Below are 57,671 nucleotides of genomic sequence, written 5' to 3'. Positions count from 1 at the left end.
ACCTCTATGATTCGCTGCATCCTGCGGTGCTGCGGTTGGTAGCGCATGTCATACGCAGTGCCAACCGGGTAGGCATACCTGTGTCCGTGTGCGGCGAGATCGCAGGGGATGTGGTATTTACCCGTCTGCTGCTTGGTTTCGGCTTACGGGTGTTTTCCATGCACCCCGCCCAACTGCTGACCGTAAAACGTGAAGTCTTGCGCGCAAATCTGCCCGACCTCATTCCGATCACGCAAAAAATACTGAAAACCGCTGATCCGGAGAAAATTCACGTACTGCTGGCGAAGCTCAACGGTTGAACGATCGGTTCCCTGCTCCATTTCACAGAATGCCACTGCATATGAGCAGCGTGTACGACTATAATTGCCGGTTACAATCAGGCGATGCGATTATTTGGCAGAATGGGAATTCCTGCACAAAGCCGGTTTTAATTTTCTGGAGACCGGACTCGGGAAGGAACAAATCGTGACATCAGCCTCCTGACCTTTTTCATGCTCATGCAAGATTCGAATTCATTCAGTACTGTTACTCCGCAGGTGGCGCGTTTTGACACGCCTTTGCATTTGAAGAGCGGTGCGATGCTCGACAGCTACGAGCTGGTGTACGAAACATACGGGGAGCTCAACGCGGCGCGGTCGAATGCCGTACTGGTATGTCACGCTCTATCCGGGAACCATCATCTCGCAGGTCTTTACGACGATAACCCCAAGAGTGCCGGCTGGTGGAACAATATGATCGGGCCGGGCAAATCGATCGATACCCAGAAATTTTTCGTAATCGGGGTAAACAACCTGGGCGGTTGTCATGGATCCACCGGTCCGGCGAGTATCGATGCCAGGGCCGGAAAGTGTTACGGTCCGAATTTTCCGGTTGTGACAGTGGAGGACTGGATACAGACACAGGTCCGCCTTGCCGATCATCTGGGCATCGACCAGTTTGCCGCTGTGGCTGGCGGCAGTCTTGGCGGAATGCAGGCTTTGCAGTGGACACTTGATTTTCCCGAGAGGGTGCGCCACGCGCTGGTCATCGCCGCGGCTGCCAAGTTGACTGCGCAGAACATCGCATTCAACGACGTGGCCCGCCAGGCTATCATTACCGACCCTGATTTTCACGGCGGCGACTATTATTCACATGGCGTCATTCCGCGGAGAGGATTACGCCTGGCGCGCATGCTGGGACATATCACCTACCTTTCGGACGACTCGATGGCCGCCAAATTCGGCCGGGAACTGCGGAACGGGGCACTTGCCTTCGGCTACGAGGTGGAGTTCGAAATTGAATCGTATCTTCGTTATCAGGGAGATAAATTCGCCAGCCAGTTCGATGCGAATACCTATCTGTTGATGACGAAGGCATTGGACTATTTTGACCCTGCCTTCCCGCACAACAACGACCTGAGCGCCGCATTCCGATTCGCCAGGGCGAATTTCCTGGTACTGTCGTTTACTACCGACTGGCGTTTTTCCCCGGAGCGTTCGCGCGCCATCGTAAGGGCGCTGCTGGACAACGAACTGAACGTCAGTTATGCCGAAATTACGTCCAGCCACGGCCACGACTCGTTCCTCATGGAGGATCGCCATTATCACAGGCTGGTGCGGGCTTACATGGATAACATTGTCGTATGACGAAATCCCCTGGCATGAATTCATCGTTTAAGGTTGCCCGGCCCGATTTTGCCCTGATTGCAGCATGGGTCAAACCGGGGTCCAAGGTGCTCGATCTGGGTTGCGGCGACGGTTCGCTTATACGTTTTTTGCGGGATTCCCGTGGGTCGCGTGGCTACGGGGTGGAAATTGATGATGTCAACGTCCTGGCCTGTTTCAATAATGGTGTGAATGTGATCCAGAGTGACCTGGAGTCCGGTTTGCAGAGTTTTGAATCGGGATCGTTTGATTACGTGGTGCTCTCGCAAACCCTGCAGGCTGTAAAAAATACCGAGAACATCATCAAGGAAATGCTTCGTGTAAGCAAGGAAGGTATCGTGTCATTTCCCAATTTCGGTTACTGGAAAAACCGTTTGCAGGTGCTTTCCGGCCATATGCCGGTTTCCGAAGCCCTGCCTTACCAATGGTTCGATACTCCCAATATTCATAACTGCACTCTGGGCGATTTCGAGGAATTCTGCGGCCAGCACGGGGCACGTATTCTCGAACGCAGAGTAATGAGTGGAAATTACCAGATCACGTTCATGCCCAACTTGCTGGGAATGCTAGCCTTTTACCGGTTTGAGCAGCAGAAATAGTTATTTTTGCGAAAGCTGTTTCCCCGGAAAAGCCTCAATCTTCTGGGGTTCTGCGCGTTCCAATCTTGCACGGCCAGCCAGCCAGACCAGAACCAGCACCGGGAGGCCGAGCAGCGTCGTGCCGGTAAAGAAGCTGGCATAACCGTACGCATCCACGAAGTCTCCGCTGAATCCGGCGATAAATTTCGGCAACAACAGCATTACTGAACTGAATAGCGCATATTGAGTAGCGGAATAGGCGGAATTGGTCAGACCGGAAAGATAAGCGATAAAAGCGGAGGACGCTATTCCGGCCGAGAGATTGTCCGCCGATACGGTGAAGATCAGGCCCGTCAAGTCATGCCCGCGTCCTGCCAGCCAGACAAACAGCAGGTTGGTTGCCGCGGACAAAACCGCTCCCAGAAACAGCGTGCGCATGATGCCGATTTTGGCTGTCAGGACGCCCCCCAGCGCTGCGCCTGCGATCGTCATGAGGACTCCATAGACCTTGGAAACCGTTGCCACTTCATCTTTCGTATAACCCATGTCGACGTAGAAAGGATTGCTCATGACACCCATTACTACGTCGGAAATGCGGTAGACCGCGATCAGGGCGAGAATCAGCAAGGCTTGTCCACCATAACGGACAATGAAGTCGCGGAAAGGGGCGATTACGGCTCCATACAGCCACGCCAGCATCTGCTTGAGCGTCGTGCTGATTGGCCAATGGGCAATGGCGGCCCTCGCGCGATCCTCATTTTCTGAAATCAGGCGGGTGAGAGGAACCTCCGGCTCGCGGATGATGAGCGTAGTGATGATCCCTACCGACATGCAGGCAGCCATGCTCAGGTAAGCGATGCGCCAGGTCGCGTAGTCGTAGATATCTGCTGATGAGCCTGCGGCGGCGGCTATCCACAGCGCGCCTGCGGAAGCCAGAATCATCGCCAGACGATATCCCGCCTGATAGGTGGCGGCCATCGCGCCCTGGAGCCTGGGCGCGACCGCCTCGATCCGGTATGCATCCAGGGCAATGTCCTGGGTTGCGGAAGCGAAGGCCGCCGCCAGGGCAAAAAAGACTGTATGCGAGAGATTCTGGAGTGGATCGGTAAGCGCGATGCCGATGAGGGCAAGCGCGATAACGATTTGTGACAGTAAAAGCCATGAGCGGCGCCGGCCCAGCCATCGTGTCAATAATGGCAGAGGCAGGCGATCCACCAGTGGAGACCACATCCATTTGAAGCCGTAAGCCAGCCCGATCCAGCTCAGGTGGCCTATGGTGGAACGGTCGATTCCCGCTTCCCGCAGCCAGAAGGAAAGTGTGCCCATCACCAGGAGCAGGGGCAATCCCGCCGAGAAGCCAAGAGACAGCATGCCCAGCACTCTTGGGTGGGTATAAATGCGAAAAGCGTGCAGCCAACTCGAAAGGGTAGCTGGCATTATTCTGGATCAGTCATTCTGGCGGGCCATTTCCGGACATTATCGGCGGTTCGCGGCAAATTACCGGATCAGGCGGATAAGCTGTAATCGTAGTCAATGATAAGTGGGGAATGATCAGAAAAACGCTCGGTCTTGTAAATCGAAACCGCCTTGGCCTTGGCTGCGATACCGGGGGTGGCGATCTGATAATCGATGCGCCAGCCGACGTTCTTCGCCCAGGCCTGCCCGCGGTTGGACCACCAGGTATACTGGTCCGGGTCCGGATTTATCTGGCGGAAGACGTCTACGAATCCAAGCTCCTGAAATACATCGGTAAGCCAGGCGCGCTCCTGCGGCAGGAAGCCGGAATTCTTCTGGTTGGAACGCCAGTTCCTGAGATCGATTTCCTTGTGGGCGATGTTCCAGTCTCCGCACAAAATAATCTCGCTGCCGCATGCTGCCAATTTCTCAAGCATGGGAAAAAATTGCTCCATGAAGAAATATTTGACGGCCTGCCGATGTTCACCCGCAGAACCGGATGGAAAATAGATCGATATGACGCTCAGCTGCCCGAAATCGACGTGCAGGTAACGCCCCTCCGCATCGATCTCCGGCACGCCGACGCCCTCGGTCACATTGTTCGCCTCATGCCGTGTGTAAATGCCTACTCCACTGTATCCTCTTTTTTCAGCGCAGTGGAAGTGGCCGTGGTAGCCATCAGGGGAGAGCACTTCCCCGGTAATATCGCTCACCTGAGCCTTGAGTTCCTGTACACAGACGATATCTGCGTCCTGCAAAGGCAGCCAGCGGAAAAAACCCTTGCTGGCAGCGGAGCGTATTCCGTTGAGGTTAAGCGTTATAATTCGCACGTCGATTTCCCGAAGCCATTATCATGCCCGATTTCCGAAAGGAGTTCATCGAGTTCGCCATCAGCCGGAATGTCCTGTGCTTTGGCGAATTCCAGACCAAAGCAGGACGTCTTTCACCCTACTTTTTTAATACGGGACTGTTCAACGATGGGGAATCTCTCGGAAAGCTGGGGCAATTTTACGCCAAAGCCATTCTTGCTGCCCAGCTTCCGTTTGACATGCTTTTCGGTCCCGCCTACAAGGGTATTCCGCTCGTAAGTTCCATTGCCATTGCCCTGGCTGCCGGGGGCAACAACTACCCTTTCTGTTTCAACCGCAAAGAGGCGAAAGACCATGGAGAAGGAGGGAATCTCGTGGGCGCGCCTCTCGCCGGGCGGGTGCTGATTGTGGACGATGTGATTTCCGCCGGCACGTCGGTGCGGGAATCGGTCGAGTATATTCATGCCGCAGGCGCCACTCCCGCGGGGGTAGCCATCGCCCTGGACCGCATGGAGCGGGGTAAAGGCGAGCTTTCCGCCGTGCAGGAAGTGCGCCGCATGTATGGAATTCCTGTCATGAGCATCGTCAACCTGGAAAGCATCGTCGATTACCTGCGCCAGAGCCAGGATCTGGCAAATCACCTCCTGGCAGTGGAAGAATATCGCACCCGGTATTCGGCCAGAATGATAGAACCGATTGAACGCGGCAGCGGCATTCATCGCGCCGGCTGAGGTGTTTTACCGGGCCTCCTCCGCCGGCAGGTTGGGGAGTGTGATTTCACCCTTCGCATCAAAATGGCGCCCGATGGCAAAGCCCGGCGCCCCCAGCTGACCACGCAGTTCGTAGTCGGTCCTTCCATGATCGCCCGTGGTCAGGCGGAATACATGCCGGATGATTGCGCTGGCAGGAACTGTTACCGGAACAATGATGACCGTTTCGCCAAAGCGGGGAATCGTGCCCTGCTGATCGCTCACTCCGCTGGCAAAGCTCATTCCACGCAGGTCCAGGTCGAGCGCAACGCCATCATAGTCCAGCGGAACCGCGCCATGGTTCTGGATTCTCAGGCTGACTGCAAAACGGGCCTCCATGCCTTTTCCTTCAAGCGGCTCAAGCCCGGCAACGGAAATTCGCAACGGCTCCTGCGGCCTGAGAGCCGCACACGCGGAAAGGCAAAAAATCAGGGCCGATATGACCAGTATGCTTCGTCTCATGATTTTACCGGTGGCAACGGGGAGATCATACCCGAATATTTCATTTTGCGAATTCACTGCCTGCACTCATTTTTATTCTTCTGTTGAGCTTGGTCATTGGTGGCAGGGGAGTGCGGAGGTTTGCAGTGCACACGGGCTTTAGGCTATCATTGAGCCGAAGCTGGCCAGGCAGTCGCTGCCTGTCCTCGATAACGAGGCAGGGAGAGGAAAGTCCGGGCTCCGCAGAGCAGGATGCCGGTTAACGGCCGGCCGCCGTAAGGCGAGGAACAGGGCCACAGAGACGAGCGTATTAAGTTACGGTGAAACGCGGTAACCTCCATCCGGAGCAAGACCAAATAGGCAGGCGATGATGCTGCTCGCTGAGCCTGCGGGTAGGTTGCTTGAGCGTGCGGGTGACTGCACGCCTAGAGGAATGACTGTCCTTGACAGAACCCGGCTTATCGGCCAGCTTCTTTCCGGAATTCCTGATAATTCTGACTCCATAAAGACGAAAGCGACACTGTCCTGGTCGCAAGCCATCCGCATATTCCGGTCAGCAGAAAACAGAAAAGATATACCTCTCGGCCGCCCTTCCGCAGCCTGTTGAGTGAACATTCTCTGTTTCCTTTTCCAGACAGGTTTGTTATACAATCGACGATTGCTCCCGCTTGCGCGGGGCGTCAGATTAAATTGCGGACACAAAACCGGAGATATTATGAAGAAAATTGTTGAGTGGGTTGCCGGGCTGGCATCGGCTATGATGATAGCTCTCGTGGCTGTTCCCGCCCATGCACAACTCATGCTTGCGCATGAAGGCCACCATTCAGGCGACTGCGCCATCAAATCGGGCGCCTTTCCTGTATCCTTCAGCGCCTATGAGAAGCCCAAGGGCGAGCTTCCGCCTACTCATGCCTATTGCGACCATGTTCCTGAGACCGGCGAACTGTATTTCACGGTGGATCTGACCGATCCTGAATCCCGCGAAATTCCCATCGCCATGCGCCTGGTGATGGAAGGTCATGGAGAGGGAGGACATGAAATCATGTCGATACCCGCCAAACCCTATCCTTCCGGAAGCATTACATTTACCGTAAACCTGGAAGAACTGGGGCAGTACGCGTTGCTGCTGGAAACCGAGAAGGACGGCAAGATGACCCCGGCGGTACGCATTCCGGTACACGTGGGCGGAGGTGGTGGCCATGATGGACACGGTGGTGGTATCGGCATGACAGAGATTGCGCTGATACTGGGTGTAGGTGGCGTAGCAGCCTTCTTTCTGCTGCGTCGGCGGACGAGCGCCAAAATGTCCTGACCAACGTCTGAGCAGAATCAGCGCTATTCAACTCTCGATCCGCGAAATCAAAAGCGTGCACTTCCGCGGATACTCCTGAACGAGCGGCGGCGGGTTTTAAGGGATTGTCATATTTTCCCTTCTTGACGACCCCGGCGCCGTTTTTTTTATTCGTCATTGGGCCTGCTCCGGACCTTACAGCATACTCCTGTGACTACCGTAACCTGGAGTAGGCGGTGTAAGGCAGGGTAGCAAGGGCGAGAATCCTCCTCTCCAGACGGCTTTCAATGCGAATGCGCCTGAAAAACGAAAAATCCTTACTGGAAAATAGTCTCGCGCAACCTGGCGAAAGTTTTGCCGACATGATTCATCTGCTCGCTGGTATGGACAGCGCTTACGCTGCAACGCACCAACGAATTACCCTCCGGTGTTGCGGGTGGCAAAACCAGATTCACATAGATGCCGTGTTCAAGCAGCCCTTTCCACAGTGCCAGCGCCTGTTGCGGCGTTTCAAGTATTGTTGCGATAACAGGGCTTGGCTCCGGTCCCAGTCGGTAACCCAGTTCCTTGAGTTGCGAGTAGAGCTGGTGCACATTCTTCCAGAGCTGCCGGCGTAATTCGACACCCTCCCTCAGCAGCCTGAGAGCTGCACGGGTGGAGGCGATGGTGGCAGGCGTAGGCGAGGCAGTGAAAATATAAGGCCGGCTCACATAGCGCAACTGATCCAGTTGCGGATGATTGCTCACACAGTAGCCGCCGATCCCGCCCAGGCTTTTACTGAAGGTGCCTGTGATGAAGTCTACCCTGTCGAGGAGGCCTGTTTCTTCTACCAGGCCTTGCCCGGTCTCACCCAGTACCCCCAGTGAATGCGCTTCATCAAGAAGAAGCATGCTGTTATATGCATCCTTTACCTTGACGATATCCGCCAGCGGCGCGCGGTCTCCAAGCATACTGTAGATGCCCTCGGCAATGATAAGCGTGGAGCGCGATCGTTCTCCCAGACGGCGGAGACGCTTCTCCAAGTCTACTGCATCATTATGCCTGAAGCGGATTATCTCGGCGCCGCTCAAACGGCAGCCATCGTAGATGCTTGCGTGGGAATCGCCGTCAATAAGAACGATGTCACCGGGCCCCGCCAGGCCTGATATGGTGGCAAGGTTGGCCTGGTACCCCGTGGTAAATACGATGCAGGACCGGCATTGGTAAAACTCGGCGAACTCGCGCTCGAGTGCCCGGTGCCCGCTGTAGCTGCCATTGGCCATGCGCGATCCGGTTGTACCTGTACCTTCACTGTGAATCGCTTCCTGCGCTGCATCCCGGCACTCCTGCGCGAAGGTAAGTCCCAGATAATTGTTTGTTCCCAGAAACAATATCCGGTGATCTCCGATCCTGGCTTCGGTCGAGGAATAAACTTCTTCTATGGGCGTTCCAAAAACCTCAACACCCTCAGGCAACAGGGCTTTTCTCGCCGCCGCCACGGCATCCAGTTTATCTAGCAAACTCATTGTTTTTGAGACTTTATCTGGTGGATCAAGCTGGCGAGCTCATGAACGGTCTGTACATCCGCAAGGGCGTTGATCGGTACGGAAATGTCAAACTCGTCCTCGATTTCCATGATCAGGTTCAGCAATTTTACAGAATCGATTGCAAGCTCGTTAATAAGATCGGTTTGCGGTGTAATTTCCACCTTCGGACCGACAAGCTGTTTGAGGTGATGGCAAAGTTTTTGCAGAACGTCGTTATAATCGTTCAACATCTGGATTCAAAATGATTCGATGATTGAAATTAGACTGCTTGCGGCAAAGCCTCGCGGAGCTGGATGCAGGGTTGCCAGTCAGGGAGTGCCCGGGTCAGGGGATCAATATCACAAACCCAGTCAGGATGTCGCAATTCTCTCACTTTTCCTGGCGTCAGCATGGGTGAATAGCTTAGCAATCGGGCAGACCATAAGTTGACGTTTGCGATCAATGAAATCAGTGGCGCGGGAAAAAAGATGCAGTGTACCGGACGTTTCCACACTTCCTGCGCAATAGCGGCTACCGCCTGGCTATCGTAACCTCCCGGCCTGCCATCATCAAGCTCGTAGGTGCCTTGCACAGGCACCGCAGTCGAAAGCCAGCAGGTGATGGCTGCTACCAGGTCGGCGACATGCAGTAATCCAAACCGCATGTCAGGTTGTCCCACCATTGGCAAGACACCCCGGCGCGTTATCCTGAAAAGCGGGCTCATTTCCTTATCTCCGGGGCCATAAACGGCTGTTGGACGAAAAATGGCACAAGCCATACCAGCCGAACGCTCATTTATCAGTCGTTCAGCCATGTGCTTGCTCATGGCATACCAGGAAAGCTCGGATTGCCGGGCGGCCAGAGAAGAAATCAGCAGGAAACGTGGAGGCGGATTTTGTTCCAGAGAAGCCTGCATCAGGTTGCTCGTACCTTCCACATTGGTATGGACAAAGCTCTCGAGAGAGCTTCCCCGAACCTGACCGGCGCAATGTACAACAGCGGAGACGCCGATTACGAGCTTTCGCAATGCATTGAGGTTATGTAAATCGCCTTCTATCCATTGCGTGGACTCGTCATCGACTCGCCTGCGTCTTGTCAGAGCCCTGACTTTCCATCCTTCCTTTATCAGGGACTGCAACAGCGCATTCCCGATAAAGCCAGTGGCGCCGGTAACGGCGACCCAGGACTCCAACATACGCCGATTATTTGTCCCCGGACTCGGCAGATAACTGGTCTGTCATCTGCGTTCGCTGGATAAAGCCCTGGCGTGCAGCAAAACGGGACAGTTTTCCGGAGGAAGTACGCGGCAGGGTGTGCGGTGGGACCAGTTCCACCAGACAGTTCACGCCAAACGCCATGTAGACCAGACGTTGCAGGCGGCTGGTAAGGGACTGGCGATCCGTGACCGAGGTAAGTCGGCATTCGATGACCAGGACAATGGTCGTGACGTCATTGGCGTCAGTAATCCCGAAGGCAGACGCTTCACGCGTTCTCACCTCGGGTTGCTGTTCGGCAAGCTCCTCGATATCCTGGGCACGGATATTACGCCCATTGACAATGATTACATCGGTGCGACGCCCGGTGATGTATAGATCCCCTTCAAAGAGGAATCCCAGGTCACCGGTATCCAGCCAGTTCCCAGGTTTGAGTGTCTTGCAGGTATCTTCCGGATTGTTGAAATAACCTGTCATGATACTGCTGCCCTGCACGAGTACGCTGCCTACGCGCAGATCAGGGAGTTGCTGGGCGGCCTCGTCGACCACCTTGACGGTATGCCCCGGCAATGCGCGGCCGCAGTTGACGAATTCACTGTACTTCCGGCCTTCCACCTGTAACCGTACTGCCATTTTCTTGTCAACGAGGGTTGCCGCATCGACTCGCAAACTCTGAAAGCCTTCGCCAACCTGGGAGAAAGTAACGGCGAGCGTCGATTCAGCCAGCCCATAGCAGGGGAGGAATGCGCGTGCGTCAAAACCGGCAGGTGCAAATTTTTCCGCAAAGTTCCTCAAAGTGTCCGGGCGGATCATTTCCGCGCCGACTCCCGCTGCACGCCAACTGCTGAGGTCAAGGTCTTCCAGGTCGGAATCGCGTACGCGAAGCGTGCAGAGCTTGAGCCCGAAGGGTTGACTGAACGCGACGGTGGCGCGATTTCTGCTGATCAGGCGCAACCATTGCAACGGCCTGATTGCAAAATCACGGGTAGCCAGATAATCGACGGAAACCTGCGCCACCATGGGCGCCATTACCATGCCGACCAGACCCATGTCATGATAAAACGGCAGCCAGGACGCACAGCGGTCTCCTGCCCGAATATTCAGGCCGTGACGGACAATGCCCTGGAGATTGCTCATCAGTGCGCCTTCGGTAATTACCACTCCACGCGGCATGCGCGTGCTTCCCGAGGTAAATTGCAGGTACGCGATTTCATCGGGACTATTTGCCGCGAGCTCGGTGTTCAGCGCCGGCAGTTCCCCGAGTTGCTCCGGCGTTCCCACCCAGCGCAGATATTGCGACTCCTCGGCTGCTTCTTTCAAAAAATCGACATAGTCAACGTTCGCCAGGGCAGCGCTTGCCTGACCCGCCTCCAGCATTCCGCGCAGCTGCCGAACATAAACCGCATGGCTGCCGAGGTTGACAGGAACAGGCATTGCATAAGGTACCAGTCCTGCGTAGCGGCATGCATAAAAGATTTCCACGAACTCTGGCGTCGTGTCGGCAATAATCGCAACACGGTCCCCTCTCGCCAATCCAAGCCCGAGCAACTGACGCGCCGCTGCTTGGGCATTTTGCCTTAGTGTCTGATAGGAAAGAACGGAGCGGAGATTACCCTTGGCATCATAAAAGTTATACCCGCCTGTACCGGCCGCGGCATACTCGAGCGCAGCGATCAAGGTGTCGAAGTCGGCTAATCTCTGAGCTTGAGTGTTATACGTAGGTGTGGGGATCGCAGCTGCCGGCTGCTCGCTTGATAATAATTGAGGGTTAAACGCTTGTGTTAACGGAGCGTTCAACTTCGCTATTGTTGAACTCAAGGTCTTCCCCTCCAAATTAATCGTACTAGTCATCTTTTTATAATATAAAGGATTCCAGTCGGGCAATCGTTTTTTTGGCCGTCATCCGCTGTTGCGTCGTTCGAGTTGCTGCTTGAAAATATCGACCCTACCTGGCTCCCGGTAAAGGCAGTAGCTCGAAAAACAAAAAATAAATGCGCTAATCTGTGAAATTAACGAACCTTCTTCTATTCAGCTCTCATTATCGTAACAGGGCATGTACTTCGGCATTGCTGGATCACGCTCCTTTCACGTGCAAGAGGCTGTCTAGCTCGCAGTCTGCTTTCGATACTTACAGGATAGGCGATAAGCTCCATTCTGTACGAGTTGGCAGACGATATAAAGAGGTTTTGGAGAATGGAAGGGAAATGTGTGTCTTTTTTGCAACACTTGCCGGAACCGGACCCTTCAGCTTTGCGTTAGATCTGATCTTAATCTCTTTCGCAGCCGCGCGACATTTTACAGGAATCCATCTCTCGATGGATCAACTCTTCTTTTATTTTTGAGGCGGATTATTGCAGGGCCCGAGCGCAGTCTTCCGGAATCGCACCACACACCACACGGAATCCTTGAAAAAATTCCTCGCCTGGAATGAGTCTTCCGCTGACGCCAAAGCGCAAGGCGGATTTACACTCACTCAGTACCGGGTCACTTCATGCCTCGAGCCATGCCGTTGCTTCGACATAATCCCGAAATACCCGTATATCGGCATTGACAAATAGATTGGATACCCAGGCCGCCCAGGCGCGCCACTGGTTTTCAGTGATTATCGCGATGCGGTTGAATTCGCTGCCGTGTTCCCGTACGAATTTGATGTCCTCCCAAGCGACATCGATGGTGTAGCTCAGCATATCCCGCCAATCGAACAGTACGTTCACCTTGCCGCCGGGGCCAGCCTTGCGAAGTACCTTGTCCTCGAATTCGCGGTAATCCGCCAATGTGAATTCACCGAAAACAGCGATACTGATCAGATTTTCTGTTTCCTCAATGGTTATCATGTGTTACCCACAATATAAAATTGCGCGGGCAGGGGAAAATCGGGTAGCCGAAGAAAAAATTCGACTTTCGGACTACCCGAAGAAAAATACGCTCAGCAAAAGGATATCACTTATCGCTCAGATGTGCGGTTCAATTTCTCGCCGCAGAAACTTGTGGAAGTGCACCATGCCATCTTCCATCGGCGATTGATACGGTCCGGCCTCGCTCACGCCTTGTTTGTACAGCGCACGGCGCCCTTCTGTCATCAGCTTGCAGATTTCATCATCCTCAGCAGCGGTTTCACGATAGGCGGCCTGTTCCGCTTCAATGAATTCACGCTCAAACAAAGCGATATCTTCAGGATAATAGAACTCCACCACGTTGGTGCAATGCTCCGCTCCGGTAGGAAGCACTGTGCTGATGACCAATACATGGGGGTACCATTCCATCATGATGTTGGGATAGTACAGCATCCAGATTGCGCCATGCCTTGGTATTTCGCCTGCTGTCTGCAGCAACAGTTGCTCGTGCCATTTTGCATAGACAGGTGTCCCCGGGCGGGTCAGGGCGTTATTGATTCCCACAGTCTGAACGTTGTACCACTCCCCGAACTCCCATTCCAGGGCAGTCGTGTCAACAAAGTTGCCCAGACCTGGATGGTATGGCTCGACGTGGTAGTCCTCCAGATAAACCTCTATGAAGGTTTTCCAGTTGCAGGCGTATTCATCTATCTGAAGGCGTTCCAGCACGTGGCCCGAGAAGTCGAAATTCTTCAGGACTTGCAAGTTGCCCAGATCGCGGGCAACGTTCCGCCTGCCTTGAAACAAGAGTCCGTTCCAACTCTGCAAAGGCGTATTGGAAAGATTGAGGCAAGGGTTTTCGGGGAAATGGGGCGCACCGAGCAGCGTGCCCTTCAAGTCATACGTCCAGCGATGCACGGGACAAACGATGTTTCTGGTGTTGCCACTCCCTTTGAGCAGCAGCGACTGCCTGTGGCGGCAGACATTGGATAGCAGCTCGATACCATCCTTATTACGCACCAGCATTTTCGCGTTATCCATCCATTCAGGCACATAATAGTCGCCAATGTTTGGCACCATGATCTCATGGCCGACATAGCCCGGTCCCTGGTCGAACAGAATGCGTTTTTCCAGTTCAAGGATTCGAGAGTCGAGATACCAGTCAACCGGCAGTTGCGTTGGAGCCAATTGGCAAACATCAATCAGATCGACCATATGCTACTTTTCACCTTTCAAATAAAGATGGCTGGATTATCAAAACCAGGAACGGCAGGGAAGACAAGGAAGAGAATGAGCATGTCCTCATGTCCTTGCCCTGAAACGCTTATAATCCGACTAAGAAACCTCTTTCATAGGAAAGTTTCGTGGATTTAATTGACCTGACACCACTTATTGCGTTATTTTTGCCGTTTGTCCGCAATACACCCATTCTGACAGCGTGTTTATCATGACAAAGCCTGCCGACCCCGTCAAATTTTCCCCTCCGGAAGGTTTTGAAGCTGCTCTGGCTGAGCTGGAAAGCATCGTTCTGGAAATGGAAGCAGGGCAGATGCCGCTTGAAGAATCCCTCGAGGCTCACAAACGTGGGACGGAATTGCTACAATATTGCCACTCCAAGCTGCAGGATGCGCAGCAACAGGTACGCCTCCTTGAAACCAGCACGCTGAAAAATTTCTCCCCCTCCGGTATTGATGACCGCTGATTTCCAGGATTGGGCGAGAAGCCACCAGGTACGCATCGAAAATTCCCTGCAGACCCTGCTTCCCGCCGCAGACATCGCGCCTGAGCGCTTGCATGAAGCGATGCGCTACACCGTTCTGGGTGGGGGCAAGCGCATACGGCCTTTGCTCGCTTTTGCGGCCGGCGAGCTGAACAATGCGAATGAGGAGAGGGTAACGATTGCTGCTGTCGCCGTGGAACTCATTCATGCCTATTCACTCGTGCACGATGATTTGCCCTGCATGGATGACGATGTATTGCGCCGGGGCAAGCCTACCTGTCATATCGAATATGGGGAAGCAATTGCGCTGCTGACGGGTGACAGTTTGCAGAGTCTCGCTTTTCAGTTGCTGGCCGAGTATTCCCTGGCTGACACCCCAAAGGTACAACTCGAAATGATCAGGCGTCTGGCGCAAGCGGCGGGTTCGCGCGGCATGGCGGGAGGGCAGGCTGTCGATCTTGCCAGTGTCGGCAGGGCATTAAGCCTCCCCGAACTGGAATTCATGCATATTCACAAGACGGGCGCGCTTATTCGAGCCGCGGTAATGCTGGGTGCCTATTGTGGCAGCAGGCTGGGCGAAGCCCAATTAGCAGCTCTCGATCACTTTGCTAAATGCATCGGTCTTGCATTTCAGGTTGTCGATGACGTTCTCGACGCCGAGGCAACCACTGCCACCCTCGGCAAGACCGCTGGCAAGGATGCCGAAAACAATAAGCCTACCTATGTGAGTATTCTGGGGAGCACACGGGCCCGCAAGCTCGCGGAGGAGTTGCGGCGGGAGGCATATGCATCCCTGGAGATGTTTGAGGCAGCCGCGGGACGATTGAGGCAGGTAACTGACTTTATCATTCAACGGGAATTTTGAAGGCCGGCGTGTTTCCCGGAAAAAGGATTTTGTAATTTTCAAGGTTTAAATGCACCCATTGCTCAATACCATTACCGATCCTGCCAAGCTGCGGACACTGGAACGCAAGTTGCTGCCACAGCTTGCAGACGAGTTGCGCCAATTCCTGGTTGAATCAGTAGCCAAAACCGGCGGTCATCTGTCCTCCAATCTGGGCACGGTCGAACTGACCATCGCACTGCACTACGTTTTCAATACACCCTACGATCGCCTCATCTGGGATGTGGGCCACCAGACCTATGTCCATAAAATTCTGACCGGACGGCGCGAAGGCATGGGCAAATTGCGCATGCGCGGCGGTATCGCCGGCTTTCCGCGCCGGGATGAAAGTGAATATGACGCTTTCGGCACCGCCCACTCCAGCACCTCCATCAGCGCTGCGCTTGGGATGGCAGTAGCATCGCAGCGGGAGGGCAAGAAGCGGTCCGTGGTCGCGGTGATCGGGGATGGCGCGATGAGTGCCGGCATGGCGTTCGAGGCTTTGAATAATGCCGGCGCCATGGATACTAACCTGCTGGTCATTCTGAACGACAACGATATGTCGATTTCCCGGCCAGTGGGAGCGCTCAATAATTATCTGGCGCGGCTCATGTCCGGCCAGTTCTATGCGACCGCGCGCCGCGCCGGCGAGAAAATGCTGGGAGTGGTTCCACATGTGCTGGAACTTGCCAAGCGTGCCGAGGAGCATGTAAAAGGCATGGTGACGCCAAGCACGCTGTTTGAAGAATTCGGTTTCAATTATATCGGGCCTATTGATGGCCATGATCTCGACGTTCTTGTCAGTACACTCAATAACATCAGGCATCTTCGCGGTCCCCAGTTTCTGCACGTGGTCACCCGTAAAGGAGCGGGATACAAGGCGGCGGAAGATGATCCGATTCTTTATCACGGCGTAACCAGATTCAATCCCGATGCGGGCATCATTCCCAAAGCTTCAGCCAAGCCGTCCTATACCCAGATTTTCGGGGACTGGTTGTGCGATATGGCGGCCTTGGACCAGCGTCTGGTAGGGATCACTCCGGCAATGCGGGAGGGCTCTGGTATGGTGAGGTTTTCTCACGAGTATCCCGATCGTTATTTTGACGTGGGCATCGCCGAGCAGCATGCCGTCACCTTTGCAGCCGGCCTCGCGTGCGACGGGTTGAAGCCGGTGGTGGCGATCTATTCGACCTTTCTCCAACGCGCATATGACCAGCTGATTCATGACGTCGCCATTCAGAATCTTCCTGTCGTGTTTGCCATAGACCGTGCCGGGCTGGTGGGAGCAGACGGACCTACCCATGCGGGTAGTTTCGATCTGACTTACCTGCGCTGTATTCCGAACATTACCGTAATGGCCCCTGCGGATGAGAACGAGTGCCGCCAGATGCTGTACACCGCTTTTCAGATGAATACGCCTGCCGCTGTGCGCTACCCTCGAGGTTCAGGTAGCGGTGTGGCGCCGCAGAAAGAGATGCAGATGTTGCCGATCGGGCGTGGTGAAATACGGCGGGAGGGAGCGAAAATTGCACTGCTCGCGTTCGGCAGCATGCTCCAGCCTTGCCTCGAGGCAGCGGAAGAATTGAATGCGACAGTCGCCAATATGCGTTTTGTCAAACCGCTGGACGATGATCTCATCGCATCGCTGGCAGCCAATCACGAATTGCTCGTTACGGTGGAGGAAAACACTGTCATGGGCGGCGCCGGCAGCGCGGTTCTGGAATCGCTATCTGCGCGAGGTCGCGCAGTTCCGGTATTGCAGCTGGGCCTGCCGGATACTTTCCTCGACCAGGGCGACCCCTCTCAGATGTTGAGCGAGTGCGGGCTGGATAGGGAAGGTATCGTACGTTCCGTAAGAGCGAGATTCCCGAAGTAAACCGCTCACTTTTGCATCGCATGCCTTTGATATGCGATGTTCTTCCTTGCAACGGTACACAATGAACGAAACGCTCATTGCAGATGTGCAAAGTGTAACCGATACGCGACGCATTGCCATCGACAAGGCGGGAATCAGGGCAATCCGCCATCCGGTAAGGGTAACGGATAAGGCTCGCGTTGTTCAGCATACAGTGGCCGTGTTCAACATGTATGTAAACCTGCCGCATCACCTCAAAGGCGTGCACATGTCTCGCTTTGTCGAGATGCTGAATGAGCATGATTCGGAAATCTCTGTTGAAACGTTTGAGAAGCTGCTGGTTTCGATGGTGAAGAAGCTCGAGGCGGAGTCCGGCGATATCGAAATGCGCTTTCCGTATTTCATCGGCAAAACCGCGCCGGTTTCCGGAATAAAGAGTCTGATGGACTATGATGTTACGTTCATCGGGCAAATCAGAAACGGAGAATACCGCTTCACTTTGAAAGTGGTCGTGCCCGTAACGAGTCTTTGCCCATGCTCCAAACAGGTATCGGACTATGGGGCGCACAACCAGCGATCCCATATGTCCATATCAATCCGGACAAATCATTTTGTATGGATAGAAGATCTGATCCGTATCGCGGAAGACCAGGCATCCTGTGAGCTCTATGGGTTGCTAAAACGCTCAGACGAAAAGTATGTCACGGAGAAGGCTTACGGTAATCCCAAGTTCGTCGAGGATGCAGTGCGGGATATCGCCTCAGTGCTCAATCGGGACGAGCGGATAGACGCTTACGCGGTGGAAGCGGAAAATTTCGAATCCATTCATAATCATTCCGCATATGCACTGATCGAGTGCGACAAATTGAAGAATTGAACTCCCTCCCGCCTGGATCTGTTTCCTGCGCCGAGCCTTGCTCCATGACTCCCTTCAGGAATAACGTATAGCACTCAGACGCAATCGAACACTGATTTGATCCTTCCTCAAGAGGGCGCAAAATTGACCTTTTTGCGGCGGAAAGGTATATTATCGCCCTTTCCGGGGTGTAGCGTAGCCTGGTAGCGCGCCTGGTTTGGGACCAGGATGTCGGGAGTTCAAATCTCTCCACCCCGACCATTCATGCTAATTCGAGGCGAAATCCGATTTGAGTGGTGCCCGTAGCTCAACCGGATAGAGCACCAGCCTTCTAAGCTGGGGGTTACAGGTTCGATTCCTGTCGGGCACGCCACAAGCTATCTCTCGTCGTAGCTCTGTGGCGGGTTTCGGAATTGTGTATTGCGATTTTCTCGGATGGTGGCTGTAGCTCAGCGGTAGAGTCCCGGATTGTGATTCCGGTTGTCGTGGGTTCGATCCCCATCAGCCACCCCAAAACATCTACCCCATCAATTTCATTCACTGCGAGACCTTGCGCACCGCAGGTCCTCCTGTTTGAGCTTGCCGTGCATAGCGTGAAGTAAAACGACATAGCCATATACCCTCGTTGTGCACAATATGACGTACACAACCTGTCAGCCAGGATTTCACCCTTTTCCTGCTTGGGGAGTCGAAAGCATCCACTCCTATGCTACCTTCCCGTAAATTCACATCATGATTCCTTGACAACTGCCGGGCCTGCTTCTATTTTCTATTGTCAGCAATTTTGCATAACAAGCTTATGTACGCGTTAGCGCAAGAGGGTGCGTCCTTAGCCGGTACGCCCGGTTTTTACCCGGTTGCCAGCCTGCACGCTTGAGAAGCATATGGATTTGCCGGTAGCAGCGGTCCTCTGTCCGGGAATTTCCCGCATATGCCCTTCGTCATGCCTGTTTCGGTCTTGGCGTTCCGATTATCAAACCCCCTCCCGAGCGGCAAATTCATATTTATTGAGGTTATGTGAATTAGCGAACAGACAGTATTTTTATTACCGGTATATTTGATCTTAGCCTATTGTTGTTCTCGTCGTTCTCGTTCTCGTTTTTGCTCTTTTGCAGGTAGCAGTCGTTAGCAGGGAAGACTCTTCACCTGTTATCCTTAATATTGATGGTAGTGGTCGAAATACTTTGGTAACAGTAGTAAGTCATTATGTGTAGTGAATCATTATTTCGAATACTCCCGATAAAGCGGACGTCCAAAATGAAGCACAGTGTCGAGCAGAACTCACAGCATCCAATACTGGAAAGACTGAGGGGGAAACCAGGGGCGTTTGTGCTGTATCAGAGAGAGAACAAACGACTACATAATGTAACGACAGTGTTCGCCCACAATTCACATTCTTTTTACCGCTAGTATCAGAGCCTGAGTTATTTAACCCATTCAATAATCCGATTACTCACAAAATAAAATGGGTTTTTTCCCTTCGTTTACTGATGATCATCTTCAGCGTTACTTTCGCATCATTCAGGAAGGAACAGCAGTTCGTCGCCATTTTGATCTATTAAAATGGCTGCAAGGGGAAGTGCAGCATTATTTGCCCCACGAGATCCTGCTTGCGGCTTGGGGCGATTTCGGCTCGAACAATGTCCGATACGACGTCATTTCCCCGCTACCTGGTCTCAGAACGGCGCAATTGCAGTTGGATCGGCTTTCTCCATTGCTGAGCGTATCCTACAACCGGTGGATTGAGATGGGACGCATTCCTTGTGCATCCAGGGTTTGGGAGGCGCAGTTAGGCGTGTCGGAGATTCTTCAGGGGGATGGAGCGGCGCACTGCTCTTTCGGAAGAGCGTTACGCACCATGCGCTCGTCACTGTTCCATGGTATCAGTGATGAGCGCGGACACCATGACTGCCTTTATGTCGTCTTTAGTTCGAAGGATAAGCTTGACGATTCAACATTGATGGCAATGGAAATCCTGCTGCCCTACCTTGATACGGCTTTGCGCCGCGTAACACCCTTGCCGCAGCACTCCTGCCGGCCCTCCCTCCTTGTAGATGCGCCGGAGTTCGATATCCATGGACTGAGCGAGCGAGAGGTCGAAATAATGACCTGGGTAAGAAAGGGCAAAACAAATGCCGAAATCGGCAGTATCCTGCGCATCAGTTCTTACACTGTCAAAAACCACCTGCACCAGATATTCCGGAAACTCGATGTCTACAACCGGGTGCAAGCCATTTCCAAAATTGAGCAACGCGTTGGTCATGGCTGAGGCAAATCCCACATTTTCCGCTTCAACTGTTACCGCGCGCCAGGCGAAAGGCCCGCTGGCTAACAATATGCTGAGCGCGGTCGAGTCAGTGCTTGATCCGGCAATACTGACACTTTCGTTATGGCTGATAAGTACCAGCTTTGAAGGCGAGTTGCTTCCGCCTTACTTGATCCTGTCGGTGATCGTATTCTCTATCTCCTTTCCAGGTGCGTCACATCTCCGGTCATCCGTCAAAGTCCTTATCTTCGACGTGCTCTACACCTGGTTCTGGATGGCTTTACTACTGTTTTTTCTCGGTTTTGCCACTGGTTATATCGTACAATTCTCCAGCCAGGTGCTCATCACATGGCTATGGGCTGCGCCCTTAAGTCAAATCGGCGCCCATATGCTGTTCCGTATCGCTGCACCCTATCTCCTCATGCTCCAGGGTCCGCCACAGCGCGCCATCATCGTTGGCATGAACGAGCAGGGGGCAGCGTTCGCCAGTCGTATCCATGAAACGCGTTATTCCAATATGGAACTGTCCGGTTTTTTTGATGATCGGAATGAGAGCCGGCTTCCACACGCGCGCCATAACCCCTTGCTCGGAAGACTTCGAGAACTCCCTGAATTTGTCAAGGAGCACCGCATTCAGTTCATTTATCTGTCGTTGCCGATGGCCTCCCAGCCACGCATTCTGCATGTTCTCGACGAGTTGAAGGATACGACTGCTTCAATCTATTTCGTGCCTGACATGTTTATTACTGATCTTATCCAGGCGCGCAGCGGGACGGTGTGTGGTACGCCGGTTATCGCCGTCTGTGAATCCCCATTTGCGGGTTCCAATGGGATCATTAAGCGGGCCAGCGACATTATTCTCTCGCTACTGATTCTTCTACTCATCTCGCCCCTTCTACTGCTCATCGCGGCTGCCATCCGGCTGGATTCGCCAGGCCCCATTATTTTCAAGCAGCGACGCTATGGGCTGGACGGCGAGGAAATCCTCGTCTACAAGTTTCGCTCGATGAGCGTCTGCGAAGATGGGAATACCATCCGGCAAGCACAAAGGGATGATAGGCGCATAACCCGCATTGGGGCTTTCCTGAGGAAGAATTCCCTGGACGAATTGCCGCAGTTCATCAATGTATTGCAGGGGCGCATGAGCATTGTCGGTCCCCGGCCGCATGCAGTGGCGCACAACGAGATATATCGCAATCTTATAAAAGGCTACATGATCCGGCACAAGGTAAAGCCGGGAATTACGGGGTGGGCGCAGGTCAACGGCTACCGCGGAGAGACGCGAACCCTGGACAAGATGCAGGCACGCATCGATCATGATCTTGATTATTTGCGCAACTGGTCGTTGCGGCTCGATCTGCACATCATCTGCAAGACTATTCTGGTAGTACTGAAAGATCGGGCTGCATATTAATTAATGCTTTCCTCCATGCGCCGCAAAGCCTCTCAGCACCCGTTAACACGAATACCACTTCCGCTATCCTCCCGCTAATCAAGGTGATACTCTTGCAGCCTCCTTTGTATCGGAAAGATAGAGATATCTAAAATGAAAAAAAGATTGCCGTTAAATCTTTCCCTTGATCGCCGTCGTTGGATCGCAGTAATTGCTTCTTTAGGTTTTTTTTTGATGGATGCGCAACAGGTAATGGCTCAACAGTCGATGCCGCATCCCCCCAGGAAGGTTCTCGACAAGACCTTCAGCGTGACCGCGGGCACCACATTTACGTACGACAGCAATGTCTTTCGTATGTCTTCCCTCGCTAACCCGGTTGCATTCACCGGTGAACCGCGGAGAGCCGATCAGATCATTGTCACGTCTGCAACTCTTGGGTTCAATAAAAGATATTCCATGCAACGCTTCGAGGTGACCGGCACCCTGGTTGATAATCGTTACATGAATTTTGATTTTCTTGATTTTCTCGGAAAAAATTACAACGCAGCCTGGTACTGGTATGCAACCCCTTACATCCATGGCAGATTGACTAGTCGCCACAGTGAAGCGCTTAACAATTTTGCAAGCCTCACCGGTTTTGTGAATGGTACGAACCGCAATCTGCGCACCACTGACAACTATCATTTCGATGGAGTTCTTGAGCTTAACAGGGCCTGGCATCTCATTGGCGGTCTTGACCATAGCGTCCTGAAGAACAGCCGCCTGACCATTCAGAATTTTAACAATATGGTTTCCTCGGTGGAGGGGGGAATACGCTATGTCTCAAGTTCCGGCGGCACGCTCACTTACAAAGTGAGAAGCGGATTTGGGCGGTTCATCAATCGACCGGCGCCTCTTCCCGACGTTCTCTTTGACACCCGTTTCGATGAAATGCACCATGATTTCCGCATACATTGGCCCATCACGGCCAAGACCTCCATAGATGGAGGAGTCGGCTACCTCCATCGTAAGCATGCTCATTTTTCCCAACGCGACTTCGCCGGCTTCGTGGGCGATCTCAATATAAATTGGCTGCTGACCAGCAAACTGCAGTTGACGGGGGGATGGTCCAGGCAATTATCCAATTATCAAACTGCACCATTTGCCTTTCAGAATTCTATCTTTGAACGTTTCTCGAGCAGTTACATGGCCACCAATCGCTTCTCGATTGCCCCTGTCTGGCAAATAACGGAAAAGACTGCATTGAGGGTGCGCTATGATTATGTTATCAGTGATTTTCATGGTGCTGTTATTTCCCTTCCTGGAGGTAATCGGAGCGACCAAATGCATTCCGGTTTAGTTGCTCTGGATTGGCGGCCCCTTAACACGCTCTATCTCAGTGCCGCTTTTCATAGGGATCACCGCACTTCCAATCATCGCGGCTTTGATTTTGACAGCACTGCAGGAAGTGTCTCGGCTACGCTTAATTTCTGATAATCATGCAATCCCACGTTTCGCTATTATTACTATCGAGACAAGTTGAGAGGAGTTGGCAAGAAGTGATTTACAATGAGAGTTCGATAGTACGAATGGACTATTGCAGCCGAATACTACCTCGGCTAACGTGGTTGTCAACTCCCTGAGTTACAGGGGCGTGTAGCGATGGGAATCCGTACTGGCGGGAAGTGTAAAATACTTGAAAACACCGAGTTTTTTTAAATTATTTGTCCTATTTTTTAACCAAAAAGCCAATGGCTCAACAAACTTGATCATATGAAAATGGATCGTCAGAAATTCATAATGCCACTATTACTCCCGTTGCTTGCTTTAGGACTCGTGGCTTGCGATAAAAAAGAATCACAACAACCGGCCAGTCAGGTAGCGGCCAAAGTAAATTCCGGCGAAATCTCTGTGCATCAACTCAATTATGTTCTGGCCAGAGCCACGCGCAATAGCGCAAATTCTCCAGAAAACGCGTCCAGAATTCGGCAGGAAGTTCTTGACCGCCTGGTCGATCAGGAGCTTGCGGTAGAACAGGCTATCAATAAAAAACTTGACCGTTCACCGGAGGTTCTTATGGCCCTGGATAACGCCCGTAGAGAGATTCTTCGCGCGCCTATCTCGAGCAGATCACTGCGGCCACCCCAAAGCCAACCATCGAAGAGGCAAAAACCTACTACTCGGAACATCCTCAGCTTTTCGCGGAACGTCGCATTTATAACATACAGGAAATTGTGCTTCCTTCATCAGCCGGTGTCGCGGACGAACTGCGGCAAATGCTCGACTCGGGCAAGCCTATGGAAGACATTGCAAAGTGGCTGAAAGGCAAGGAGATAAAGTTTGCCGCCGGCAGCGCAACACGTTCTGCCGAGCAGATTCCTCTTGAGCTCCTGCCCAAGATACATCCCCTGAAACCCGGCCAGGGCCTGCTCATCCAGGGTCCGCAATCGATTACCCTCATGCGGATTGCTGCCGCACAGACAGCGCCGGTTACCGAAGCAGCGGCGTTGCCGCGTATCCAGCAGTTTCTTGGAAATCAACGCGCGGCAGAAGCCGCGAGGGGGGAAATAAAGGCGCTCAAGGCAAAAGCCAAAATCACCTACATGGGCGAATTCGCTGCTCCGGATAAAAATGCATCCGGCGGAGAACATTCCGTTCCGTCAGTCGCCAGTGCTACGGATACGAGTTCGCCGCAAGTCGATAATACCGGCCTTGAAAAGGGTGCGGCTGGCTTGTTGAGATAACGCAATTATCAAGAGGAAGTTCGACAATATGTTCCAAATTTTGGTTCGTACCTTGATCCTTTTATCAATGTTGTTTTCGGCTAAGGCTTTTGCCGAAAGTCCTGACTATCCGCTGGGTCCGGGGGATATCCTGCGCATTCAGGTTTTTCAAAACCCTGACCTTACTACTGAAACCCGGGTTTCCGAAAGTGGTTCCATCACGTTTCCGCTGGTTGGCGCTGTCGAGGTCGGTGGGCTTTCTGTTGCTTCCGCCGAAAATAAACTTGCATCGGCCCTAAAGAAAGGCGGCTTTATAAAGCAGCCACAGGTAACCATTGTTCTCCTGCAGATGCGAGGCAATCAGGTGAGCGTGCTTGGTCAGGTCAACCGGCCGGGACGTTTTCCCCTGGAAACCCTGAGCAGGGTGAGTGACATGCTGGCTGCCGCCGGCGGTACCACGGCGCTTGGCGATGATTTTGCGATCGTCACCGGAACCCGCAATGGACAACCTTTCCGCAAGATGATCGATATTCCCGCACTTTATCTGGAAGAGAGATCCGAGGAAGATATCATCCTTGCTGGAGGGGACACGATTTACGTTCACCGGGCTCCTGTTTTCTATATTTACGGCGAGGCGCAACGGCCTGGCGCATATCGTATCGAGCGGGGCATGACCGTAATGCAGGCTCTGGCTCAGGGCGGTGGACCTACCCCGCGAGGCAGCGAATGGTGGCTGCGTCTTGATCGTAGAAATGCCGATGGGGCCGTTGAGCGGCTTTCACCCAATATGACGGATGCAGTTCAACCAAACGACATAATTTATGTGCGAGAAAGCATCTTTTAAGCATCCTCCGCGATCATGACACTTCAACAATTTCTGCTCATCCTTCGTGCGCGCTACAAGATAGTCATCTCCGTTTTATTGTTTACGGTGATTGTCACACTTATAGTCAGTGTTCTATTGCCGAAGCAATATACTGCCAGTGCCTCCGTAGTAATCGACGTCAAATCGCCTGATCCTGTGGCTGGCATGGTGCTGCCAGGTTTGACATCTCCGGCATATATGGCGACTCAGGTTGATGTTATCAACAGTGATCGCGTAGCAGAGCGTGTGGTGAAGATGCTGCGCATGGACGAAAGTCCTGAGATAAGGGAGCAGTGGGTGGAGGGCGGAAGTAAAGGCGATTTTATCGTTTGGCTTGCGAACTTGCTGAAGAAAAAACTTGATATCAAGCCCTCCCGGGAAAGTAACGTCATACATATTGAGTTTACTGGTAGCGATCCCAATTTTGCTGCGGCTGTTTCAAACGCCTTCGCTCAGGCCTACATCGACGTCAATCTGGATTTGAAGGTCGCGCCCGCGCGGCAGTATGCGCAGTGGTTTAAAGAGCAGACTGCTGCCGCCAGGGATCAGCTTGAGCAAGCCAAGTCGGCACTTTCTGCGTATCAACAAGAAAGCGGGCTCGTTGCTACCGACGAACGCCTGGATTACGAAGTTGCCAAGCTCAATGAACTTTCAACGCAGCTCACTATTATTCAGGCTCAAACATCGGACAGTAGCAGCAAGCGGAAAGCCTTTGAAGATCCGGAGACTTTGGCTGAGGTGATGCAGAATCCTTTAATAAACAGCTTGAAGTCGGACATTGCGCGCCTCGACGCGAAGCTTCAGGAGAGCAGCGCCTATCTGGGGCCAAATCATCCACAAACCAAACGCACGCAATCTGAACTCGCCTCCCTCAGAAGCAAGCTATCCGCTGAAACACGGAAGATTCATAGCAGTATCGGTACCTCTTATGAGGTGGGAAAACGGAAAGAGCAAGAGTTGCTCCAAGCGATGGAAAGGCAGAAGGAGCGCGTGCTGGAACTTAACAAACAGCGTGATCAGATGAGTGTCCTCAAAGGGGACGTGGAAGCCGCGCAACGCAATTTCGAAGGCATAAGCCAGCGTAGCGCTCTCACCCGTCTGGAAAGCCTTTCCGTTCAGACTAACATAACCCCGTTGAACCCTGCTTCAGTCCCGAGTGAGCCGTCAAAACCCAGGTTATTGCTCAATATGCTGATTTCCATTTTTCTTGGGACGCTGCTAGGTGTGGGCGCCGCCTTGGTAGTGGAATTAATGAATCGACGTGTGCGTTCTGTAGAGGACATTTTGGAAGCCATAGAGATCCCGGTGCTTGCGGTAATGTCCGGTCCGTCTCGCAACAAGCTTTCGAGTCGTCTTCCCAAATTGCCCAACCCGGAAACCAGTTAATACTCAAACGGAGTTACATCATGAATCCCGTAAGCGCCAGTTTGCCGGCCCTCAAGAGGAATCAGAATTCTAATCCCCGCGAATCGTTCTTTGCTGGCCGAGCTCAACTCATTGGAAATAGCGGTTCGATCGGAGCAATTCTCGTCAATGCGGGAAGGCTGTCCGAAGAGAATGTGACTCGCATACTGGAAGCGCAGGTACAGCAGCAAAATCACTTTGGCGAAGCAGCTATAAACCTCGGTCTGCTCACGGACGATGACGTGCGTTTTGCTCTTTCGCGCCAGTTTAATAATCTCTATCTGCCAGCAGGAGATAACAGTCTCAGTCCCCATTTAATCGCGGCTTACAAGCCCTTCAGTCCTGCCGTCGAGCACCTGAGGGGGCTGCGCAGTCAACTCATGTTACGCTGGTTCGAGCCAGATACGGACCGAAACGTGCTTGCCATTGTCAGCCCAGGCGGGGGAGAAGGTCGAAGCTTCATAGCGGCTAATCTTGCCATCGTTTTTTCACAGCTTGGCAAGAGTACATTGCTTGTCGATGCAAATCTTCGGGCACCCCGCCAGCAGGAGTTCTTTAAAGTGAATACAGGTGGAGGCTTATCCAGCTACCTTGCAGGTCGTGCTGGCTTGGAGAGCATTGTCAGAATTCCATCCTTGCCCGGTCTTTCTGTATTACCTGTGGGCGCAGTACCGCCGAATCCACAAGAACTGATTGGTCGGCCCGTTTTTGCAGATTTGCTGCAATCACTTGGCTGCGAGTTTGATGTTGTTATCGTGGATACACCCTCAGCAAGCGAATACGCGGAAGCACAAATTATCGCGACGGAGGCATCTGCTGCCTTGATTGTCCTTCGAAAGAACTATACCTCTCTATCGCGAACCATGGAGTTGGCGCGCCGTTTCCAGCAAACGGGTGCTGCAGTGGTAGGTTCTGTGTTGAATGATTTTTGAATAGTAAAGTGGCATGAATTCATGGTCGTATCACTATAGATAGGTTCGCATTATCGAAATTCCACGAGCATCAGGCGCTAAACGAAAGGGATGATATATCTTATATTTTCTTCATTTTCCTGATTCGCTTGTGAAAACAGATAGGGGAACTATTGGCGCAGTTGGAAAAGACGGGTTAATTCCGGTGCCGCCACTCTGCCTCGAGCAGAGCAATACCGATAAGACTACCTGTCACATCAGCGACAAAATCATCCCACCCTGCTTTGCGGCCGGGCAGATACATCTGATGCCATTCATCAAACAAGCCGATCAACGCTGCTCCGAGAAATGCGAGGCCCAGCCGTCGCCAGCCACTGAGACCACTTGCTGCACCTATTGCCCACGTGAGCAGGGCGAAAATAACAGTGTGGGCAAGCTTATCCCAAGGGCTGGGTATTAGATTTACAGCAACAGGTTGTGCTCCACCAGCAAACAAGCCAATCAGAATTCCCAGCACCAGCAGCATGGCGGCGGCGCGAAGATAACGAGATAACAGGTATTGTGAAAACAAGATGGTTATAAATTCTTCAATTATCTTCAATAAAAAAAATTTGCCGGGCGAATCTCGTAGTCCGGTATTCGTCTGGTTGCCTATCATCGCCGGATTAATCGTACTTTATTTACCAAGCCTGGTCGATCTTTTTCATGGCATCTGGTCTACCGATCAACAAGCTCATGGGCCGATTGTGCTCGCTATCGCCTGCTGGCTTATATATCGGAAGTGGCCGAAAATGTGGCGTCAGAGCGAGGGGAAACCCACGACTCCAGGTGCTGGCTGGCCAATCTTTATTTTTGGCCTGATGCTCTACGTGGTTGGACGCTCTCAGGATATCCTGCTGTTCGAAATTGGTTCTGTAATCTGGCTGCTGACCGCCATTCTCTTGCTCATGCGTGGTGGCACTGCCCTCAAGACGCTATGGTTTCCACTCTTTTTCATGTTATTCATGATTCCTCTTCCCTCCACGTTCGTCGATGCTGTGACAATGCCGATGAAAATGGCAGTTTCATATGTGGCGGAAACCATTCTTTTCTGGTTCAACTACCCCATTGCGCGTACTGGAGTCATTCTGCAGATTGGGCAATACAAGCTGCTCGTAGCAGATGCGTGTGCAGGTCTTCATACTCTCTTTACGCTCGAGGCACTCGGCCTGCTCTATCTTAATCTGGTTCGTCACGACTCATTATTCAGAAACGTCACATTGGCTATCCTTATTGTTCCGATATCCTTTACCGCCAACGTTATCCGGGTAATGGTACTGACGCTGATTACCTACCATTTCGGCGATGAGGCGGGGCAGGGCTTCCTGCACGGATTTGCGGGTATGGTGCTCTTCCTCAGTGCTCTGCTGCTGATCATTGGGGTCGATTCACTATTACAAATGGCGGTCAGACTGCGTGTCGGAAGCAATGCGCTCGGAGAAGCATGACAATGAATCCCTGGCTAAGAAATTGCCTGCTTCTAGTGCTCATGCTCGCTGCCTCAGGCCTTGCGCTAGCGCTGAAGCCTACACAAAAAATCGCCGACCAGGGTCCGGTGGTCGACCTCGAAACAATGATCCCGAAAGAATTCGGAGACTGGAGGGAGGAGCAACATAACTTTGTGCAAATGGTCGATCCGCAGCAAAAGGAATTGATCGAACGGATCTATACCCAAACACTCAGCCGCACGTATGCGAATTCCAACGGTTATCGAGTTATGCTGGCGATAGCGTATGGCGATGATCAGAGAGATTCCATGCAAACACACTATCCTGAAGTCTGTTATCCCGCACAAGGTTTTGAACTGATATCGAGAGAGAGGAGGAATATTGCCTCATCAATGGGTTCAATTCCCGTTGTGCAGCTCGTAACTTCGCTGGAAAAACACAGAATTGAACCTGTGACGTATTGGGTGATGATAGGCGATACACCAATCACTCAAGGTTGGAGAAAAAAACTGGCGGAGATGCGTTATGGCCTGAAGGGAATGATTCCCGACGGACTTCTTTTCCGGGTTTCATCCGTCGATCAGGATGACCGTCACGCTTTTGCAATGCACCAGGTATTCGTTGAGGACATCTTGTCCGCGATGCCGGTAGCGGAACGCAAGCGATTTGCGGGAACGTAATGATATGGGGCTACAGGGCAACCTTGGGTTTTTTTCGCTCGGGCAGAAATATTGCCGAGACCGATGGGTCATGAGATGAGTCTGGCCGTCAAGAGCTTAAGCGCTGTCAAGAGCAACTATACCGGAACGGTCATTCGAGTTGCCTCCCAGTTGATTGCGCAGATTTTGATCATGCGGCAACTCGGGCCCGAACTGGTAGGCACGTTCGGTTATGCATTGCTACTTCACGCAGTACTGGCTTTGGTCATCGACCAAGGCTTTGGATGGTCTTTGATACAAGGGCATTTCAACGATAAACAGGAAATCGCTACAGCCTTTTCCAGAATCATGCTTTTATCGTTTATTTGCATGCTTGGTGTTATCGCCATTTCGTACCCTGTTGCAGATTATCTTGGAAATGAACTTGTTGGATCTGTATTCAGGTACTCTGCCCCCTCATATCTGCTCGTCGGATTCGTCGCTATATCACAGTCGAAACTGAGGGCTGAACTCCGATTTCGAGAAATTCAAATATCAACCACCGGCGCTTACCTTGTAGCCTATCCCATTGTGGGGGTGACCATGGCTTTAGCCGGTTTCGGTGTCTGGGCCCTACTAACAGCGTGGTACGTAGCAGCTATTCTCCAGGTTGTTATCGGACATTACTACAGTCCACACTCATTAAGACTTGCAAATCCCTTTCGGCCTACCAAGAGTGGTCCGCTGGGGCGCCAAGTGGCGGGGATCAATGTCTTGAACTGGGCTGTAGATAACACTGCAGGCGTATTCGTGGGCAGTCTCGGCGCGTCATCATTAGGTAACTTCAACGCTGCTTCCATGTTAGCGCGCACTCCTGTACTTCACGTGGTGCAAGCACTTCAAACTATCCTTTTTTCCACGGCTTCCGCAATTGGTAATGACCAACGACGAATAAGGCATCTTTACCTGAGTGCCCTCGCTGCGGTCAGTTTTATTGTTTTTCCAGCGTATGGATATACTCTCACTCATGCAGAGCTGATCGTTGAGGTAGTGTTCGGTGACAAATGGCTTGATGCCGCTGGAATTTTTTCCGCTATGTCCATAGGAATGATTGCACTCGCAATGAGTTCCCTTTCCGGAGCAATCCTTACCGCAACCGGCGATCAGAAAACGGTATTTTATTCCCAGACTGCCTGCTTGATGCTCCTGATCCCTGGTTTGTTCTTCACTATAAATATTAGCCTCGTCCATGTGGGCCTCGCCATCACTGTTGCGTACATTGCTCGATTCTTATTACAGCTAAAAGCAATAGCAGTAAGAGGCGGGATTGCGCGTGTGGAATTCATTTCTGTAATAAAAGGTCCTTTTTTTATCGCAGTCTTTATGGCCATGCCTGTCACACTGTTCGAGGACTTCTCGCATGCGGCAATGATTCCAACTGAGTTGCTGGCGCTTGTTCTCAAATGCTTCGTGCTTCTGGCCCTGTTCAAAGCATTTCCCCGTTTTTTCTTTAGCTTCAGTCTTACAGATTTGCTGATAAGATTTTCAGTGGGTCGCAGAGGGATCAATTTCTTGGGCCTTTAATACGAGCATGTATCAACAGCGTTCAATCGTTTGCGAGGATTTACGGTGCTGACAGTCATCGTTCTATTGATCGTGGCATTCGTTTTTGCGCTTTGCTGCGTGGGTGCCGTGATTGCAGCTATAGGCGCGGCGTCGAATTGGCCCGGCCGGTTGTTCAGCTGCCTGATGTGGATGATAGTTGTAGCGAGCGTCGGCACTATCCTGCTGTCGGAGCGTGTTCTCAGAATGGAGCAACAAGGCCTTGTTATCGCATCCGAGGGCGATATGGGGGGAACCATCGTTGCCAAGCTGCTTCTCGCGGCCATCGTCGGGGTTTCCGTAGCGCTATGTACGGCCTGGGTGCTTACATCAAGCAAAAAGAGGGCGCAGAATGATCGCTTCAAGCGGAGGGGATTGTATTCACCTAATGATATCTTGATAGCGTTCACCGTGTTTTATGTGGCGTTCAGTATCTTGCCGCTTGTTTTTGGTGAAAGTCATTATTTCCATGTATCGCTGGTTTATCCATTCTTCGTATTTCTTGCCCTGTTCCTTTGGGTACGGATGTCAACTAGCGATCCAGTAGTCGTCGTCAAGCAGTATCTTGCAGCAGTGGTGCTTGCCAGTTTAGTTGTTGCCGTGGTTGCACCAAGCCTTACTATACAACCTGGCTACATAGGTCTCATTCCCGGATTCAGAACACGCTTGTGGGGTTTGACCAGCCATGCAAACTCCATGGGATCAATCGCGTGCGCCCTTCTCATCCTCGAAGCGGCAGAGCCCTCAGCAAGACCGTGGATTAGAAGATGTATTCTTGCAGCGGCGGGATTGGCGCTGATTTTAACGCAATCGAAGACGTCAATTTTGGCGGCATTTTTTGGACTCTTCATCATTTTTGGCTGGCGGCTGCTGTCCAATATTGGCTCAGAAGCAAGAATCAGCAGTACAAATCATAGGCACGCGCTATCCATTTTGATCGTTGCTTCTAGTGCATTTCTTGCATTAGGGGGAGCTTGGTTGATGTTTTCCGATACATCTCTCCTCGCATCCTTCGAACATCAGCTGGAAGGGCGGGCAGTCGGCCGTTTGGAAACCGGCAGCGGTCGTACATATATATGGGACATGGCCATTCGCGGCGCAATGGAGAGCCCTTTGTTCGGGCAAGGGATGGATTTCTGGAGTCTGGAAAACAGGCTCCGTTGGGGTCTTATGGGAGCGGTCCACGCCCATAATCTGTTTTTACAGGTATTTTCCGTCTCTGGATTTGTTGGATTGACCGCCTTATTGGTGTTTCTATATTTCTTCGTGCGTTACTCCATCCGCGCAGCGAAAATCACGCGTGGCGGCAGTATCGCCATGCTTGCTGTTTTTTTCATCCGCTCGGTGGGGGAAGTACCGCTTTCGCCAAATTCCATCCTCGGAAGCGAGAGCCTGGCGATGATCGCCTATTTTATCTATGCTATGGATAGGGGCGCCAAACGCTTTCACGAAACTCGCGCAGAGCCTGCTTGGCAGGGTGGTTTTGCCAAGACTGCAAGAATCAGATAAGTAAATTCATCCAAATTTTGTTTCTTTTATTGAAAATCCTTCCTCTATTGACTATGAGTCAAGAAATAACGATGAGTGGTAATGCGAGTCTCAATCTTAATGAGGTGCAGTATGAGATTGTCAGTCCTAATAAAGACCTATAACGAAGGGGGCAAGATCGCCAAGTGCATTAAGTCAGTTCTTGATTCCGTCCGGGAAATAGAGGGAGGAGTCGAGATCATCGTGGCGGATTCACTATCCACTGATGATACGGTTGAAATAGCGAAGAATTATGACGTTAAAGTGGTGCAACTGCGTGCTGCCGAAGATCGTGGTTGCGGGACCGGTGTTCAGCTTGGGTTTCAGCATTCAAGCGGACGCTACGTGTATATCCTGGATGGAGATATGGAACTGCAGCCGGGCTTTCTCCCGCAGGCTCTCCAACTGATAGAGAGTGATCCTGGGCTAGCGGGAGTATCTGGATTATTGCGAGATAGGACGATAAGGAATTGGTTCGAACGCCAGCGCAATATCCATCGGCCCACAACTCAAGGGGAATTGGCGTGCTTGCCGGGTGGCGGGTTATATCGTCGTAGTGCTATCGAAAACGCGGGAGGGTATGCCGGAAATCGCAATCTCCAAGCCTATGAAGAAGCCGAACTGGGTTTTCGGCTCCACAGCCAGGGTTGGCGACTGGTGCGTATACCTGTTATGGCGGTTCTTCATACCGGTCATGCCGGTACGACCCGTTCCTTGGTTGAACGGGTGTGGCGAAATGGCCGTGTAGCTTCCGGGGGCTTGTTCCTTAAGCTTGCACTTGCCCAACCTTACAGGTTTGATGCAATCAGAATGTTTATCCATCCATTGGCTACGCTTGCCTACTGGATCATCTGGCTCGTCAGCCTGATCCTTGCGGATGATTGGCGTATTTTCGCCGGATTAGCAGGATTTGGTCTTCTGATATACGCATCCCTGGTTTTCAAGAAGCGTAGTTTCCGGGACGCGGCAATATCTATGCTGCTGTGGCATATCGCAGCACTGGGAATTGTCAGGGGATTTGCGATACGCAATCTTCATTCGCCTAACACGGAAATCCCCAGCCTCGTTTTAAAAGGAACTGAGCAAGAAGTAGCAGTCACCCAGGTACATATTGCCAAGCGGGCTTGAATGGTGGTTGCAACAGAATAGTTTCGCGCGCGATTTGAAATAAATGACGTAATCCTTCAGCTGTGCTAGCGAGAAGTGGGGAACACGGATTGTCGGTCCCTCCGTCAGACTCCACCGTCGTCAGATGCAATTGAAACTCTTCTTACTGACAACCAGTTTTGGGAGCGGTTGGTTTCAGCGGTTCCTTAGGTTGGGGCCATGTTGGCGATAAAGTAGTGAGACTTGATGGCAGCGGTAGCTTTCAAAGGTTTACTCCAGGCAAGTACTTGATACCAATCATTCTATGGGGCTGACGGAAATGATAAAACGATCGTACTTTGATTATGGAAAAATCCAGAAGCGTTATGAGCTGGCGATACGGTGTCCGTTGCTGTTGGTTCTGGTCATTGTGGCAGCAGGTTGCACCACGCCGGAGGCGGAGCAGGGATTGAACACCATACGCCTCTCGCCTTCAAACAGGCAAACAGCTCCTGCTGACTGGGCACAACCAAAGGACCTCAAGCTGGTGCAACCAAAGCCTGCCCAAGGCGCTGTTTCCATCCAGAATCCGCCAGGATTCAGCTGGAGCCGCGCACAGCAAGCGCAAGGCTACGAATTGCTCCTCCGCGGACCCCATAACAAGGCATATACATGGCAAACAACCCAAAACTGGTTCTTGCCATCATCCAAATTAGAGCCAGGTGAGTATACCTGGAAAGTCCGACCGACCGGTTCTCGTGGGCAATGGAGCGATGCGCGTAGTTTCTCTATTTCGTCTGATGCAATCGTGTTCGAAGTTCCTTCTGAGGAAATACTATTAAAATACATTAGAGCGCGCACTCGGCCACGTTCACTTTCCATCACCGAAAAAGGTACCGATGCTCGGACAGAGGTTGGTCAGTCTAAAAGGAGAGCTAAGCAGGCTTCCACTATCCAACAACTAGAATATCGGGTGAAGAGTAGCGCCAACAAGGCACCTGTAGACGCTAATTCTCTGGCGTTGGCGCCGCGTTCCAAGGATGAGAAGGCCTGGGTCGCCTCAGTCGCAGCCATTCGATCCCGCACTTCTACCGAGTCATATCAATTGCGACTTGCCGCTGTGCTTTGGCAACTCACTGGACAGCGCCAGTATCTCGAGGAGGCGAAGCGCCGAGGCAACGCGCTTGCTGCACTCGATCCCCGCGGATCCACCTCTCAGGTAAATCAGGATCAGGGCAATCGCAACATTGCTTGGGGACTGGCTATTGCCTACGATTGCTTGTCAGACAATCTATCTAACGCCGAGAACTCGAGGTGGCTTGCCATCATCAAGGACCGAGTCGGACAGATCCATTCCGATCTCAAGTCTTCGGGATGGCGCTTGGCGGAAGCGCCCTTCGATTCTCACGGGGCAACAAGTCTCGGTTATCTCGCCACTATCTCGGCACTTATGATTGGTAGCATACCTGAAGCTGAGCAGTGGTTCCGGGATTCATTTCGTTTTTATATACATTACCAAAGCCCCTGGGGGGGCGAGGAAGGCGGGTTCGCAGACGGCACCGCATATGCCCAATATTCTCTTGATATTTACCTTGATCTCTGGGACGTAATAGCCGCCACGACGGGCGTCAATATGTACGAAAAGCCATGGCCCCGAGGTTTACTTAAATTCCTGGCATGCTTTAATCCACCGGGAAGTCCAACGTTCACCTTTGGTGACGGAGCTGAGAGAAAGCCGTGGGAGGAAGTAATTAAAGCATACGCAAATCGTTACGATAATGACTTCGCTCTTTGGTACTCAGCGAATCTGGGTGGTTCTCCCCCCCCATTGACCGAACTGACCAACCCGGTATCACGTACAAGGGTAAATACATCTGGCGTGGCTCCAAAAGAAAACTCATGTATGTTCAAGACTATCGGCTGGGTAGCCATGCACAATCATTGGGCTGATCCCAAGCGTACATCCATTTACTTTAAATCAAGTCCTTACGCGGCGTTCAGCCATAGTCATGCCGATAACAATTCGTTTGTCGTCATTTCAGAAGGTGAGCCACTGCTGATCGACAGTGGGTATTATGACTGGTATGGTTCCCCCCACTGGAAAGGATGGTATTGGCAAACTAAAGCGCATAATGCCATTACGTTCGATGGAGGAAGAGGTGAGGCAGAGAAAACTGGTCCTGACCAGATGACAGCAGCGGGGAGACTGGTAGACTTCCACAGTAATGGGAAAGTCGACTTCGCAGAAGGGGATGCATTAGCGGCATACGAGGGTGAATTGCAGAAGGCCAGGAGGCGCTTGTGGTATTTACGGGACGAAAATGTACTCGTTATTCATGATTCCCTGAACTCTGCGGTTGCACGGCAATTTGAATGGAACATTCATTCCGCCAATACGTTCGAGGTCAAAGCCCCCGCATCGATCGAGACGACGAGTAAAACCTCTCGTGCCTGCATTGATATGCTGCAGCCAGGCGAAATCGAGTTTCTACAGAGCAACAAGTTTGAGCCTCCGCCTGCAGGGGGAGTCGAAAGCAAAACTCAAGAAATGCCTGAAATTAAAGATCAGTGGCATGGGAAGTTCCGGAACAAGCAACGGCAAACTGAGATGGAATTCGTGGCGGTAGTGCGGGTGGGATGCGGCGATGTCCCGCTTAATGCAAACGATTTTACGTCTCGACGCCAGATAGTTATTGGAAAAACAAGAATCGATATTCCGCGCTAATGCTTGGGGGATCTCACTGACACAAAAATGTAGCCGGTGGCAATGTCGGTTTCCGGTGAAACTTACCTTGGGAGAGGAGTGCATGCAGACGAAACAGTTTAATCTGAAGCAGATTGCTAGATGAAGTCAGGATTTATATTGAACGACCAATCGAGGTGTGGGGAAAGCTTCTTCCAGCTTTCACTGGGAAGAACCAAACGATATTCCGCTAACTTTGGTCGGGATTCGGAGATTTGTAGTATCCGAATTAAATCATTGATGAGTCGAGAGACCGTTTCTCTTATGCTGGGAACGGACCCCGCAGGCAGGGGAGGCATAGCTTCGGTCGTCAGCTTATTTCAAGAGGAGGGTTTTCTCGACCAACAAAATGTCAAGTATATTACTTCACACAGAGAGGGAACATCTTTTGAAAAGCTGACAACTATGCTTCTTGCTACCTGGCAAGTCCTATGGCATTGCACTTTCGCCAGCCCAGCCATTATTCATGCTCACTCGGCCTCCCGTGCAAGCTTTATTAGAAAATCCATTTTTCTTGCTATCGCAAGATTTTTCCGTTGCCAGACAGTTTTTCATCTGCATGGAGGTCAGTTCTCTCATTTTGCTTCAAAGGAATCAGGGCCTCTACTGAAATGGTGGATTCGGCGGACTCTCGAGAGGAGTTCCATAGTTATAGCATTATCCGAAAGCTGGGCAGCTTTTCTCTCAGCCTATGCTCCAGCGGCTAACATACTAGTCATCCCCAATTCTGTCGCACTCAGGACGCAGTCATTCGAAAGAATGGAAGAGTCCGGAAGAATTCTGTTCCTGGGGCATGTAGGAAAGGGCAAAGGAATATTCGAATTATTAAAAGCCTTATCTCTACTCAAGGATTCATTGCCGGATATCAGATTAGCTATTTGCGGGAATGGACATCTTGACTGGGCGCGAAAGATGGCGGATGAACTGGGGATTGGCTCTAACGTAGAGTTTCGTGGCTGGATAAACCCGGATCAGAGAGCAAAAGAATTTGCTCGTGCATCGATTTTCACGCTTCCCTCTTATGAGGAGGGCCTGCCGATGGCTATGCTGGAAGCAATGGCGGCCGGAAAGGCGATCGTTGTAACTCCCGTCGGAGGTATACCGGAGGTGGTCAAGGATCGAGAAAACGGCTTACTTGTTCCACCCGGGGATGCTCACGCTCTGGCGCAAGCTTTACGGGAGATAATGGAAGATTCCAGTCTTAGTAAGATGCTGGCGGAAAATGCAGTAAGGACAGTCGAGGCAAGATTCAGCGCTCCTGTAGTGCTGGCGCAGTTCTCTCAAGTCTATGAGAGCCTTAGGAGTGTTCCTCGGAGTTGAGTTACGTTACACATAAGTTCATGACATAAGTTATTCGCAAGCCTAATCTCTAGCACAAAATGGATTGCTATTTGCAAAAAGCATCTAGTCGGTCGTCCTACTGATTCCTTGCGCGTCACTCGTAATATTTCGGGCTACTCGTTTACGCATAACAAAAACAGCAGGCATAACTAGTCGCTCCTGAAATACGGCCTAATCCTTATAGATATTAGCATTGAGGGGTATACAACGGCTGATGGAATTGCCAGAATTGGGAATATTTTCCCTGGATTTCTGGTGAATTCATGAAGCCGAAGAAGCAAGAGAGGCCTGCGTGTGATGACATGTTTCGCCTGCGTTTGCAACACATACTCGATCAACGGCATGCGTTGTATCGGCTGGCGGAGAAGATTGACTGGAATGCAGCAGAAGCGCGCTTTGGCAGGCTGTATGCCGAGGAAGGGCGTCCTGGTATTGCGATCCGGCTCATGGTGGGATTGCACTACCTCAAACACGCCTTTAACGAATCGGATGAAAGCGTAGTGGCACGCTGGGTAGAAAATCCTTATTGGCAATACTTCTGCGGGGAAGAATACTTCCGTCACACCTTGCCGATTGATCCGAGCCAGATGACGCGGTTTCGGCAGCGGATCGGCAAGCAGGGTTGTGAATTCATGCTTGCTCTTACGGTTAAGGCCGGACTTGAAACCAGGACCGTATCCAGAGCCTCGCTGGCCGTGGTAAATGTGGACACCACAGTGCAAGACAAAGCCATTGCATTTCCGACCGATGCCAGGCTCTACCACAAAGCCAGAGGCGCGTTGGTGAGAATGGCCAAAGGTATGGGCATTGGGCTTCGTCAGAGCTATGAGCGCTTATCCAAAGTAGCGCTAGCCAAACATGGGCGCTATGCTCATGCCCGGCAGATGCAGCGCGCCAAACGTGAACAGAAGCGGCTCAAGACCTATCTTGGGCGAGTGATCCGTGACATCGAACGCAAAGTGGCGGCTGGGCAAATACCAGGGGAACAGGAACAGTCCAAGCTCAAGCGATTGCTGGAGGTTAGCCAGCGTATCCAGGCACAACAACGCCACGACAAAGGCAAGGTGTACAGCGTGCATGCACCCGAAGTCGAATGCATTGCCAAAGGCAAAGCCCACAAGCCTTATGAATTCGGCGTCAAGGTAGGAGTGGTCACCACCAGCAAGGAGAGCTTCGTCATCGGCATGCAAGCCTTACCCGGCAATCCCTATGACGGACACACGCTTAAAGCATCTTTGGCGCAGGCACGGCGGCTGACTGGACGGGTGCCCAGGCAAGTGTACGTGGATCGGGGTTATCGCGGTCATGGCATTGCTTCAGATCGGATAAAGGTATGGGTTGCCGGCGCCAAACGAGGTGTCACGGTACCCATCAGGAAGAAGCTAAAGCGCCGTAATGCCGTGGAGCCCGTAATTGGGCATATGAAAGCCGATGGGCGCCTGGCAAGAAACTTCCTCAAAGGTACAGCAGGTGATGCCATGAATGCTCTCTTGTGCGGTGCTGGGCACAATCTGCGTAAGATTCTGCGCCGAGTGGCCGCTTTTGTACGCCTACATTCTGCAATGCCTGGAACATAAACAAAGTGAACACACCCATCAGTTCCTGATGCTTGTCCGCTAAAAACAGGTTTTTCAGGGACGACTAACTATTCCAAAAGGATTGAAAGGAAACTGCGTCTCCCCGGGGAGCCATGAAGAAACGTATTGCAGGATAAATACCAATATCCTCCCGAAAACGAACGGCCAGGTAAAGGTAATTCGGAAAGGCGAGGTGTTCGGGAATAGACTTGAGGAAATTAGAGTAAGTAATATGCGAATCTGGTTAGAACTCACGAATTCACCCCATGTGAACATGTTCGCGGCAATGATCCGCGATCTGGAGAAGGATCATGAAGTAATCATCACTTCGCGGCCGCTAGCAAACACAATTGATTTGCTGGATCTTCACGGATTCAAGCATGAAGTGGTGGGACTTCATTACGGCAGCAGATTGAGCGCCAAACTGCTAGGCTTTCCAGTTCGTGTGATGCAATTGCGGCAATTTCTAGCTAAACAGCAAATAGACGTTGCTATCTCCCAGAGTTCCTTCCATTCTCCCAGTGTTTCCCGTTTGCTGGGCGTGCCTTCTATTTATATGAATGATAATGAGCATGCGCTGGGAAATATCCCGGCCTTCATCTGCGCGAGCAAGATCATGGTGCCCGAGTTCCTAAGCTTAGGGAAATTGAAGAAACAGGGAGCCAATCCTCGTAAGGTGATCCATTACCCTGGTGTAAAAGAGGGCATCTATTTATGGGAACTGGATGCGCGTCTGTCAAAGGAGGGAGGCTGGCAAAGAAAGGCCAAATCGCGCAAAGTCGTCTATATCCGTCCCGAACCATGGACGGCGCAATATTACAAGGGAAAGCGAAATTTTCTCGATGATCTTCTGCTTGGAATGCAGGACCATGTGGATGTCGTGTTGCTGCCGAGAGGCAAGGAGCAGAGCGTTCACTACCAGAAGTCCGAGTTCTCCCACGTACGTGTTGTGACCACGGCACTTGATATCGCGGATATTGCTCCCGACTGCGACCTTTTCATAGGAGCGGGCGGCACGATGACTCGCGAAATGGCAGTACTTGGCATCCCAACCATTTCTGTCTATCAGGATGAGTTGCTGGATGTGGATCGCTATTTGCTGAAGGTGGGAGCGTTTGCGCACAAACCCGAGTTGATCTCAGAGGACGCACTACGCTACCTGGAGTTGACCGAGAGCCGTCCACCGAATCGTGAACTGCTTGAAAAGGGGAGAGCAGCTTACGACATGATCAAAAACGAAGTTCTGAACAGATAATTTTTGCTTGGGAGTAATTACTATGGTGCGCCTTGGAGTGTTAGGTTTGGGCAAAATGGGTTTGTCGCATTACGCCATGATCAATGCCCATCCGGGTGTGAAAGTCGAAGCGATATGCGACTCGACCGGGTATGTTCTGGACGTTCTCAGTAAGTACACTGGCGTTCGCACTTACACGGATTTCGATGTCATGTTACGCGATATCGAGCTGGATGCGATAATCATTGCTACGCCTTCCCGTTCGCACGGACGGATGGTGGAGGCTGCACTCAATGAAAATCTCCATGTTTTTTGTGAGAAGCCCTTTTGCCTCGATATAGCAGAGGGTGAGAAGCTCGCCCGCATCGCTACCGAGAAGGCCCTGGTCAATCAGGTCGGTTATCACAACCGTTTTGTAGGGGCTTTTCAGGAAGTGAAGCGTTTGCTCGATGCAGAGGCAATCGGTGCTGTCACACATGTGCTGGCCGAGGCGTACGGTCCAGTAGTGCTCAAGCCCAAGAGTTCCACCTGGCGCACCCAGCGTACCGAGGGCGGCGGATGCCTGTACGACTATGCTGCTCATCCGATCAACCTGGTAAACTGGTTCCTCGGTGCGCCTCAAAGTGTGGGGGGGTCGGTATTGAATAAAATTTTCTCCCGAGACACGGAAGATGAGGTGTTCAGTACGTTGTATTATGACGGTGGAAAGAGTGCGCAAATCTCGGTGAACTGGAGCGATGAATCCTACCGCAAGATGACTACGAAGGTGACTCTCTGGGGTACCCAGGGGCGTATATACGCTGATCGCCAGGAATGCCAGGTATATATCCGCGATGATGTGGCTGTTCCCGCAGGATATCAGCGAGGATGGAATGTGCGCTATACGACAGATCTGACTGAAGCGGTGTGGTTCTACCTGCGTGGCGAAGAATACTCGGCACAGCTGGATTACTTTGTGCGCTGTATCGAGGCGCGCGCGGACGATAATGTCAATTCCTTCGAAGAGGCTGTGATGACGGATCGGGTGATGGCAATGATGGTTGCCGATGCGGAAAAGCGCCCGCCCGTTACATCTGGCATTGCCCCTCGGCAGGCGCCGGGAAAAAAATTCGGCCTGCTATTTGGCGGTCGCAAGGCAGTGAGTTGAAGCGGCCTCTCCTTTAAAGGAAAAGATAAGAATGGAACGTCTGTTGTTTGGCGACAACCAGTTTTTTGGGGTCAATCATATGTCGGAAGAGAAGGCGCGTACGCAGATGATGCGCTTTCAGGATCTGACGGCAGTCATCGACGTACTGGATAACGCCTATGATGAAGGCGTCACGTCTTTCATGTGTACAACCCATGATCGCATCGCGATGGTCTGTGATCACATGCGATCGAATCCAGAGCGTTACAAGGACTTCCAGTTTTTGCCATGCATGCCCTACGCCCACAAATATGCAAATGCGGTCACCGAGGATGGGATGGTAGGTGCGCTGAAGCGGTTCCTTCCGGAAGAAGGCATCGTGAATGCGGCGCTGCGTGGGGGAATGTCCCTTGCAAGAAAGGATATCGAAGGCATTACCACTTTACTGGTGGATGCAGAAATGAAGATGTTTGCAGGTTTGAATACTCCTGTAGTCTTTCTTCAAAACGTTGTAGTCGACCTGTTGTTGGGTCTCGACTTCAAAGCAGCTTTTCGTATTTTTGCCGATCATATCAAGTCTCGCTATAACGCCGAACCCGGCTTCATTACGATGAACATGCCGAAGTTGCTGGATGCGCTCGAGGAGGTGGGTATCGAGAACCCGATTGTGTGTTCCAACATCAACAAGATCGGGTTCCGCATGTGCGGCGGTTTCGAGGCTTATGAGCGGGCGCTGGATGAGAAGAAGTTTCGGGCCATTGCGATGTCGGTGTTCGCGTCTGGCGCGGTTCCAGCCAGGGAGGCAATCGAGTGGGTCTGCAAGCAGCCAAACATACAGGCCATCGTTTTCGGTGCTTCGAGCAAGACAAATATCCGGAATACAAAATCGTTGGTAGAGGAATTCTGGCGTCCTAATTAGCACTTTTTTTGGAGCAGGGATGATCAGGGTTACAGCGCTTGTTTTATGTTTTGCTTTAACGTTTCCTTTTAGTTTCGCCTATGCTGATATAGTTTTCGATGGAAGATTAAGTAAAGGGGATTTTTCCAGTTATCGAGCGCTCGAAGCCAATGGAATGCGTTTCGGTGGTGCTTTGGCTCCGAACGGTATTCCATCTCGGCTGGAGCAGGTTCATGATCCAGCGGGTTCCGGTCAGTTGGTGGTGCGGGCAACTCATGTTCCTGGCGATCTGCCTACATATGGGGGTTACCGCTCAGAATTAAGCACCTTCCATGATCCCATTGGCTCTGAACGGTGGTATTCCTGGGGTTACTATCTTCCAGAAGCGTTTACCACAGCGAAAAATGATGTCATCATAGCACAGATTCATAATACCGCCGATATTAGGGAGAGTAATAGTCGGAATCCCACTCTTGCAGTGCTGGTTCAGGATGGGAGGATAAAGCTCATAAATGTATTCGATTACGACAAGATTACCTCGCCAGCAGGTACTCGCCCAATCACCGGGGTTGATTATGAACGTCGGGAATTGGCCTCATGGGATCTTCATACCGGACGTTGGACGTTTTTAGACTTGCACGTAAAGTGGGCCGGGAACGATACAGGTTTTCTCGAATTCTGGAAAGATGGGACGCTGCTTTTTCAAGAGAAAAATCACATCAACACTTTCAATGACGAAGGGGGCGTATGGTTCAAGAGCGGGCTATATGATTGGTCGCCCAGTCCGGAACCTGTTTCCACATATTTCTCTGGAGTCATCATCAGGGACGACGAAAAAGTAATGTTTCAGTCAATGTCCCTCGTGCCTGAGTCAAGCATTTCTCTGGATCCACTTCTGCGCTGGGGCGTGGAACAGGACTTAAGCGACACGATAGGGAATATTCTTGCTCAGCGGATGGTCCAGGCAGGGGAGAGCCTGGTCCACAGCCATAATGAAACCCTTCATAATGTCGTCACTGGGGATGGAAAGGAAATGTTTCAGTCTATGTCAGTGTCCCTCGTGCCTGAGCCAAACATTTATTTGATGATGCTGGTCGGTGTGGCAAACGTCGGTTTCTTCACGTATAAGCGTCGGACGATCTTGCTAACAGAGAACCCTATGCCAGCATGAAAAAAATTTATCTTGTTGCCGGAGCCCGTCCCAATTTCATGAAAATCGCGCCGGTGGTGCGCGCTTTGCAGACTCGCCAGTGCTTGCAATTTAAAATCATCCATACCGGTCAGCATTACGACAGGGAAATGAATGACGTTTTTTTTGAAGAACTTGGCATCCCCCAGCCGGACGTTTTCATGGCGGCGGGTGGCGGAACTCACGCGCAACAGACCGCAAGGATCATGATGGCATTTGAAGAGTTTTGTGAGGCCGATCCCCCGGAGGCTGTGCTGGTGGTAGGCGATGTGAACTCGACATTGGCCTGTTCCATTGTAGCCAAGAAGTTACATATACCCGTGGCTCACGTAGAGGCCGGCTTAAGGAGCGGCGATATCACGATGCCGGAGGAAGTCAACCGTATCGTTACCGATAGCATTTCCGACTGGTTTTTCGTGACTGAGCCCAGTGGAATCGATCACTTGAAGCGGGAAGGAAAGCGGGATTCCGCCATTCATTACGTCGGCCACGTGATGATCGATAATTTGTTGTACCAGCTCCAAAAGCTGGAGGGCCACGATATTTCCAGTCTTGAAACAAGCCCGTTCAAGACGAGGCTTGCCGCCAATGGAGGTCGTTATGGAGTCGTGACTCTGCACCGGCCGAGCAACGTGGATAACGTCGAGATGATAACCCGCCTGTGCAGTGCGCTGCGGGAGATTGCCATGGAATTGCCCTTGATTTTCCCGGTTCATCCTCGTACCCGGGGTAATCTTGAAAAGTTTGGCATTGAGCTGGGGCCGAACATCACGCTGCTAGGACCGCAGGCATACATGCCTTTTCTTAATCTATGGAAAGACGCCGTGGTGGTGCTGACTGACAGCGGAGGGTTACAGGAAGAAACCACTGCTCTCGGTGTGCCTTGCGTTACCCTTCGCGACAATACCGAACGTCCTATCACTGTTGAAGAAGGATCCAACGTATTGGCAGGTACCGATCCGGTGCGCATCGTTGGCGAGGTACGAAAGATATTGTACGGAGAAGGCAAGCGCGGCCGACGCCCCCATCTATGGGATGGAAAAGCGGCTGAACGGATAGTTGACGTGCTAGTGAAGGAAATGGAACTATGAGTATAGAAATATAATAAATCAAGGCGCTATTTTCATGGAGGTGAGTATGGGGGAAAATAGCATTTACGAGGATGGAACTTATTTAAGCAAACATCCAACCTGGCATGAGGAGGATTCGCCGTGGAAAGCTGATATCACAAAAGTTTATTTGGCGACAGTGCCGAGTTCGACGTGGTAATGGCTATCGATGTATTCGAGCATGTCGAAGATTATTTCGGGTTTCTGCGCGATCTGCGAAAAAAGGAGCGTACAAGGTATTCCATATTCCCCTCGAGTTGTCGGTACAATGGGTTCTACGTAGCACCCCACTTATAAAACAGCGGTTATCAGTGGGTCACATCCACCACTTCACAAAGGAAACCGCCCTGGCAACTTTAAAGGATACCGGGTATGAAGTAATAGATTATTTCTATACAAACAATTCCGAGCTTCCAAACCTGGCGATTTGGGGATGGAAAGCCAGGTTACTGAAGGTTCCCAGGAAAATATTATTTTTGATCAATCAGGATCTGACAGTAAGGATTCTTGGAGGGTTTTCGCTGATGGTTTTGGCGAAATAGAGTGTTGTTTTCCAAAAATCCGCGGACCGGAAGCAGAGCATGAGGTCGACTGTCATGGGGAACAAGTCTTTTGCATTCCCTGTCATGGTTCACTCTTTGACGCAGAGTGCACTATGATTAGAGGATCCTGGGTGTGGGAGAAAAACAATTTATGATCCTTGTCACCGGTGGGGCAGGCTATATAGGTTCACATACCTGTGTGGAACTGCTGAATGCAGGTCTTGATGTCACCGTATTCGACAATTTTTGTAACAGTCATCCCGAGGCATTAAGACGGGTTGAGCATATCACCGGAAAAAAACTCCGCATCGTGCAAGGCGACTGCCGTGACCGCTCCTCCGTGACCAATGCCCTCCAAGAGAGTCAAGCAATCGCTGTCATTCACTTCGCCGGCCTTAAAGCCGTGGGAGAGTCAGTGCAGCAACCGCTGGCTTACTACGATAATAACGTTGTCGGTACCCTTCGTTTGTTGGAGGCGATGTCAGAGTGCGGAGTGAAAACTCTGGTATTCAGTTCTTCTGCTACTGTTTATGGTGAGCCCGGATGGCTGCCGTTAACGGAAGATCATCCTCTCTCTGCCACCAACCCGTACGGTCGAAGCAAGCTGGTGATCGAAGAAATTCTGCGCGACGTATACCGGAGCGATTCTTCCTGGCGCTGCGCCATCCTCAGGTATTTCAATCCTGTTGGGGCGCATTCCAGCGGTTTGATCGGTGAAGATCCTAGAGGAACTCCTGATAATCTCATGCCTTTTGTGGCCCAGGTTGCTATCGGCCGTCGCGAGTATCTGAATGTGTGGGGCAATGATTATCCTACGCCGGATGGAACGGGTGTGCGCGACTATATTCATGTCGTGGATTTGGCATTGGGCCATCTCAAAGCCCTCGAAGCTCTGGAGAATCCTGGAGTGCGCAATGCAGAAGCCGTTAACAGACAAGGAGGATGCCTGACGGTAAACCTCGGAACCGGGACGGGCTATAGTGTGCTGGAAATGGTAAGGGCTTTTGAAAAGGCGAGTGGTCACAAGGTACCACACAGAATTGCTTCCCGCCGGCCAGGTGATATCGCCTCATGCTATGCCGATCCCGCGCTCGCATTCGATCTGCTCGGCTGGCGGGCAAAGCAGGGGCTGGAAGAAATGTGCGTTGACACGTGGCGCTGGCAGAGCCAGAATCCAGAGGGATATGGAGGCGAGAAATCACGCTAGGTGGTTTGATTTCTTTGTCGCTATCAATTCCTTGCTGAGCCAGGGTACCTGGTAAACCCGCTCGAGTAGCGGCGATCCGTTTTCGTAAAAACTTTATGCAACCATTAGTTCCCATTGTCCTCTCCGGCGGGTCCGGAACCCGCCTGTGGCCCCTTTCACGCCAGAAATATCCGAAACAGCTCCTGTCTTTTATCGGTGAAGATTCGCTGCTGCAAGCTACTCTCCGCCGCATGGAAGGACTCGCCGATGTGGCGCTTGGAGCGCCACTCGTCGTTTGCAACGAGGAGTACCGCTTTGTTATCGCCGAGCAACTGCGGCTCATGGGAATAAAAGGGAATATTCTGCTCGAACCGGCGGGACGTAATACTGCTCCCGCACTTACACTGGCCGCACTCGCCGCCATGCGGGATGGAAGCGATCCGGTTCTGCTGGTGATGCCGGCAGATCATGTGATCGTTGATGTGCCCCGTTTTCAAATGGCCGTTCGTGCAGGCATGACGCTGGCTGCGGACGGTGCAGTGGTAACATTTGGAATCACGCCGGATTCGCCGGAAACAGGCTATGGCTACATTGAAGCCGGCGAATCCCTGGAAACGGGTGGGGCAAGCCGGATAGCGCGTTTCGTTGAAAAACCCGATCGTGCCACCGCGCAAACATATCTCGAAGCCGGCTCTTATTTCTGGAACAGCGGGTTATTCATGATGAAGGCCTCGGTATGGCTTGCTGCCATTGACGCCTGTCGCCCCGATATTTCAACCGCTTGTCGTGCAGCCTGGGAGAAAGGCGTAGTCGATGGTGATTTTTTACGTGCCAATAAAGAAGAATTTCTGCACTGTCCGAGCGATTCGATTGATTATGCCGTAATGGAGCGCCTCGCTCACGATGACTCGTTGCCGGTCGGCATATTCATTCCGCTCTCCGCTGGATGGTCCGATGTGGGGTCGTGGGACTCCTTGTGGCAGGTTTTGCCCAAGGATCATCAAGGCAACGTTTCTCAAGGCGATGTGCTGTTGAATGATTGCCGTAATGTATTGGCCTTGTCCGAGCATCGGCTCGTGGCCTGCGTGGGGATTGAGGACATGGTGGTGATTGAAACCCCTGATGCCATCCTCGTGGCTCATATGAGTAAAACGCAGCATGTAAAGAAAATCGTGGACGAGCTCAAGCGCGGGGGCCGACCGGAGAGCGAGCTGCACCGAAAGGTATTTCGTCCCTGGGGCTGGTATGACGGAGTCGATTCGGGTGAGCGTTTCCAGGTAAAGCGGATCGTTGTCAAGCCGGGCGCTTCGTTGTCGCTTCAGATGCACCATCATCGCGCCGAGCATTGGATCGTCGTACATGGAACTGCACAGGTAACCCGTGGCGATACGACTTATCTTGTGTCGGAAAATGAATCTACTTTCATACCGCTGGGCACTCGTCATCGTTTGCAGAACCCTGGCTGCGTTCCACTGGAGATGATAGAGGTTCAGTCCGGTTCATATCTGGGAGAAGATGACATCGTGCGATTCGAGGATGTTTATGGAAGAAAGGAAAGCTGAAGACTCAATCAATTTTCCTGGCTAGTCCTATCGGTCTATTGATCATTTTCCCATGGAGTGTAATCTTCCATTATCGAGGACCGCGGATTTATTTCGCACCTCGGTGCAATAGGTACTACCAACAAAAAAATTGTTAACCGCTCTTCTCTTCTCTTCTATACGTGAAGAATTATGCAAGATGGTTGACTTAACCTTCCATGTACATGACGATTAGGAGGTACAAGATGACTAAATTTTCATTGAAACAGGCCGTTGCCCTCTCGGTTCTGGCTGGTGCGAGCGCTGGTGCCTACGCGGACCAGCAAGATCTGGGTACAATATCCACCTCTGCGCCCACAACTTTCAGCAGTGTCGTGGCACCGACTACCACAGGTTTTAGCGACATCTTCACCTTTACTGTTGCCCAACCCAACACCGGAGCCACTGCGGGCGTGGTTAATATCCCATTGAGTATTTCCGGATTCAGTTTCGATACGGCACTTGCCACAATGTCTCTCGTATCGGCGGGTGCTAATGGAGTCGTTGGTGGCGGTGACGATACAGTGCTGCAATCGACCGTGCTTCCTTCACCAGGTAACAGCGAAGACCACCTTAGTTTGACCTGGAATATGCCTCTATCCGGGGTGAATTACCTCAATATAACAGGGGTAACGGGTGGAACGGAAGGTGGCATATATGCGGGCGCCATTGCAGCAGCTATACCGGAACCTGAAACCTACGCGATGCTTCTGGCGGGTCTGGGCCTGATGGGGGCTGTCGTGCGGCGGCGGAGCCAACGTAAAAATTCCTGATTGACGAAACGCAAACCTCTTCTGCGTGGAGAAAGATACGGCCCCTTTGGGGGCCGTTTTATTGATGCACTCTCCATGCACGCCCGGTGGAGATCAACCATTGTCGGCACAGGACGGGAGTGTGACGGATTTTGCATTTGACAGATTGTCCATGCCGATCCTTTCTTTTCAACGATCATCCTGTCGAGATCATAGTCGATGGGACAAATGCCATTATCTCGGTACCTGGAAATATTCTTTCCTTTCCAGCTGATTTCTGATGTTGTTCTCTGTCTGTTCCCCTTTTCTTAAGAAGAAAGTGATTTTTTCACTCAAGAAAATGCTTTCAACACCTTCTTGGTGTCTCCAATTGTAATGTACCCACACCTTGAAATTGTACGCATACCTTGAAATCAAAACTCGCTTCGATGGTTTAAATGATCGGACGCGACAGAGGGAAAGTATGGCAGGGAGACATGCAGCAAAAAGCAGGGGAAAGACCGAGTGCTATGCCGTTTATTGGGAGGCAACAGGAAAAGCAGGATAAGGATGTAAGTAAATATTGGTAGGCGCGATTGGACTCGAACCAACGACCCCCACCATGTCAAGGTGGTGCTCTAACCAGCTGAGCTACGCGCCTGCAAGGCGCATTTTAGCTGAAACGGTGCGGACGTTCAAACTATAATGTGCAGTTCTTGAACGATGTGTCGTTATGCTTCATGACACCTTTTTCCTGAACAACAGGAAACGATGGAAAAAATCCGGTTATCCAAGCTTATGTCCCAGAAGGGGTTGTGTTCGCGCCGGGAAGCGGATGACTATATCGAACGCGGCTGGGTATTTGTGGATGGCGAGCGCATCAATCAATTAGGCATCAAGGTTTTTCCTACCCAGGAAATAAAGCTTGCGCGCATGGCACAAGCGCAGCAGTGCGATCAAATCACCGTACTGTTGCATAAGCCCATTGGGTATGTTTCAGGACAACCCGAGCGAGGATACAAGCCCGCGATCAGCCTCATTAATAGAGAATCGCAGCTTCATGATAGCAATGCGTCACCGAGTTTTAGCCCATCAAATTTGAGAGGCATGGCGCCGGCAGGCCGGTTGGATATCGATTCAAGCGGATTGCTTGTGTTTACCCAGGATGGCCGCATCGCGAGGAAATTGATCGGTGCCGAATCCGAGATTGAAAAGGAGTATCTTGTACGTGTGGAAGGAGCGTTGTCCCAGCGCACCCTGAATCTGTTGAGTCACGGCCTGAGCCTGGATGGAAAGGCACTGAAACGTGCCGAGGTGGTCCAGCAGAATAAGGACCAGTTGAGGTTCATTTTAAAGGAAGGCAGGAAGCGGCAGATTCGTAGAATGTGCGAACTGGTTGGTTTGAAGGTCACCGGACTGAAACGCGTTCGCATCGGCAAGGTAAGGCTGGGCGAACTTCCCTTGGGAAAGTGGCGTTATTTGCGGCAAAACGAAGAGTTTTAACGAGGTATTTTGCGTTTTTTCCATTTTGTCCATCATAAGGATTCTTAAGCGGTAAGGGTGTATTAAACAGAATAACGTAATGAGTTCAAGGAAGAGCATGAGTTCAAGGAAGAGCAAATGATTCTGGTAACAGGAGGCGCTGGATTTATCGGGGCGAATTTCGTATTGGATTGGTTGGAGCAATCTGACGAGGCGCTCATCAATCTCGACGTGCTCACTTATGCCGGCAACCTGGAGAACCTGAAAACGTTGGAGGGTGACAAGCGGCATGTTTTTGTACAAGGCGATATTGGTGATTCTGACCTCCTGGTTCATCTGCTAAAGGATTATCGGCCGCGCGCTATCCTTAATTTTGCCGCGGAGAGCCATGTCGATCGTTCCATACATGGCCCGGAAGACTTCATACAGACCAACATCGTAGGTACCTTCCGCCTTCTGGAAGCGGCCCGCGGTTACTGGAGCGAATTGAAGGGAAATGAAAAGCAGCAGTTTCGTTTCCTCCACGTCTCAACCGATGAGGTTTATGGCTCGCTGGCAAAAGACGAAATGCCTTTTACCGAGACGCATCGTTACGAACCTAACAGCCCTTACTCAGCAAGCAAGGCAGCGAGTGATCACCTGGTGCGTGCCTATCACCACACTTACGGATTGCCTGTTCTCACCACAAACTGCTCCAACAATTACGGTCCATATCAATTTCCCGAAAAGCTCATCCCGCTCATGATCGTCAACGCACTGGCGGGAAAGTCATTGCCGGTCTACGGCGATGGCCAGCAAATCCGCGACTGGCTCTACGTAAAAGACCATTGCAGCGCCATTCGCCGCGTGCTGGAGGACGGCATTCCGGGACAGATTTATAATATCGGCGGCTGGAATGAAAAACCCAACATCGAAATTGTGGAAACAATCTGTAGCCTGTTGGACACGTTTCGCCCCCGGGCGGGCCAGTCCTACCGCAATCTGATCAAACATGTGACGGATCGTCCAGGCCATGACCGGCGCTATGCGATCGATGCGAGCAAAATCGAGCGTGAACTGGGTTGGAGACCTGCTGAAACTTTTGAAACAGGAATCAGCAAAACCGTGCAATGGTATCTCGACAACACGGCCTGGGTTACCCATGTTCAATCCGGTGCTTACCGACACTGGGTGGAGAAGAACTACAAAGAGCGTGCTTGATGAAAATTCTGCTGTTCGGAAAAGACGGCCAGGTTGGATGGGAGCTGCAGCGTAGTCTTGCCCCCCTGGGCGAGATAGTGGCTCTGGATTTTGGCAGCCGGGAATTCTGCGGTGATTTCACACGTCTCGATGGAATTGCGGATACCGTTCGGGCAGTTGCGCCGGATGTGATCGTGAATGCCGCCGCCTATACAGCGGTGGACAAGGCTGAAAGCGAGCCGGAGCTTGTCCGCATTGTCAACGCCCTCGCTCCCGCTGTACTTGCCCGCGAAGCCGGCAAGCTGGGCGCCTGGCTGGTGCATTATTCTACCGATTATGTATTTGACGGGAGCGGAAGTGCGCCTCGGGTGGAAACCGACCCCCCCAACCCTTTAAATGTGTACGGCGTAACCAAGCTCGAAGCCGAGCAAGCGATTTTGACCTCGGGTTGCAATCATTTCATTTTTCGCACGAGTTGGGTTTTTGCAGCGCGTGGCAGTAATTTCGCAAAAACCATGCTGCGCTTGGCTCAGCAGCGCGATAGTCTCAATGTTATCGATGACCAGGTTGGTGCTCCTACCGGTGCGGAGCTTCTGGCTGACATCACTGCTCACGCCATACGGATAAGCAGGCAGCGGCAGAATATCTCGGGGCTTTATCATCTGGCTGCCGCGGGTGAAACATCCTGGTACGGTTATGCGAATTTTGTATTGAACTTTGCCCGGCAGGAGGGAGTCAAGCTCACGGTCGCGCCGGAAAATGTTTTTCCGGTAACAAGCAGTGAATTTCCATCCGCCGCCCGGCGGCCAAAAAACTCGCGCCTCGATACCGGAAAACTGCAAAGTATATTCGATTTAAGCTTGCCGTCGTGGGAGACAGGAGTTGCGCGCATGCTCACCGAAATTCTCGAGAAACCACTATGATTCAGCGTAAAGGCATCATTCTTGCCGGAGGCTCCGGCACACGGCTCTATCCGGTGACAAAAGCGGTCTCCAAGCAACTGCTGCCTATTTACGACAAGCCCATGATCTACTATCCGCTCAGTACATTGATGCTCGCGGGTATTCGCGACATTCTCATTATTTCCACTCCTCAGGATACGCCACGTTTCGAGCAGCTTCTGGGTGACGGGGGCGATTGGGGTTTGAACCTGCAATATGCGGTGCAAAACAGCCCGGATGGGCTCGCTCATGCTTTTATCATTGGCAGGGATTTCATTGGAAGGGATTCGAGCGCGCTTGTGTTGGGTGATAACATTTTCTATGGTCACGATTTGCATCTGCAATTACAGCATGCCATGGAAAGACAGAAAGGTGCGACAGTCTTTGCCTATCATGTACAGGATCCGCAGCGCTACGGGGTCGTCGCCTTTGATGCGAATCATCGTGTTTCTTCGCTGGAAGAAAAACCCGCTCAACCCAAGAGCAACTACGCGGTAACCGGCCTGTACTTCTACGATAATCAGGTGGTGGATATTGCCGGTGGACTCAAGCCTTCCGCGCGCGGCGAGCTGGAAATCACCGATGTCAATCGCACTTATCTCAAGCATGATCAGCTCAATGTGGAAATCATGGGGCGTGGCTACGCCTGGCTGGATACCGGCACGCACGAAAGCCTGATAGAAGCGAGCAACTTCATTGAAACCATCGAACACCGTCAGGGGCTCAAAGTGGCCTGCCCGGAAGAGATCGCCTTTCGCCAGGGCTTCATAAATAGCGAGCAGCTTGAGAAGCTGGCGCAACCTCTGGCCAAGAATGGCTACGGCCAGTACTTGAAACGCTTGCTAGAGGAACGGGTGGTTACATGAAGATTGTCGCCACCTCTATCCCGGAGGTCCTGATAATCGAGCCCAAAGTGTTCGGAGATAGTCGCGGATTTTTCTTCGAGAGCTTCAATCAGGAAAATTTCCGGCAGGCGACCGGACTTGACGTGCGGTTTGTACAGGATAATCATAGTCGCTCTGTCAAGGGCGTGCTGCGTGGCCTGCACTATCAGATCCATCAGCCGCAGGGAAAGCTGGTACGTGTCGTGCGTGGGGCAGTATTCGACGTAGCGGTAGACATTCGCAGATCATCCTCCACTTTTGGGCATTGGGTCGGGGTCGAATTGACTGAAGACAATTACCGCCAGTTGTGGTTGCCGCCCGGATTTGCGCATGGGTTCTATGTTCTCAGTGACATTGCAGATTTCTTATATAAAACCACCGAGTACTATTTTTCTGATTTTGATCGCAGTATTCTGTGGAACGACCCCGAAATTGCCATCGAATGGCCCGTCGAGGCAGGTGCAAGCCCTGTCGTTTCCAGCAAGGATGAAAAGGCGGCGAGACTGGTTCATGCCGAGGTGTTTGAATGAAGTCGCGTCGTATTCCGAGTTCGTGAAATAATGGCGGAATGTGGAAAGGAAAAGGGAAAGAGAGTGGATAGCGCGTCAGACCGAGTCGGTACCAGACAAAGAACAGTGAGTATCCGGTGATGATGCAGATACAGCCAGGACAGGAATTTCCGTTGCGGGAGGCACACAACCTTGTCCGCGATCTCATGACACCCAACCCTTGGATCTACTGGTTGGATTTTCTCTTCCATATCTCGCTTGGCTGGACAACCTTCCTGGTCATCCTGTCCATGCCGCTCTTTTCATTCTGGCAGTTGCTGGCCATGCTCGTTGCCACGTTTGCTTTTTATCGTGCCGCTATCTTTGTACATGAACTGGCCCATCTCAAAAAAGGCACTTTCAGGCTGTTTCGCTTTATCTGGAATGTGACGTGTGGCATACCTCTGCTGATTCCTTCCTTTACCTATGATGGCGTGCACAACGATCACCACAGGAGAGACGTGTATGGCACTGCCGGAGATGGCGAATATATCCCTTTTGCAACCCTGAAACCAATGATCATGGTGGGGTATGTGCTGCTGTCCTTCATCCTGCCGCTTTTCTTCATCGTTCGTTTCCTGCTTCTCACACCGTTGTCGTATTTCATTCCGCCGCTGCGCCGGATTCTGTGGGAGCGCGCCTCCTCACTCACCATAGATATGAACTATAAGCGCGCGCCGAATGCAATCCGCAACGACAGGCATTGGAGAATCCAGGAGTTTGGCGCTTTTGTATTCATCACTGTGGTGGTTACCTGTATTGCACTGGGCATTCTGACCCCCTACTTTCTGCTCTTCTGGTACGTCATCGCGATGTTCATCTTTTTTATAAACTCCTTGCGTACATTGAGCGCGCACGCGTATCGTAATCCCGACGACCGCCCGATGGAATTTGCCGAGCAATATCTCGATTCCATCAATGTGCCGGGCAACTTCCTTACTGGCCTGTGGGCTCCGGTTGGTTTGCGCTATCACGCAACACACCATCTTTTCATGAGCATGCCCTACCATAATCTGGCTGAAGCTCAGCGGCGTCTTGTAAACGGGTTGAGCGATAATACTCTTTATCTGACCACAGTTCGGGCAGGCATGTGGGATGCATTACGGCGGATATGGGAGGAAGCCGTCGCGAATACGCGGCGGAGCGGGACGTCTGTATCTCCGGTTGAGCTGGACGATAGTGTAGGACGGCGTAGAAACGCTTAAAAATATCATCCGCCGCAAACGCCGCTTGTCCCGGTTCATCAGGCACTATCTGGCTGCGAACCTCGCGGCCGCAGGCTTTGCGCGGAGACTCGTTCCAAAGCAATCAGGTGCAATGAACTTTGTTCCCTGGTTGAGTTGAGGCAGGCCGGCTGTTCTCACAGCCAGCTTCTTCCTTTTTCCCTTGTCATTTCTCGCTATGATATGCTGCCATGAACAGTCCGGGAACTGACCTTCAGTACAATGGTATTCGAGGTGATATGGCTTGATGATACTGGATGGAGATGATCTGGTTTTGTGCCGTTATAACGTCTATAAGTATAAAGCGGGAGGTAGCTGATGAGTGTGGTGGCAGTGGTTGGGCTAGGCTATGTGGGATTACCTTTGGCGGTGGAGTTCGGAAAAAAAAGGAAGACCATTGGCTACGATCTTTCAAGCAGCAAGGTAGAAAGTTACAAGCAATTTATCGATCCGACCGGTGAGGTTTCCTCCGATGACCTGAAAGCAGCAGAGCAGCTTCATGTCACTACCGACCCGGCTGAGTTGGCGCAGGCGGATTATATTGTCGTGGCGGTTCCAACACCCGTAGACGCAGCTCATCAGCCCGATTTTCGACCCCTCGCGAGCGCGAGCGAAACTGTGGGGAAACATATGAAGCGGGGAACAATCGTTATTTACGAATCCACCGTTTACCCGGGAGCAACCGAGGAAGTCTGTATTCCCGTCCTGGAGAAACATTCCGGCATGAAATGGAAAAACGATTTTCATGTGGGCTTCTCGCCTGAGCGGATCAATCCAGGCGACAAGCAGCATACCCTCACAAAAATTCTCAAGGTCGTCGCTGGAGACGATGAGGATACGCTGGAAAAAATTGCAGCGCTTTACGAGAGCATAATTACCGCTGGCGTGCATCGCGCCTCCAGCATCAAGGTGGCGGAAGCAGCCAAGGTGATCGAAAATACTCAAAGAGACCTCAATATCGCTTTGATGAATGAACTGGCGATTATTTTCGACAAACTGGACATCGATACACTGGAAGTGCTGCAGGCGGCGGGCACGAAATGGAATTTTCTACCTTTTCGCCCAGGTCTGGTCGGGGGTCATTGTATCGGGGTCGATCCCTACTACCTTACCCATAAGGCGGAAATGGTCGGTTATATCCCCCAGGTCATCCTCGCGGGGCGGCGCATCAATGACAGTATGGCCAAATTCGTGGCGGAACAAACGATCAAGCATATCATCAAGGCCGATATCAACGTTCGCGGTGCCCGCGTGAATGTTCTGGGCTTGGCCTTCAAGGAAAACTGTCCTGATCTCAGGAACTCCAAGGTTGCCGATCTGATCAATGAACTCGAAAGCTATGGAATAGAGATTCACGTCCATGATCCTGTAGCCAGTTCCGAAGAAGCCCGCCACGAATACGGTGTGGAACTTGAATCATGGGAGAACCTTCCGCGTGCGGATGCAATGATTGTTGCCGTTGCCCACCGCCAGTTCACTGAGATGCCCTTGACCCAATTTCAGACCAAAATCACGGACAAAGGGTGTTTCATAGATGTGAAATCTCAGTTCGATCCTGCCGCGCTGCGAGAGGCTGGCTTAAACGTGTGGAGACTGTGAAGGATAGCCCGGCAAGTATGACTGCTTACCCAAAATCGCTGCGGCATCTGGAGGACCGCCAATACTGCTGGCTGGTCACGGGCGTTGCAGGCTTCATCGGATCCAATCTGCTGGAGGCCTTGCTCAAGCGTAACCAGAAAGTAATCGGATTGGATAATTTTTCCACCGGCTATCAGCGGAATCTCGAGCAGATACGGGATCTGGTCGGAGAAAAGGTCTGGGATAATTTCAGCTTTATAGAGGGTGATATCTGTCAACTGGAAACTTGCGCGGACGCATGCCGGGGGGTGGATTTCGTTTTGCACCAGGCAGCGCTGGGTTCCGTGCCGCGTTCCATTCAAGATCCCATTCGAACCAACGAAGCCAATATTTCCGGATTCCTCAACATGCTGGTCGCGTCAAGGGATGCACAAGTGAGGCGCTTCATCTACGCCGCCTCCAGTTCCACCTACGGCGACCACCCCGGTCTGCCAAAAGTGGAAGCGGTAATTGGACGTCCTCTTTCGCCCTATGCTGTCACCAAATATGTGAACGAGCTCTACGCCGACGTGTTCGCGCGTTGCTATGGATTGGACTCCATCGGGCTGCGCTATTTCAACGTGTTCGGTCCAAGACAGGACCCCAATGGCGCTTATGCCGCAGTTATTCCCCAATGGGTTTCGGCGCTGATCAGGAATCAGACGCTGTACATCAATGGGGATGGCGAAACCAGCCGGGATTTCTGTTATATCGACAATGTAGTGCAAGCCAATCTTCTCGCCGCTCTCAGTGACAACACGAGAGCGGTGAACCAGATTTACAATGTGGCAGTGAATGAACGCACCAGCCTGAATCAACTGTATGGC

At 51.9% G+C, this 57,671-nt stretch carries 49 protein-coding genes, 4 tRNA genes, 1 other RNA gene and 1 pseudogene (2 of these 55 only partly in view); 44 read left to right on the top strand and 11 right to left on the bottom strand.

All coding sequences use genetic code 11. From position 1 onward, the window contains the following. The 3 genes from ptsP to metW form a co-directional block, all read left to right on the top strand. Positions 1-299: the 3' end of a phosphoenolpyruvate--protein phosphotransferase gene (gene ptsP, locus ACZ5BW_RS13710; protein WP_464540896.1), read on the top strand. Its footprint begins 1,429 nt before the window's first position; only the last 299 of its 1,728 coding nucleotides appear in the window; its start codon lies beyond the left edge, outside the window; the stop codon is at positions 297-299. A 192-nt stretch (positions 300-491) separates the two neighbouring features. Beyond that, positions 492-1,625 carry a homoserine O-succinyltransferase MetX gene (gene metX, locus ACZ5BW_RS13705; protein WP_464540893.1) on the top strand — a complete coding sequence of 378 codons (1,134 nt, stop codon included), beginning with the start codon at positions 492-494 and terminating at the stop codon, positions 1,623-1,625. Positions 1,626-1,639: 14 nt separating this feature from the next. Continuing rightward, complete coding sequence (metW, locus tag ACZ5BW_RS13700; protein ID WP_371265862.1) at positions 1,640-2,242, top strand: methionine biosynthesis protein MetW; 603 nt, start codon at positions 1,640-1,642, stop codon at positions 2,240-2,242. On the opposite strand, the gene ACZ5BW_RS13695 is transcribed toward metW, so the two are convergent. Both ACZ5BW_RS13695 and ACZ5BW_RS13690 read right to left on the bottom strand, forming a co-directional pair. Next, positions 2,243-3,658 (bottom strand): AmpG family muropeptide MFS transporter, encoded by a 1,416-nt coding sequence (locus ACZ5BW_RS13695; RefSeq protein WP_464540890.1) that lies wholly within the window; start codon positions 3,656-3,658, stop codon positions 2,243-2,245. Positions 3,659-3,726: 68 nt separating this feature from the next. Further along, on the bottom strand, positions 3,727-4,506 hold the full coding sequence (locus ACZ5BW_RS13690; protein WP_464540888.1) for an exodeoxyribonuclease III: 780 nt from the start codon (positions 4,504-4,506) through the stop codon (positions 3,727-3,729). A gap of 23 nt (positions 4,507-4,529) precedes the next feature. Between ACZ5BW_RS13690 and pyrE the strand changes: the two genes are divergently transcribed. Continuing rightward, positions 4,530-5,216 carry an orotate phosphoribosyltransferase gene (gene pyrE / locus ACZ5BW_RS13685; protein ID WP_464540885.1) on the top strand — a complete coding sequence of 229 codons (687 nt, stop codon included), beginning with the start codon at positions 4,530-4,532 and terminating at the stop codon, positions 5,214-5,216. Between the two features lie 6 nt (positions 5,217-5,222). Here pyrE and ACZ5BW_RS13680 read toward each other — a convergent pair whose 3' ends face one another. Then, positions 5,223-5,753: an LEA/WHy family protein gene (locus tag ACZ5BW_RS13680; protein WP_464540882.1), complete on the bottom strand. Its 531-nt coding sequence runs from the start codon at positions 5,751-5,753 to the stop codon at positions 5,223-5,225. Positions 5,754-5,852: 99 nt separating this feature from the next. Here ACZ5BW_RS13680 and rnpB point away from each other — a divergent pair. Then, an RNA gene (gene rnpB, locus ACZ5BW_RS13675) (RNase P RNA component class A) lies at positions 5,853-6,152 on the top strand. A gap of 238 nt (positions 6,153-6,390) precedes the next feature. Next, a complete protein-coding gene (locus ACZ5BW_RS13670; RefSeq protein WP_464540879.1) occupies positions 6,391-6,987 on the top strand; it encodes a hypothetical protein in 597 nt (198 codons plus the stop codon). Positions 6,988-7,283: 296 nt separating this feature from the next. Here the strand turns inward: ACZ5BW_RS13670 and spt are convergent, their stop codons facing one another. The 6 genes from spt to ACZ5BW_RS13640 form a co-directional block, all read right to left on the bottom strand. Next, entirely contained in the window at positions 7,284-8,471 is a 1,188-nt protein-coding gene (gene spt, locus ACZ5BW_RS13665; RefSeq protein WP_464540876.1) for a serine palmitoyltransferase, read from the bottom strand. Continuing rightward, on the bottom strand, positions 8,468-8,722 hold the full coding sequence (locus ACZ5BW_RS13660) for an acyl carrier protein (RefSeq protein ID WP_464540874.1): 255 nt from the start codon (positions 8,720-8,722) through the stop codon (positions 8,468-8,470). Before ACZ5BW_RS13660 ends, spt begins: the two co-directional genes overlap by 4 nt. A gap of 29 nt (positions 8,723-8,751) precedes the next feature. Beyond that, positions 8,752-9,666: an NAD-dependent epimerase/dehydratase family protein gene (locus ACZ5BW_RS13655; protein ID WP_464540872.1), complete on the bottom strand. Its 915-nt coding sequence runs from the start codon at positions 9,664-9,666 to the stop codon at positions 8,752-8,754. A gap of 7 nt (positions 9,667-9,673) precedes the next feature. Continuing rightward, positions 9,674-11,503 carry a fatty acyl-AMP ligase gene (locus ACZ5BW_RS13650; RefSeq protein ID WP_464540870.1) on the bottom strand — a complete coding sequence of 610 codons (1,830 nt, stop codon included), beginning with the start codon at positions 11,501-11,503 and terminating at the stop codon, positions 9,674-9,676. A gap of 671 nt (positions 11,504-12,174) precedes the next feature. Beyond that, entirely contained in the window at positions 12,175-12,519 is a 345-nt protein-coding gene (locus ACZ5BW_RS13645) for a SpoIIAA family protein (RefSeq protein ID WP_464540866.1), read from the bottom strand. Between the two features lie 117 nt (positions 12,520-12,636). After that, entirely contained in the window at positions 12,637-13,734 is a 1,098-nt protein-coding gene (locus ACZ5BW_RS13640; RefSeq protein WP_464540864.1) for an aromatic ring-hydroxylating oxygenase subunit alpha, read from the bottom strand. Between the two features lie 232 nt (positions 13,735-13,966). On the opposite strand from ACZ5BW_RS13640, the gene ACZ5BW_RS13635 reads away from it, so the two are divergent. The 14 genes and pseudogenes from ACZ5BW_RS13635 to epsG all read left to right on the top strand — a co-directional run bounded on the left by ACZ5BW_RS13635 (position 13,967) and on the right by epsG (position 27,395). Next, positions 13,967-14,221, top strand: coding sequence for an exodeoxyribonuclease VII small subunit (locus ACZ5BW_RS13635; protein WP_464540862.1), 255 nt, complete (start codon positions 13,967-13,969; stop codon positions 14,219-14,221). Next, complete coding sequence (locus tag ACZ5BW_RS13630) at positions 14,211-15,104, top strand: polyprenyl synthetase family protein (protein WP_464540860.1); 894 nt, start codon at positions 14,211-14,213, stop codon at positions 15,102-15,104. Before ACZ5BW_RS13635 ends, ACZ5BW_RS13630 begins: the two co-directional genes overlap by 11 nt. A gap of 49 nt (positions 15,105-15,153) precedes the next feature. Beyond that, positions 15,154-16,998 (top strand): 1-deoxy-D-xylulose-5-phosphate synthase, encoded by a 1,845-nt coding sequence (gene dxs / locus ACZ5BW_RS13625; RefSeq protein WP_464540858.1) that lies wholly within the window; start codon positions 15,154-15,156, stop codon positions 16,996-16,998. A 61-nt stretch (positions 16,999-17,059) separates the two neighbouring features. After that, complete coding sequence (gene folE2, locus ACZ5BW_RS13620; RefSeq protein ID WP_464540855.1) at positions 17,060-17,854, top strand: GTP cyclohydrolase FolE2; 795 nt, start codon at positions 17,060-17,062, stop codon at positions 17,852-17,854. 163 nt (positions 17,855-18,017) lie between these two features. After that, a tRNA-Pro gene (locus ACZ5BW_RS13615) sits at positions 18,018-18,094 on the top strand. A gap of 35 nt (positions 18,095-18,129) precedes the next feature. Continuing rightward, a tRNA-Arg gene (locus ACZ5BW_RS13610) sits at positions 18,130-18,206 on the top strand. A 65-nt stretch (positions 18,207-18,271) separates the two neighbouring features. Further along, a tRNA-His gene (locus ACZ5BW_RS13605) sits at positions 18,272-18,346 on the top strand. Positions 18,347-19,298: 952 nt separating this feature from the next. Continuing rightward, on the top strand, positions 19,299-20,102 hold the full coding sequence (gene epsA, locus ACZ5BW_RS13600) for an XrtB/PEP-CTERM-associated transcriptional regulator EpsA (RefSeq protein ID WP_464540853.1): 804 nt from the start codon (positions 19,299-19,301) through the stop codon (positions 20,100-20,102). Beyond that, positions 20,044-21,513: an undecaprenyl-phosphate glucose phosphotransferase gene (locus ACZ5BW_RS13595; protein WP_464540850.1), complete on the top strand. Its 1,470-nt coding sequence runs from the start codon at positions 20,044-20,046 to the stop codon at positions 21,511-21,513. The genes epsA and ACZ5BW_RS13595 overlap by 59 nt, the downstream gene beginning before the upstream one ends. A 213-nt stretch (positions 21,514-21,726) precedes the next feature. Further along, positions 21,727-22,965, top strand: a complete 1,239-nt coding sequence (gene epsL, locus ACZ5BW_RS13590; protein ID WP_464540847.1) for an XrtB/PEP-CTERM-associated polysaccharide biosynthesis outer membrane protein EpsL — start codon at positions 21,727-21,729, stop codon at positions 22,963-22,965. Between the two features lie 279 nt (positions 22,966-23,244). Further along, a pseudogene (locus tag ACZ5BW_RS13585) lies at positions 23,245-24,215 on the top strand (EpsD family peptidyl-prolyl cis-trans isomerase). A 28-nt stretch (positions 24,216-24,243) separates the two neighbouring features. Further along, positions 24,244-25,038 (top strand): polysaccharide export protein EpsE, encoded by a 795-nt coding sequence (gene epsE, locus ACZ5BW_RS13580; RefSeq protein ID WP_464540843.1) that lies wholly within the window; start codon positions 24,244-24,246, stop codon positions 25,036-25,038. A 15-nt stretch (positions 25,039-25,053) separates the two neighbouring features. Then, positions 25,054-26,445 carry a chain length determinant protein EpsF gene (gene epsF, locus ACZ5BW_RS13575; RefSeq protein WP_464540841.1) on the top strand — a complete coding sequence of 464 codons (1,392 nt, stop codon included), beginning with the start codon at positions 25,054-25,056 and terminating at the stop codon, positions 26,443-26,445. Between the two features lie 20 nt (positions 26,446-26,465). Then, positions 26,466-27,395, top strand: coding sequence for a chain length determinant protein tyrosine kinase EpsG (gene epsG / locus ACZ5BW_RS13570; protein ID WP_464540839.1), 930 nt, complete (start codon positions 26,466-26,468; stop codon positions 27,393-27,395). Between the two features lie 175 nt (positions 27,396-27,570). On the opposite strand, the gene ACZ5BW_RS13565 is transcribed toward epsG, so the two are convergent. Further along, positions 27,571-28,032 carry a VanZ family protein gene (locus ACZ5BW_RS13565; RefSeq protein WP_464540837.1) on the bottom strand — a complete coding sequence of 154 codons (462 nt, stop codon included), beginning with the start codon at positions 28,030-28,032 and terminating at the stop codon, positions 27,571-27,573. Between ACZ5BW_RS13565 and xrtB the strand changes: the two genes are divergently transcribed. From xrtB to ACZ5BW_RS13485, 16 genes are all read left to right on the top strand, one after another. Then, a complete protein-coding gene (xrtB, locus tag ACZ5BW_RS13560; RefSeq protein ID WP_464540835.1) occupies positions 27,947-28,861 on the top strand; it encodes an exosortase B in 915 nt (304 codons plus the stop codon). The genes ACZ5BW_RS13565 and xrtB overlap by 86 nt on opposite strands. Positions 28,862-28,863: 2 nt before the next feature. After that, positions 28,864-29,541: an exosortase-associated protein EpsI, B-type gene (gene epsI / locus ACZ5BW_RS13555; RefSeq protein WP_464543718.1), complete on the top strand. Its 678-nt coding sequence runs from the start codon at positions 28,864-28,866 to the stop codon at positions 29,539-29,541. 75 nt (positions 29,542-29,616) lie between these two features. Then, on the top strand, positions 29,617-31,083 hold the full coding sequence (locus tag ACZ5BW_RS13550) for an oligosaccharide flippase family protein (RefSeq protein WP_464540833.1): 1,467 nt from the start codon (positions 29,617-29,619) through the stop codon (positions 31,081-31,083). 45 nt (positions 31,084-31,128) lie between these two features. Further along, positions 31,129-32,610 carry an O-antigen ligase family protein gene (locus ACZ5BW_RS13545; RefSeq protein ID WP_464540830.1) on the top strand — a complete coding sequence of 494 codons (1,482 nt, stop codon included), beginning with the start codon at positions 31,129-31,131 and terminating at the stop codon, positions 32,608-32,610. Positions 32,611-32,721: 111 nt separating this feature from the next. Beyond that, the gene (locus tag ACZ5BW_RS13540) at positions 32,722-33,756 is read left to right on the top strand and encodes a glycosyltransferase family 2 protein (RefSeq protein WP_464540828.1); all 1,035 of its coding nucleotides are present in this window, start codon (positions 32,722-32,724) and stop codon (positions 33,754-33,756) included. Positions 33,757-34,039: 283 nt separating this feature from the next. Beyond that, positions 34,040-36,439 carry a heparinase II/III domain-containing protein gene (locus ACZ5BW_RS13535; protein ID WP_464540826.1) on the top strand — a complete coding sequence of 800 codons (2,400 nt, stop codon included), beginning with the start codon at positions 34,040-34,042 and terminating at the stop codon, positions 36,437-36,439. Between the two features lie 120 nt (positions 36,440-36,559). Continuing rightward, entirely contained in the window at positions 36,560-37,777 is a 1,218-nt protein-coding gene (locus ACZ5BW_RS13530) for a glycosyltransferase family 4 protein (RefSeq protein ID WP_464540824.1), read from the top strand. 284 nt (positions 37,778-38,061) lie between these two features. Then, positions 38,062-39,375: an IS5 family transposase gene (locus tag ACZ5BW_RS13525; RefSeq protein WP_464540822.1), complete on the top strand. Its 1,314-nt coding sequence runs from the start codon at positions 38,062-38,064 to the stop codon at positions 39,373-39,375. A gap of 232 nt (positions 39,376-39,607) precedes the next feature. Then, positions 39,608-40,630 carry a DUF354 domain-containing protein gene (locus ACZ5BW_RS13520; protein ID WP_464540820.1) on the top strand — a complete coding sequence of 341 codons (1,023 nt, stop codon included), beginning with the start codon at positions 39,608-39,610 and terminating at the stop codon, positions 40,628-40,630. Between the two features lie 22 nt (positions 40,631-40,652). Then, complete coding sequence (locus tag ACZ5BW_RS13515; RefSeq protein WP_464574173.1) at positions 40,653-41,756, top strand: Gfo/Idh/MocA family protein; 1,104 nt, start codon at positions 40,653-40,655, stop codon at positions 41,754-41,756. A gap of 31 nt (positions 41,757-41,787) precedes the next feature. Continuing rightward, the gene (locus tag ACZ5BW_RS13510; protein WP_464540818.1) at positions 41,788-42,654 is read left to right on the top strand and encodes a type 1 periplasmic-binding domain-containing protein; all 867 of its coding nucleotides are present in this window, start codon (positions 41,788-41,790) and stop codon (positions 42,652-42,654) included. A 19-nt stretch (positions 42,655-42,673) separates the two neighbouring features. Beyond that, positions 42,674-43,804, top strand: coding sequence for a polysaccharide lyase (locus ACZ5BW_RS13505; protein ID WP_464540816.1), 1,131 nt, complete (start codon positions 42,674-42,676; stop codon positions 43,802-43,804). After that, positions 43,801-44,913, top strand: a complete 1,113-nt coding sequence (gene wecB, locus ACZ5BW_RS13500) for a non-hydrolyzing UDP-N-acetylglucosamine 2-epimerase (RefSeq protein ID WP_464540814.1) — start codon at positions 43,801-43,803, stop codon at positions 44,911-44,913. The genes ACZ5BW_RS13505 and wecB overlap by 4 nt, the downstream gene beginning before the upstream one ends. A gap of 711 nt (positions 44,914-45,624) precedes the next feature. Then, a complete protein-coding gene (gene galE, locus ACZ5BW_RS13495; protein ID WP_464540812.1) occupies positions 45,625-46,680 on the top strand; it encodes a UDP-glucose 4-epimerase GalE in 1,056 nt (351 codons plus the stop codon). A gap of 95 nt (positions 46,681-46,775) precedes the next feature. After that, entirely contained in the window at positions 46,776-48,221 is a 1,446-nt protein-coding gene (locus tag ACZ5BW_RS13490; protein ID WP_464540810.1) for a mannose-1-phosphate guanylyltransferase/mannose-6-phosphate isomerase, read from the top strand. A gap of 224 nt (positions 48,222-48,445) precedes the next feature. Then, positions 48,446-49,012 (top strand): FxDxF family PEP-CTERM protein, encoded by a 567-nt coding sequence (locus ACZ5BW_RS13485; RefSeq protein ID WP_464540808.1) that lies wholly within the window; start codon positions 48,446-48,448, stop codon positions 49,010-49,012. A 542-nt stretch (positions 49,013-49,554) separates the two neighbouring features. On the opposite strand, the gene ACZ5BW_RS13480 is transcribed toward ACZ5BW_RS13485, so the two are convergent. Continuing rightward, positions 49,555-49,631: transfer RNA gene (locus tag ACZ5BW_RS13480), tRNA-Val, on the bottom strand. A 110-nt stretch (positions 49,632-49,741) separates the two neighbouring features. Between ACZ5BW_RS13480 and ACZ5BW_RS13475 the strand changes: the two genes are divergently transcribed. From ACZ5BW_RS13475 to ACZ5BW_RS13440, 8 genes are all read left to right on the top strand, one after another. Further along, positions 49,742-50,473 carry a pseudouridine synthase gene (locus tag ACZ5BW_RS13475; protein ID WP_464540806.1) on the top strand — a complete coding sequence of 244 codons (732 nt, stop codon included), beginning with the start codon at positions 49,742-49,744 and terminating at the stop codon, positions 50,471-50,473. A gap of 117 nt (positions 50,474-50,590) precedes the next feature. Beyond that, entirely contained in the window at positions 50,591-51,652 is a 1,062-nt protein-coding gene (gene rfbB / locus ACZ5BW_RS13470) for a dTDP-glucose 4,6-dehydratase (protein WP_464540804.1), read from the top strand. After that, positions 51,652-52,554 carry a dTDP-4-dehydrorhamnose reductase gene (rfbD, locus tag ACZ5BW_RS13465; protein WP_464540801.1) on the top strand — a complete coding sequence of 301 codons (903 nt, stop codon included), beginning with the start codon at positions 51,652-51,654 and terminating at the stop codon, positions 52,552-52,554. Before rfbB ends, rfbD begins: the two co-directional genes overlap by 1 nt. Further along, positions 52,551-53,438 carry a glucose-1-phosphate thymidylyltransferase RfbA gene (gene rfbA / locus ACZ5BW_RS13460; RefSeq protein WP_464540799.1) on the top strand — a complete coding sequence of 296 codons (888 nt, stop codon included), beginning with the start codon at positions 52,551-52,553 and terminating at the stop codon, positions 53,436-53,438. The genes rfbD and rfbA overlap by 4 nt, the downstream gene beginning before the upstream one ends. Then, the gene (rfbC, locus tag ACZ5BW_RS13455; RefSeq protein ID WP_464540797.1) at positions 53,435-53,986 is read left to right on the top strand and encodes a dTDP-4-dehydrorhamnose 3,5-epimerase; all 552 of its coding nucleotides are present in this window, start codon (positions 53,435-53,437) and stop codon (positions 53,984-53,986) included. Before rfbA ends, rfbC begins: the two co-directional genes overlap by 4 nt. A gap of 119 nt (positions 53,987-54,105) precedes the next feature. Then, a complete protein-coding gene (locus tag ACZ5BW_RS13450) occupies positions 54,106-55,209 on the top strand; it encodes a fatty acid desaturase family protein (protein WP_464543715.1) in 1,104 nt (367 codons plus the stop codon). Positions 55,210-55,545: 336 nt separating this feature from the next. Continuing rightward, a complete protein-coding gene (locus ACZ5BW_RS13445) occupies positions 55,546-56,826 on the top strand; it encodes a nucleotide sugar dehydrogenase (RefSeq protein WP_464540795.1) in 1,281 nt (426 codons plus the stop codon). Between the two features lie 17 nt (positions 56,827-56,843). Further along, positions 56,844-57,671 carry the 5' portion of an SDR family oxidoreductase gene (locus ACZ5BW_RS13440; RefSeq protein WP_464540793.1) on the top strand. The gene runs 252 nt beyond the window's last position, so the window shows 828 of its 1,080 coding nt (coding positions 1-828); its start codon is at positions 56,844-56,846; the stop codon falls past the right edge of the window.

It is taken from the genome of Nitrosospira sp. TNL300 (assembly GCF_055385915.1).
This window is presented reverse-complemented; position numbering and strand designations above follow the sequence as displayed.

What these genes read in the sequence shown, in the direction of transcription:
- ACZ5BW_RS13505 (WP_464540816.1), top strand. Translation starts at nt 42,674, where the DNA reads ATGATCAGGGTTACAGCGCTTGTTTTATGTTTTGCTTTAACGTTTCCT.
- metX (WP_464540893.1), top strand. Translation starts at nt 492, where the DNA reads ATGCTCATGCAAGATTCGAATTCATTCAGTACTGTTACTCCGCAGGTG.
- ACZ5BW_RS13475 (WP_464540806.1), top strand. Translation starts at nt 49,742, where the DNA reads ATGGAAAAAATCCGGTTATCCAAGCTTATGTCCCAGAAGGGGTTGTGT.
- ACZ5BW_RS13485 (WP_464540808.1), top strand. Translation starts at nt 48,446, where the DNA reads ATGACTAAATTTTCATTGAAACAGGCCGTTGCCCTCTCGGTTCTGGCT.
- metW (WP_371265862.1), top strand. Translation starts at nt 1,640, where the DNA reads ATGAATTCATCGTTTAAGGTTGCCCGGCCCGATTTTGCCCTGATTGCA.
- ACZ5BW_RS13510 (WP_464540818.1), top strand. Translation starts at nt 41,788, where the DNA reads ATGGAACGTCTGTTGTTTGGCGACAACCAGTTTTTTGGGGTCAATCAT.
- epsG (WP_464540839.1), top strand. Translation starts at nt 26,466, where the DNA reads ATGAATCCCGTAAGCGCCAGTTTGCCGGCCCTCAAGAGGAATCAGAAT.
- galE (WP_464540812.1), top strand. Translation starts at nt 45,625, where the DNA reads ATGATCCTTGTCACCGGTGGGGCAGGCTATATAGGTTCACATACCTGT.
- wecB (WP_464540814.1), top strand. Translation starts at nt 43,801, where the DNA reads ATGAAAAAAATTTATCTTGTTGCCGGAGCCCGTCCCAATTTCATGAAA.
- epsF (WP_464540841.1), top strand. Translation starts at nt 25,054, where the DNA reads ATGACACTTCAACAATTTCTGCTCATCCTTCGTGCGCGCTACAAGATA.
- ACZ5BW_RS13450 (WP_464543715.1), top strand. Translation starts at nt 54,106, where the DNA reads ATGATGCAGATACAGCCAGGACAGGAATTTCCGTTGCGGGAGGCACAC.
- ACZ5BW_RS13670 (WP_464540879.1), top strand. Translation starts at nt 6,391, where the DNA reads ATGAAGAAAATTGTTGAGTGGGTTGCCGGGCTGGCATCGGCTATGATG.
- rfbC (WP_464540797.1), top strand. Translation starts at nt 53,435, where the DNA reads ATGAAGATTGTCGCCACCTCTATCCCGGAGGTCCTGATAATCGAGCCC.
- ACZ5BW_RS13490 (WP_464540810.1), top strand. Translation starts at nt 46,776, where the DNA reads ATGCAACCATTAGTTCCCATTGTCCTCTCCGGCGGGTCCGGAACCCGC.
- ACZ5BW_RS13565 (WP_464540837.1), bottom strand. Translation starts at nt 28,032, where the DNA reads ATGATAGGCAACCAGACGAATACCGGACTACGAGATTCGCCCGGCAAA.
- rfbD (WP_464540801.1), top strand. Translation starts at nt 51,652, where the DNA reads ATGAAAATTCTGCTGTTCGGAAAAGACGGCCAGGTTGGATGGGAGCTG.
- ACZ5BW_RS13695 (WP_464540890.1), bottom strand. Translation starts at nt 3,658, where the DNA reads ATGCCAGCTACCCTTTCGAGTTGGCTGCACGCTTTTCGCATTTATACC.
- rfbA (WP_464540799.1), top strand. Translation starts at nt 52,551, where the DNA reads ATGATTCAGCGTAAAGGCATCATTCTTGCCGGAGGCTCCGGCACACGG.
- ACZ5BW_RS13630 (WP_464540860.1), top strand. Translation starts at nt 14,211, where the DNA reads ATGACCGCTGATTTCCAGGATTGGGCGAGAAGCCACCAGGTACGCATC.
- ACZ5BW_RS13530 (WP_464540824.1), top strand. Translation starts at nt 36,560, where the DNA reads ATGAAGTCAGGATTTATATTGAACGACCAATCGAGGTGTGGGGAAAGC.
- epsE (WP_464540843.1), top strand. Translation starts at nt 24,244, where the DNA reads ATGTTCCAAATTTTGGTTCGTACCTTGATCCTTTTATCAATGTTGTTT.
- ACZ5BW_RS13595 (WP_464540850.1), top strand. Translation starts at nt 20,044, where the DNA reads ATGTCTACAACCGGGTGCAAGCCATTTCCAAAATTGAGCAACGCGTTG.
- ACZ5BW_RS13655 (WP_464540872.1), bottom strand. Translation starts at nt 9,666, where the DNA reads ATGTTGGAGTCCTGGGTCGCCGTTACCGGCGCCACTGGCTTTATCGGG.
- epsA (WP_464540853.1), top strand. Translation starts at nt 19,299, where the DNA reads ATGGGTTTTTTCCCTTCGTTTACTGATGATCATCTTCAGCGTTACTTT.
- ACZ5BW_RS13540 (WP_464540828.1), top strand. Translation starts at nt 32,722, where the DNA reads ATGAGATTGTCAGTCCTAATAAAGACCTATAACGAAGGGGGCAAGATC.
- spt (WP_464540876.1), bottom strand. Translation starts at nt 8,471, where the DNA reads ATGAGTTTGCTAGATAAACTGGATGCCGTGGCGGCGGCGAGAAAAGCC.
- ACZ5BW_RS13550 (WP_464540833.1), top strand. Translation starts at nt 29,617, where the DNA reads ATGAGTCTGGCCGTCAAGAGCTTAAGCGCTGTCAAGAGCAACTATACC.
- xrtB (WP_464540835.1), top strand. Translation starts at nt 27,947, where the DNA reads ATGGTTATAAATTCTTCAATTATCTTCAATAAAAAAAATTTGCCGGGC.
- rfbB (WP_464540804.1), top strand. Translation starts at nt 50,591, where the DNA reads ATGATTCTGGTAACAGGAGGCGCTGGATTTATCGGGGCGAATTTCGTA.
- ACZ5BW_RS13640 (WP_464540864.1), bottom strand. Translation starts at nt 13,734, where the DNA reads ATGGTCGATCTGATTGATGTTTGCCAATTGGCTCCAACGCAACTGCCG.
- epsI (WP_464543718.1), top strand. Translation starts at nt 28,864, where the DNA reads ATGAATCCCTGGCTAAGAAATTGCCTGCTTCTAGTGCTCATGCTCGCT.
- pyrE (WP_464540885.1), top strand. Translation starts at nt 4,530, where the DNA reads ATGCCCGATTTCCGAAAGGAGTTCATCGAGTTCGCCATCAGCCGGAAT.
- ACZ5BW_RS13445 (WP_464540795.1), top strand. Translation starts at nt 55,546, where the DNA reads ATGAGTGTGGTGGCAGTGGTTGGGCTAGGCTATGTGGGATTACCTTTG.
- dxs (WP_464540858.1), top strand. Translation starts at nt 15,154, where the DNA reads ATGCACCCATTGCTCAATACCATTACCGATCCTGCCAAGCTGCGGACA.
- folE2 (WP_464540855.1), top strand. Translation starts at nt 17,060, where the DNA reads ATGAACGAAACGCTCATTGCAGATGTGCAAAGTGTAACCGATACGCGA.
- ACZ5BW_RS13535 (WP_464540826.1), top strand. Translation starts at nt 34,040, where the DNA reads ATGGGGCTGACGGAAATGATAAAACGATCGTACTTTGATTATGGAAAA.
- ACZ5BW_RS13645 (WP_464540866.1), bottom strand. Translation starts at nt 12,519, where the DNA reads ATGATAACCATTGAGGAAACAGAAAATCTGATCAGTATCGCTGTTTTC.
- ACZ5BW_RS13525 (WP_464540822.1), top strand. Translation starts at nt 38,062, where the DNA reads ATGAAGCCGAAGAAGCAAGAGAGGCCTGCGTGTGATGACATGTTTCGC.
- epsL (WP_464540847.1), top strand. Translation starts at nt 21,727, where the DNA reads ATGGATGCGCAACAGGTAATGGCTCAACAGTCGATGCCGCATCCCCCC.
- ACZ5BW_RS13660 (WP_464540874.1), bottom strand. Translation starts at nt 8,722, where the DNA reads ATGTTGAACGATTATAACGACGTTCTGCAAAAACTTTGCCATCACCTC.
- ACZ5BW_RS13635 (WP_464540862.1), top strand. Translation starts at nt 13,967, where the DNA reads ATGACAAAGCCTGCCGACCCCGTCAAATTTTCCCCTCCGGAAGGTTTT.
- ACZ5BW_RS13520 (WP_464540820.1), top strand. Translation starts at nt 39,608, where the DNA reads ATGCGAATCTGGTTAGAACTCACGAATTCACCCCATGTGAACATGTTC.
- ACZ5BW_RS13515 (WP_464574173.1), top strand. Translation starts at nt 40,653, where the DNA reads ATGGTGCGCCTTGGAGTGTTAGGTTTGGGCAAAATGGGTTTGTCGCAT.